Annotated in this window: 41 protein-coding genes (1 of these 41 only partly in view); 26 read left to right on the top strand and 15 right to left on the bottom strand. The window is 74.4% G+C overall.

All coding sequences use genetic code 11. The features are described 5' to 3' along the window. Positions 1-18 precede the first annotated feature (18 nt). From ABZ261_RS05030 to ABZ261_RS05020, 3 genes are all read left to right on the top strand, one after another. Positions 19-1,557, top strand: coding sequence for a trypsin-like peptidase domain-containing protein (locus tag ABZ261_RS05030; RefSeq protein WP_356855569.1), 1,539 nt, complete (start codon positions 19-21; stop codon positions 1,555-1,557). 84 nt (positions 1,558-1,641) lie between these two features. Next, positions 1,642-2,070: a sec-independent translocase gene (locus ABZ261_RS05025; RefSeq protein WP_356855365.1), complete on the top strand. Its 429-nt coding sequence runs from the start codon at positions 1,642-1,644 to the stop codon at positions 2,068-2,070. Positions 2,071-2,310: 240 nt separating this feature from the next. Further along, on the top strand, positions 2,311-2,976 hold the full coding sequence (locus ABZ261_RS05020; RefSeq protein WP_356855363.1) for a hypothetical protein: 666 nt from the start codon (positions 2,311-2,313) through the stop codon (positions 2,974-2,976). A 102-nt stretch (positions 2,977-3,078) separates the two neighbouring features. On the opposite strand, the gene ABZ261_RS05015 is transcribed toward ABZ261_RS05020, so the two are convergent. Genes ABZ261_RS05015 through ABZ261_RS05005 form a run of 3 tightly spaced genes read right to left on the bottom strand, consistent with a single transcriptional unit; the run spans position 3,079 to position 6,140 of the window. After that, positions 3,079-4,212 carry an Mrp/NBP35 family ATP-binding protein gene (locus tag ABZ261_RS05015; protein ID WP_356855361.1) on the bottom strand — a complete coding sequence of 378 codons (1,134 nt, stop codon included), beginning with the start codon at positions 4,210-4,212 and terminating at the stop codon, positions 3,079-3,081. A 43-nt stretch (positions 4,213-4,255) separates the two neighbouring features. Continuing rightward, entirely contained in the window at positions 4,256-4,861 is a 606-nt protein-coding gene (locus tag ABZ261_RS05010; protein ID WP_356855359.1) for a DUF1003 domain-containing protein, read from the bottom strand. Continuing rightward, positions 4,851-6,140: a CBS domain-containing protein gene (locus ABZ261_RS05005; protein ID WP_356855357.1), complete on the bottom strand. Its 1,290-nt coding sequence runs from the start codon at positions 6,138-6,140 to the stop codon at positions 4,851-4,853. The genes ABZ261_RS05010 and ABZ261_RS05005 overlap by 11 nt, the downstream gene beginning before the upstream one ends. Before the next feature lie 220 nt (positions 6,141-6,360). Between ABZ261_RS05005 and ABZ261_RS05000 the strand changes: the two genes are divergently transcribed. After that, entirely contained in the window at positions 6,361-7,101 is a 741-nt protein-coding gene (locus ABZ261_RS05000; RefSeq protein WP_356855355.1) for a hypothetical protein, read from the top strand. A 960-nt stretch (positions 7,102-8,061) separates the two neighbouring features. Here ABZ261_RS05000 and ABZ261_RS04995 read toward each other — a convergent pair. Together ABZ261_RS04995 and ABZ261_RS04990 are read right to left on the bottom strand one after the other, a co-directional pair. Further along, entirely contained in the window at positions 8,062-8,577 is a 516-nt protein-coding gene (locus ABZ261_RS04995; RefSeq protein ID WP_356855353.1) for a hypothetical protein, read from the bottom strand. A gap of 33 nt (positions 8,578-8,610) precedes the next feature. After that, positions 8,611-9,732, bottom strand: coding sequence for a magnesium and cobalt transport protein CorA (locus ABZ261_RS04990; protein WP_356855351.1), 1,122 nt, complete (start codon positions 9,730-9,732; stop codon positions 8,611-8,613). 500 nt (positions 9,733-10,232) lie between these two features. On the opposite strand from ABZ261_RS04990, the gene ABZ261_RS04985 reads away from it, so the two are divergent. The 4 genes from ABZ261_RS04985 to ABZ261_RS04970 all read left to right on the top strand — a co-directional run bounded on the left by ABZ261_RS04985 (position 10,233) and on the right by ABZ261_RS04970 (position 13,386). Then, positions 10,233-10,817 (top strand): suppressor of fused domain protein, encoded by a 585-nt coding sequence (locus tag ABZ261_RS04985; RefSeq protein ID WP_356855349.1) that lies wholly within the window; start codon positions 10,233-10,235, stop codon positions 10,815-10,817. 214 nt (positions 10,818-11,031) lie between these two features. Next, positions 11,032-11,673 (top strand): DUF6758 family protein, encoded by a 642-nt coding sequence (locus ABZ261_RS04980; RefSeq protein ID WP_356855347.1) that lies wholly within the window; start codon positions 11,032-11,034, stop codon positions 11,671-11,673. A gap of 164 nt (positions 11,674-11,837) precedes the next feature. Continuing rightward, the gene (locus ABZ261_RS04975) at positions 11,838-12,695 is read left to right on the top strand and encodes a PHP domain-containing protein (RefSeq protein WP_356855345.1); all 858 of its coding nucleotides are present in this window, start codon (positions 11,838-11,840) and stop codon (positions 12,693-12,695) included. A gap of 85 nt (positions 12,696-12,780) precedes the next feature. Continuing rightward, positions 12,781-13,386 (top strand): MarC family protein, encoded by a 606-nt coding sequence (locus ABZ261_RS04970; RefSeq protein WP_356855343.1) that lies wholly within the window; start codon positions 12,781-12,783, stop codon positions 13,384-13,386. A 52-nt stretch (positions 13,387-13,438) separates the two neighbouring features. On the opposite strand, the gene ABZ261_RS04965 is transcribed toward ABZ261_RS04970, so the two are convergent. Then, on the bottom strand, positions 13,439-13,615 hold the full coding sequence (locus ABZ261_RS04965) for a hypothetical protein (RefSeq protein WP_356855573.1): 177 nt from the start codon (positions 13,613-13,615) through the stop codon (positions 13,439-13,441). A gap of 193 nt (positions 13,616-13,808) precedes the next feature. Between ABZ261_RS04965 and ABZ261_RS04960 the strand changes: the two genes are divergently transcribed. After that, positions 13,809-14,714 (top strand): NYN domain-containing protein, encoded by a 906-nt coding sequence (locus ABZ261_RS04960; protein WP_356855567.1) that lies wholly within the window; start codon positions 13,809-13,811, stop codon positions 14,712-14,714. Between the two features lie 73 nt (positions 14,715-14,787). On the opposite strand, the gene ABZ261_RS04955 is transcribed toward ABZ261_RS04960, so the two are convergent. Beyond that, a complete protein-coding gene (locus tag ABZ261_RS04955) occupies positions 14,788-15,672 on the bottom strand; it encodes an alpha/beta hydrolase (RefSeq protein ID WP_356855339.1) in 885 nt (294 codons plus the stop codon). 133 nt (positions 15,673-15,805) lie between these two features. Beyond that, positions 15,806-18,397 (bottom strand): DEAD/DEAH box helicase, encoded by a 2,592-nt coding sequence (locus ABZ261_RS04950; protein ID WP_356855565.1) that lies wholly within the window; start codon positions 18,395-18,397, stop codon positions 15,806-15,808. 501 nt (positions 18,398-18,898) lie between these two features. Between ABZ261_RS04950 and ABZ261_RS04945 the strand changes: the two genes are divergently transcribed. Next, entirely contained in the window at positions 18,899-19,636 is a 738-nt protein-coding gene (locus tag ABZ261_RS04945; protein ID WP_356855337.1) for a ferritin-like fold-containing protein, read from the top strand. Between the two features lie 137 nt (positions 19,637-19,773). Here ABZ261_RS04945 and ABZ261_RS04940 read toward each other — a convergent pair whose 3' ends face one another. From ABZ261_RS04940 to ABZ261_RS04925, 4 genes are all read right to left on the bottom strand, one after another. Further along, on the bottom strand, positions 19,774-20,043 hold the full coding sequence (locus tag ABZ261_RS04940; protein ID WP_356855335.1) for a hypothetical protein: 270 nt from the start codon (positions 20,041-20,043) through the stop codon (positions 19,774-19,776). Between the two features lie 171 nt (positions 20,044-20,214). Beyond that, entirely contained in the window at positions 20,215-20,442 is a 228-nt protein-coding gene (locus ABZ261_RS04935; protein WP_030649699.1) for a DUF3107 domain-containing protein, read from the bottom strand. 133 nt (positions 20,443-20,575) lie between these two features. Beyond that, positions 20,576-21,217, bottom strand: a complete 642-nt coding sequence (locus ABZ261_RS04930; RefSeq protein WP_356855333.1) for a TetR/AcrR family transcriptional regulator — start codon at positions 21,215-21,217, stop codon at positions 20,576-20,578. Positions 21,218-21,383: 166 nt separating this feature from the next. Continuing rightward, positions 21,384-21,617 carry a hypothetical protein gene (locus ABZ261_RS04925; protein ID WP_356855331.1) on the bottom strand — a complete coding sequence of 78 codons (234 nt, stop codon included), beginning with the start codon at positions 21,615-21,617 and terminating at the stop codon, positions 21,384-21,386. A gap of 193 nt (positions 21,618-21,810) precedes the next feature. Here ABZ261_RS04925 and ABZ261_RS04920 point away from each other — a divergent pair, with 193 nt between their 5' ends. From ABZ261_RS04920 to moeZ, 4 genes are all read left to right on the top strand, one after another. Further along, a complete protein-coding gene (locus ABZ261_RS04920) occupies positions 21,811-22,821 on the top strand; it encodes an alpha/beta hydrolase (protein WP_356855329.1) in 1,011 nt (336 codons plus the stop codon). 7 nt (positions 22,822-22,828) lie between these two features. Further along, a complete protein-coding gene (locus ABZ261_RS04915) occupies positions 22,829-24,232 on the top strand; it encodes a DUF3152 domain-containing protein (RefSeq protein WP_356855327.1) in 1,404 nt (467 codons plus the stop codon). Positions 24,233-25,118: 886 nt separating this feature from the next. After that, on the top strand, positions 25,119-26,078 hold the full coding sequence (locus ABZ261_RS04910; protein ID WP_356855325.1) for an NAD-dependent epimerase/dehydratase family protein: 960 nt from the start codon (positions 25,119-25,121) through the stop codon (positions 26,076-26,078). Between the two features lie 209 nt (positions 26,079-26,287). Further along, entirely contained in the window at positions 26,288-27,466 is a 1,179-nt protein-coding gene (gene moeZ / locus ABZ261_RS04905; protein ID WP_356855323.1) for an adenylyltransferase/sulfurtransferase MoeZ, read from the top strand. A gap of 79 nt (positions 27,467-27,545) precedes the next feature. On the opposite strand, the gene ABZ261_RS04900 is transcribed toward moeZ, so the two are convergent. Further along, positions 27,546-29,090 (bottom strand): alpha/beta hydrolase, encoded by a 1,545-nt coding sequence (locus tag ABZ261_RS04900; protein ID WP_356855321.1) that lies wholly within the window; start codon positions 29,088-29,090, stop codon positions 27,546-27,548. A gap of 151 nt (positions 29,091-29,241) precedes the next feature. Next, positions 29,242-31,881, bottom strand: coding sequence for a lysylphosphatidylglycerol synthase domain-containing protein (locus ABZ261_RS04895; RefSeq protein WP_356855563.1), 2,640 nt, complete (start codon positions 31,879-31,881; stop codon positions 29,242-29,244). 624 nt (positions 31,882-32,505) lie between these two features. Here ABZ261_RS04895 and ABZ261_RS04890 point away from each other — a divergent pair. From ABZ261_RS04890 to ABZ261_RS04860, 7 genes are all read left to right on the top strand, one after another. Then, positions 32,506-32,895 carry an MGMT family protein gene (locus ABZ261_RS04890; protein WP_356855319.1) on the top strand — a complete coding sequence of 130 codons (390 nt, stop codon included), beginning with the start codon at positions 32,506-32,508 and terminating at the stop codon, positions 32,893-32,895. 266 nt (positions 32,896-33,161) lie between these two features. Next, complete coding sequence (locus tag ABZ261_RS04885; protein WP_356855318.1) at positions 33,162-36,824, top strand: UvrD-helicase domain-containing protein; 3,663 nt, start codon at positions 33,162-33,164, stop codon at positions 36,822-36,824. 132 nt (positions 36,825-36,956) lie between these two features. Further along, positions 36,957-40,649 carry a UvrD-helicase domain-containing protein gene (locus tag ABZ261_RS04880; RefSeq protein ID WP_356855316.1) on the top strand — a complete coding sequence of 1,231 codons (3,693 nt, stop codon included), beginning with the start codon at positions 36,957-36,959 and terminating at the stop codon, positions 40,647-40,649. A gap of 53 nt (positions 40,650-40,702) precedes the next feature. Further along, positions 40,703-42,106: a dipeptidase gene (locus tag ABZ261_RS04875; protein WP_356855314.1), complete on the top strand. Its 1,404-nt coding sequence runs from the start codon at positions 40,703-40,705 to the stop codon at positions 42,104-42,106. A 151-nt stretch (positions 42,107-42,257) separates the two neighbouring features. Further along, positions 42,258-43,202: an NAD(+) diphosphatase gene (gene nudC, locus ABZ261_RS04870; protein ID WP_356855312.1), complete on the top strand. Its 945-nt coding sequence runs from the start codon at positions 42,258-42,260 to the stop codon at positions 43,200-43,202. Positions 43,203-43,218: 16 nt separating this feature from the next. Then, entirely contained in the window at positions 43,219-43,845 is a 627-nt protein-coding gene (locus ABZ261_RS04865; RefSeq protein WP_356855310.1) for a class I SAM-dependent methyltransferase, read from the top strand. A gap of 86 nt (positions 43,846-43,931) precedes the next feature. Beyond that, on the top strand, positions 43,932-44,204 hold the full coding sequence (locus ABZ261_RS04860; RefSeq protein ID WP_356855308.1) for a hypothetical protein: 273 nt from the start codon (positions 43,932-43,934) through the stop codon (positions 44,202-44,204). 116 nt (positions 44,205-44,320) lie between these two features. On the opposite strand, the gene ABZ261_RS04855 is transcribed toward ABZ261_RS04860, so the two are convergent. Further along, positions 44,321-44,578 (bottom strand): mycoredoxin, encoded by a 258-nt coding sequence (locus ABZ261_RS04855; RefSeq protein ID WP_356855306.1) that lies wholly within the window; start codon positions 44,576-44,578, stop codon positions 44,321-44,323. Between the two features lie 208 nt (positions 44,579-44,786). On the opposite strand from ABZ261_RS04855, the gene ABZ261_RS04850 reads away from it, so the two are divergent. The 5 genes from ABZ261_RS04850 to ABZ261_RS04830 all read left to right on the top strand — a co-directional run. Further along, positions 44,787-46,979, top strand: coding sequence for an ATP-dependent DNA helicase UvrD2 (locus ABZ261_RS04850; RefSeq protein ID WP_356855304.1), 2,193 nt, complete (start codon positions 44,787-44,789; stop codon positions 46,977-46,979). Positions 46,980-47,143: 164 nt separating this feature from the next. Beyond that, positions 47,144-47,464, top strand: coding sequence for a hypothetical protein (locus ABZ261_RS04845; protein ID WP_356855302.1), 321 nt, complete (start codon positions 47,144-47,146; stop codon positions 47,462-47,464). Positions 47,465-47,638: 174 nt separating this feature from the next. Continuing rightward, on the top strand, positions 47,639-48,007 hold the full coding sequence (locus ABZ261_RS04840; RefSeq protein ID WP_356855301.1) for a WhiB family transcriptional regulator: 369 nt from the start codon (positions 47,639-47,641) through the stop codon (positions 48,005-48,007). Continuing rightward, entirely contained in the window at positions 48,004-48,327 is a 324-nt protein-coding gene (locus tag ABZ261_RS04835) for a hypothetical protein (protein ID WP_356855299.1), read from the top strand. Before ABZ261_RS04840 ends, ABZ261_RS04835 begins: the two co-directional genes overlap by 4 nt. A gap of 180 nt (positions 48,328-48,507) precedes the next feature. Beyond that, on the top strand, positions 48,508-48,631 hold the 5' portion of the coding sequence (locus ABZ261_RS04830) for a hypothetical protein (RefSeq protein ID WP_356855297.1). 89 nt of this gene lie beyond the right edge of the window; only the first 124 of its 213 coding nucleotides appear in the window; its start codon is at positions 48,508-48,510; the stop codon falls past the right edge of the window.

The following is a 48,631-nucleotide window of genomic DNA, read 5'->3' as shown; positions in this document are numbered from 1 at the left end:
CCCGCGCCCTCTGCCCCCGTGGCGCAGGCGTTCGCGCCTTCCGTCCCGGTGGCGCAGGGGCCGCTGTCCGCACCGACCGTGCCGGGGGCCCAGGCCTCGGTACCCGCACCGGCAGCCCAGGCGCCCGCGCCCTCTGCCCCCGTGGCGCAGGCGTTCGCGCCTTCCGTCCCGGTGGCGCAGGGGCCGCTGTCCGCACCGACCGTGCCGGGGGCCCAGGCGTCGGTACCCGCACCGGCAACCCAGGCGCCCGCGCCCTCCGGCTCCGTGGCGCAGGCGTCCGCGCCGGTGGCTTCCGTTCCCGCCGGGGCGGTGGGCGCGGGCGCCGAGGCGGCCCCGGCTGCCGGTACGCCCGACCCCGGCCCGTGGGGGCGCTACGACCCGTGGGCCGCCGCGTCCGCCGCGGCGCAGGCGGCGGCGCAGGGGCCGCTGCAGCAGACCGGCCCCGCTCCGCGGCGCACCGGGCGCGCCGAGCGGATGCCGGTGCCGCTGGCGTGGACCCTGGTCGTCGCCCTCGTCTCCGCGGGCATCGGCGGAGTCGCGGGCGCCTGCGTCGAGCGGGCGGGCCGGGGGGACGGCGGCACGCGGCCGCCGCAGTCTGCGCCGGACAGCGTGGCCGGGATCGCCGCCCGCGCCCTGCCGAGCGTCGTCACCCTGCACGTGCGCGGGGACGACGGGGCGGGCACCGGCACCGGCTTCGTGCTCGACGCCCGGGGCCACATCCTCACCAACAACCACGTCGTCGAGCCCGCCGGGTCGGACGGCGCGATATCGGTGACGTTCAGCGACGGCGACACCGCCGAGGCCGAGATCGTCGGCCGGGACAGCGGCTACGACCTCGCCGTCGTCCGGGTCCGCGGCGGCCACGGACTGACCCCGCTGCCCCTCGGCGACTCCGACGACGTCAAGGTCGGCGACCCCGTCGTCGCCATCGGGGCCCCCTTCGACCTGGCCAACACGGTCACCTCGGGCATCGTCAGCGCCAAGGACCGGCCCATCACGGCCGGCGGCGAGAGACGCGACGGCAGCGACCTCAGCTACGTCGACGCGCTCCAGACCGACGCCCCCATCAACCCGGGCAACTCCGGCGGCCCGCTCCTCGACTCCCGCGGCGAGGTCATCGGCATCAACTCCGCCATCCGTTCCGCCGGCGGCGGCTCCGGATCCAGCGGCGGCCAGGCCGGTTCCATCGGCCTCGGCTTCGCCATCCCCGTCAACCAGGCGAAGCGGGTCGCCGGGGAGCTGATCGACGACGGCCGGGCCACCCACCCGGTGATCGGCGTCACCCTCGACATGGGATGGTCCGGCGACGGCGCCCGCATCGACACCCGGAGCGCGAGCGGCGGCCCCGCCGTCGCCGAGGGCGGCCCCGGCGCGCGGGCCGGGCTCACGCCGGGCGATGTCATCACGCGGGTCGACGGCGAGCGCGTGCACACCGCCGAGGAACTGATCGTCAGGATCCGCGCCCACCGGCCCGGCGACCGGCTGCGCCTGACGGTGCACCGCGACGGCGCCGCACGGGAGATCTCGCTCGTCCTGGGCGCATCCGAGCGGGACTGACGGAAGTCCGGCCGCGGGACGGTACCGGTCGGACGGAAACGCCGGGTACCGTTGAGCGACCGAGGACATCGCAAGGAGCGTCAGGTGTTCAATGACATAGGACCACTCGAGCTGGTGACCATCATCGTGCTCGCCGTGCTCGTCTTCGGTCCGGACAAGCTCCCCAAGGTCATCCAGGACGTGGCACGCACGATCCGGAAGATCCGTGAGTTCTCGGAGAGCGCCAAGCACGACATCCGCGCCGAACTGGGCCCGGAGTTCAAGGACTTCGAGTTCGAGGACCTCAACCCCAAGACGTTCATCCGCAAACAGCTGGACAACGACGAGCTGGGACTGAAGGACATTCGCAGCGGCTTCGACCTCAAGAAGGAGATGGCCGAGGTCACGGACGCGGTGAACGGCCGGGGCGAGACGCCGGGCGTCGCCGCTTCCGGCGGGCGGGTCGACATGGTCAAGAAGCCCGAGGCGCTGGGCGGCGACGAGCGCCCGCCCTTCGACGCGGACGCCACGTAGACGCCGCCGTCACCACCCGACACGCGCACCCCCGCAGGGGCCGCGCACGTGACGCGTGTCATAGCGCGCGCCCGTTGTACACGGCGTGAACAGGCCGTTCGTGTGACCCGTGCATCCAGCGCCTGCCCTGCTGCCGGCGGCGGTGTGGATATGCTGCCGAGTTGTTGTGCGGACCGGAGGCGTACGCCCGAAGGGGGGCGGGCCGGCCCGGTCCGACGAGAGCGAGGAGGCGTCCGGGAGATGGAGACGACGAGTCGGGTGAGCGCGCAGGCGCCGGCCGCGGAGGGCGGGCCGCAGCTCCCCTCCGCCGGGCGTACGGTCGGCGATTACCTGCGGGCGCCCTTCCCGTGGTACGGCCTCGACGAGGCGTTCACCGGGCCGCGCTGGCTGATGCAGGTCGGCACGGCGGCCGACGGCGCCGTCGAACACGGTTCGATCGGGCACGGTGACGAGCCGTCCGTGTGGGGGGAGGCCGGTGCCGCCGGCGAGCCGCGGGACAAGTTCGCCGTGGTGGTGACCGTCGCCGCGCACCCCTCCCGCAGGAGCGCGGACGGCACGGGCATGCTGGAGGCGACGTCGGTGTCCTCCGCCGCCTGGCTGGCGGGCGTGGGGCTGCTGTCCTTCACCTGGCCCGGGCAGATGGACCACACCCTGCGGGACAGCTGGCTGGAGCAGCAGACGGAGACCGCGTGGGCGCTGGCCGACGATCTCGACGGGCCGGAGTGGTCCCGGCTGTCCCTGCCGGTGGACGGGGTCGCCGCCTCCTTCCACTACCGGGAGTCCGAGTTCGGCTGGGTGCTCGCCGGCACCACCGAGGCGGGGGTCCACCTGGGCGCCTACGGGCGGGGGATGAGCGCGTACGGTCTGGGCTTCGCCGTGGTGAAGGACGTCTCCGCCTACGCATGACGACGGGGCGCCGACTCCGTCTCGGCGCCCCGCCGCCCCGGGCTCACGGGCTCTCGCGCTCCCGCGGGCGCCGGTTCGCCGGCGGGAGCGGGTGCGCCGCGGTCAGAACTTGTTCTTCGGGGTGATCCCGAGCGACAGGCCCGACAGGCCCCGCCGGCGGCCGCCCAGCTTGCCGGCGATCGACCGGAGGGCGGCGCCCGCCGGGGACTCCGGGTCGGTCAGGACCACCGGCCTGCCCTCGTCGCCGCCCTCGCGCAGGCGGACGTCGATCGGGATGCTGCCGAGCACCGGGACCGCCGTACCGGTGGTGCGGGTGAGGCCGTCGGCCACCAGCTGGCCGCCGCCGGTGCCGAAGACGTCGACCATCTCGCCGCAGTGCGGGCAGGGCAGGCCGGACATGTTCTCGACCACGCCGACGATCTTCTGGTGGGTCTGCACGGCGATGGAGCCGGCGCGCTCGGCGACCTCGGCCGCCGCCTGCTGCGGGGTCGTCACGACGAGGATCTCGGCGTTCGGGATGAGCTGGGCCACGGAGATCGCGATGTCGCCGGTGCCGGGCGGCAGGTCCAGCAGCAGGACGTCCAGGTCGCCCCAGTAGACGTCCGCGAGGAACTGCTGCAGCGCCCGGTGCAGCATCGGGCCGCGCCAGACGACCGGGGCGTTGCCCGGGGTGAACATGCCGATGGAGATGACCTTCACGCCGTTCGCGGACGGCGGCATGATCATGTTCTCGACCTGGGTGGGCCGGCCGTCGGCGCCCAGCATGCGCGGCACGCTGTGGCCGTAGATGTCGGCGTCCACGACGCCGACCTTCAGACCGTCGGCGGCCATCGCCGCGGCGAGGTTCACCGTCACCGAGGACTTGCCGACGCCGCCCTTGCCGGAGGCGACCGCGTAGACCCGGGTCAGGCTGCCCGGCTTGGCGAACGGCACCTCGCGCTCGGCCTGGCCGCCGCGCAGGGCCGCCGCCAGCTCCCTGCGCTGCTCGTCGCTCATCACGTCCAGCGTCACGTCGACGCGGGTGACGCCGTCGAGCCGGGAGACCGCCTCGGTGACGCGCTGCGTGATGGTGTCGCGCATCGGGCAGCCGGACACCGTCAGGTACACGGTGACCGCGACCGCTCCGTCCGCGCCGAGCTCCACCGATTTGACCATCCCCAGCTCGGTGATGGGGCGGTTGATCTCGGGGTCGTTCACCGTCGCCAGTGCCTCGCGCACCGCGTCTTCCGTAGCCATAAACACGATGGTACGGCGCGCCGGGGGGCCGCAGGGCAGCCCGTCAGCGGTCGTCCGCGTCACGTCCCGGGGACCGTTCCGCCCGTTCCGCCGGGATCACGGCGTGCCCGTCGTGACGCCTTCGCTCCTCCAGCTCCTTGACCAGGTCCTGCAGCTCCGAGCGGATCCAGTCACGGGTGGCCACCTCGCCCAGGCCCATGCGCAGCGCGGCGACCTCACGGGTCAGGTACTCGGTGTCGGCGATGGACCGCTCGTTCTGCTTGCGATCCTGCTCCAGGTTGACCCGGTCGCGGTCGTCCTGCCTGTTCTGCGCGAGCAGGATCAGCGGCGCCGCGTAGGACGCCTGCAGCGACAGCATCAGGGTCAGGAAGATGAACGGGTACGGGTCGAAGCGCAGATGGCGGGGTGCGGCGATGTTCCACACCACCCACGCGATGATGACGACCGTCATCCAGACGATGAAACGTCCCGTGCCCAGGAACCGGGCGATCCGCTCCGACAGCCGGCCGAAGGCCTCCGGGTCCCACTCGGGCACGATCCGGCGGCGCGGCGGGCGCGGCTGGTCCAGCCGCGGCGCACGGGGCCGGCCGGCGGCCGTGGCGCCCGTCTGGGGACGCTCGCGGGTCGCGGTCTCGCGGTCAGGAGCCATGCGCGGGAGCCTCCTCTCCTTCGTCCAGGTCGAACTCCGTCTCCCGCCAGTCCTCGGGCAGCATGTGGTCCAGTACGTCGTCCACGGTCACCACGCCGAGCAGCGACCCGGACTCGTCCACGACGGGCGCGGCCACCATGTCGTACGTGGCGAAGAACCCGGCGACCACCGGCAGCGCGGCGTCCGGGTCCAGCGGCTGCAGATCGTCGTCGACCAGCGAGCTGACCAGGGTGTACGGGGGGTCGCGCAGCAGCCGCTGGAAGTGCACCGTGCCCAGGTACTTGCCGGTCGGGGTCTCGTCGGGCGGCCGGCAGACGTAGACCTGGGCGGCGAGCGCCGGGGACAGGTCGGGGTTGCGCACCCGGGCCAGCGCGTCGGCGACCGTGGCGTCCGGGCGCAGCACGATCGGCTCGGTGGTCATCAGACCGCCGGCCGTGTGCTCCTCGTACGCCATCAGACGCCGCATGTCGGCCGCGTCGGCGGGCTGCATCAGGCTCAGCAGCCGCTCCTTGTCCTCCTCGGGCAGCTCGGAGAGCAGATCGGCCGCGTCGTCCGGATCCATCGCCTCCAGCACGTCCGCCGCGCGCTCCTCCTTCAGCTTGCCGAGGATCTCGATCTGGTCGTCCTCCGGCAGCTCCTCCAGCACGTCCGCGAGGCGGTCGTCGTCCAGGGCGGCGGCGACCTCGGCGCGCCGCTTCGGGGACAGGTGGTGCAGGACGTTGGCGAGGTCGGCGGCGCGCAGCTGCTCGAAGGTGGCGAGCAGGTTCTCGGCGCCCTGGCCGTGCTCCTCCAGCGAGAACCCGGTGACGGCCGACCACTCGGCGGTCAGCGTCTCGCCCCTGGCCCGCCGGAAGGCGCCGCCCTTCCTCCCCTTGCGCAGGAAGACCCGGTCGACCTCCCAGTCCCGCCGCGCGGGCAACTGCTGCACGGACACGTCGAGGACGGTGACCTCCTCCCGCGTCTCCACCAGCGTCACGCGCCGGTCCAGCAGCTCCCCGAAGACCAGCCGCTCGGTGGGCCGCTGCTCGAAACGGCGGACGTTCAGCACGCCGGTGGTGATGACCTGGCCGGACTCGATGCCGGTGACCCGGGTCATCGGCAGGAAGATGCGGCGCCGGGTGGCCAGTTCGACCACCAGCCCGAGGACGCGCGGGGGCCGCCGCCCGACGCGCAGCATCACGACCACGTCGCGAACGCGGCCCACCTGGTCGCCGGTCGGGTCGAAGACGGGGACCCCGGCGAGGTGCGAGACGAAGATCCGGGGGGCGCCGGCTGCCATGGCTCTGCTTCCTTTGCCTGGGAATCGCGGGACGACTGCGGGGTGCGGCTGCGGGGTGCGGGATCTGCTCGGATTTGCCCGCTCGGGTGCGCTTCAGGCTAGCCCGTACCGGTCGGATACGCGCTGGTGGGGGTCCGGACGGACTGGCTCCGCCGGGCGGTCGGGGCACCGGTACGCTGCGGTACGCCGCTCAGGATCCGTCAGAAAGGCAGCCCCCTCCGTGACTGCGCTTCCCCAGGGCCGTACCCGCCGCGCCGCACTGGTGACCGCGATCTGCGCACTGGCCGTCACGGGGGCGACGGCGCTGACGGGGTGCGGCGGCGAGGATCCCGACGCGGGGACGAACGGGGTGGGCAAGCTGCCCGCCGCCAAGATCCAGGCGAGGACGCGGGCCGCGGCGGACGGGGCGTCCGCGGTGCGGCTGTCCGGGACCGTGGTCACCAGCGGCCGCACGTACCGGCTGGACATGCGGCTGAAGTCCGACGGCGGCACCGGCTCGGTGACCTCCGAGGGAGGGACGTTCCAGCTGCTGCGGGTCGGGGAGCGGCTGTATCTGAAGGCCGACGCGGACTTCTGGACGCACGCCGACGGCAGCAGGGGCTCGGCGGGAAAGCTGGACGGCAAGTACGTGAGGGTCCCGCAGGCGGATCCCGCGTACCGCAAGTTCAGCGGCTTCACGGACAAGGACGTCCTCCTCGACGGTCTGCTGACCCTGCACGGCGCCCTGGCCACCGCCGGCCGCCACGAGCAGGCGGGTACCCGCACCGTCCGCATCACCGGCGACAAGGGCGCCGGCGGCACGCTCGACGTGTCCCTCCAGGGCACGCCCTACCCCCTCCGCATGGTCCGCGCCGGCGATGCGGGCACGCTCCGCTTCTCCGACTGGAACAGCGACTTCACCCTCACCGAACCGGCCCCGTCCGAGACGGTCGACTACGGCAGGCAGCTACCGGCGTCGTGACCCCGCCCGAGCGGCGCCGGACCCCACGACGGCGATGACGGCCCCGCGCGGCGACCGGCGCGTCACGCGGCGGCTGTGCGGGTGCGGGTGCGGCGCCGGTGGTGCGGGACGGGGGCGGCGGCGCGGGCCGCCCGGTGTCCGGGTGCGCGGTGGGGCGGGGTGTGCAGGGGTGGGGGCGGGTTGCGCCGGAGCGCGGGGCGGCGCGGTGCACGGGTCCGGGCGGTTAGTCCGGTTCCGCCGGGAGCCGGGCCGACCGGCGCCGGGGGCGTGGGACGGGGGCGGTGGCGCGGTGTTCGGGTGCGCGGTGCGCGGGGTGTGTAGGGGGCGTGGGCTGCGCTGGAGCGCGGGTCGGGGGCGGTTAGTCCGGTTCCGCCGGGAGCCGGGCCGACCGGCGGCGGTGGCGCGGTGCGGGGGCGGTGGCGGGTCGCGCGGGGTTCGGGTGAGCGGTGCGGCGGGGTGTGTAGGGCGCGGGTCGCGCGGTGTTCGCTTGCGCGGTGCGCGGGGTGTGTAGGGGGCGTGGGCTGCGCTGGAGCGCGGGGTGGCGCGGTGCGCGGGTCCGGGTGGTTCGTCCGGTTGCGCCGGGAGCCGGGCCGAACGGCGGCGGGAGCGCGGGACACGGGCGGGGGAGCAGCCCGGCCGGCCCACGGCGCGGTGCTCGCGGCCGGCCGTCCTGCGCGCCGGCACGGCACCGCGGCCTGCGTCCCCGAACGGCGCCCGCCCCGTCCTCGACCTCCGGGGCCGCCGCGTGCCCGCGCGGGGACCGGTACGCAGGGCGCTCGCCGAACCACCGGGAGCGGCCGGGCGAAGCCCCGCCCTCCCGGCCGGCGGCCACGGATCCGACCGCCCGGAGCGCCCGCGCCCGGAAGGGGAGGCTCTGGAGGCTGCGCGGCGCACGCGGCGGCGCCGCACCTGCCGGGTGCTGGGGCCCGGCCGCCCGCCGGTCCTGGCTCCGTCCTCGGTTCACCTGGCCTTGCGGCGCCTGAGCAGGAGCTTGGGGAGGCCCGCCGGTGTCGGTCTGCGGGTCGTGGCCGGGGTCGGCACCGGCGGTTCGGCCTGGCTGTCGGCGGGCAGCGGCGCGAGCGACCCCGTCGGCGCCAGGCGGAGCACCCGGCACTCGCGGGCCCAGCGGGCCGGCATCTCCTCGCCGTCCGGGGCGTTCAGCCGCTTGCCCTTGAGCTCGGCGACGGCCGCCTCCCACTCCGGCGAGCCGGACGCCAGTTCGGACACGGTCACCGGGAACGTCACGAGCCGGCCCCCCTTGTCCTTGCTGCGCACGGTCACCTCGGCGGAGCCCCCGTCGGCCAGCCCCTCCAGCGGCTGCTCGCCGGGCCCGCCGCCGACCAGGCACACCGCGCCCTCGTGCCACACGTGCCACAGCGCCCGCGCGGCCGGGGCGCCCGCGCCCCTGACCCAGACGAGGCCGGACTTCTTCGCGGCCTCCTCGATGAGGGCCCGGTCGAGCAGCTCACTTGTCATGCGCCCCAGCCTATCCAGGCGGACGGGGCCCGCTCACAGCCAGCCGTTGCGCTTCAGCGTGCGGTGGATGCCCAGGCACAGGACGACCGTGACGCCCATGATCACCGGGTAGCCGTACTTCCAGTGCAGCTCCGGCATGTGGTCGAAGTTCATGCCGTAGACCCCGCACACCATCGTCGGCACGGCGATGATGGCCGCCCACGCCGTGATCTTGCGCATGTCCTCGTTCTGCGCGACGGACGCCTGGGCGAGGTTGGCCTGGAGGATGGAGTTCAGGAGTTCGTCGAAGCCCATGACCTGCTCCTGGACCCGGGCCAGGTGGTCGGCGACGTCCCGGAAGTACTTCTGGATGTCGGGGTCGATCAGCCGCATGGGCCGCTCGCTCAGCAGCTGCATCGGCCGCAGCAGGGGCGCCACCGCGCGCTTGAACTCCAGGACCTCGCGCTTGAGTTGGTAGATCCGCGCGGAGTCCACGCCGCGCGACACCCCGCCCTTGCGGCCGGGCGAGAAGACCTCGGTCTCCACCTCGTCGATGTCGTCCTGCACCGCGTCGGCGACCGCGATGTAGCCGTCCACCACATGGTCGGCGATGGCGTGCAGCACGGCCGAGGGGCCCTTGGCGAGAAGTTCGGGGTCGTCCTGGAGGCGGTGGCGCAGCCCCCTGAGCGAGCCCTGCCCGCCGTGCCGGACGGTGATGAAGAAGTCCCGGCCGGTGAAGCACATCACCTCGCCGGTCTCGACGACCTCGCTGTTGGCGGTGAGCCGGTCGTGCTCGACGTAGTGGATGGTCTTGAAGACGGTGAAGAGCGAGTCGTCGTACCGCTCCAGCTTGGGCCGCTGGTGGGCCTGCACCGCGTCCTCGACGGCCAGCGGGTGCAGTCCGAACTCGGTGGCGATACCGGCGAATTCGGCCTCGGTCGGCTCGTGCAGCCCGATCCACACGAATCCGCCGTCGCGGCGCACCAGCCGCATCGCCTCGTGCGGGGTGAGCGGCGTCGTGCTCCGCACCCGCACGCCGTCGCGGTAGACGGCACAGTCGACGACGGCCGAGGGCGTCGCGGGGTCGCGCGTGGTGTCGTACGAGGCGCCGGTGTCCTTGCGCAGCGAGACACGGGACGGGCGGACCACGGCGCGCAGGTCGCGGATCATCGACATGGGCAGGCTCCTTCGCGACAGGCAACGAAAGGCCGCCGGCGACGGTTGGAACTACCCGGAATGGGGACGTCCTGACTGCGGAAGATGTGGGGCACGTCCACAAAGCGGGGAGCACCGCACCGTCGCGGTGGCGACTTCGCTACTGATGCAGAACTGATTCAGGTCAGACGGATCAGGCAAAGCGAAACAAAGTGCTCTTCCGGACGGCGACGCGCACGGGAAGTCGGCAGCCAGCCAGCAACCAGCCAGTAACTACATCAGCGGCCGGAAAAGCGAGTGGTACTGCACGGTCGACTTCGATCCATGACAGCCCCACCTCCTCCGGCCGGTCCCTCGTAAGGGAGTCTCATCGGCGTCGGGGCCGCCGGCGGTCTCCCCCTGCCGGAACGGCCTTGGGGACACCATGGGCGTGCTGCCCCGAACCACCGGCTCAGAGTACCAGTCGCCCGAACTGTCAAGGCGCCGCTTTGCCCGCTACTGACGAGTTCTATGCTCACCGCATGGCTGATGTTCTTCCTCTGGTCGAGGCCCGGTTGAGCACCGCGCTGGGCGAACCGGACGCCCGGGCCGCGGTCACCTTCCTCGGCGTGGACCGCATCGAGGTGCTCCGCTTCCACGAGGGGGACGTCGTCCGGTACGCCACCCTGGGGATGTCCCGGCATCCCATGACGGACCCCGCGGCGCTGCTCGCCGACCCGGTCGGGGGACCGCGCGCCGAGCTGGTCCTGTCCGTCCGCGCGGGCCGCGCCGACACCGACAAGGTGCTCCGCCCGCTCGCCGTCCTGGCCGCGTCCCCGCAGGTGGAGGGCCTGGTGGTGAGCCCGGGCGCCTCCCTGGACATCGGCGGGCCGCTGTGGCCCGGCGCGCCCTTCACGTCGGTCCTGGTGGGCGAGCCCGGCGGGCTGGTGGAGGACCTGGAGCTGGAGGCCCCGCTGGACCCCGTGCGGTTCCTGCCGCTGCTGCCGATGACTCCGAACGAGGCCGCCTGGAAGCGGGTGCACGGCGCCCAGGCCCTCCAGGAGCGCTGGCTCGCGCACGGGACGGACCTGCGGGACCCCGCCCGCGCGACCGTCCCCCTGGAGTGAGCAAGCTCACCAAGGCCCGTGCGGGTCGGGTCAGTTGACGAAGAGGCGCCCCCCGGCCCCGGTGACGGGCGCCCGCCGGCCGGCGCAGCCGGCCCGTGCGCGCCGCACGTCCGGGCGCTTCGGAGGGCTCCCCGTCAGGCATATGGTCGGATCTTCCGCCCGGACGGGTGATCGTCCTTGACGTGGGCGGGCAGGGGTAGGACCGTTTAACCCTATGAGGGGCGAACCCAGTTGCCCGAGGTGCGGTGGCCGGGTCAGGGCTCCCGGCCTCTTCGCCGATTCGTGGCAGTGCGACGTGCACGGCACGGTCTATCCGCTGCAGCCCGTGATCCCGCCCAGCGTCGAGGCGCTCAGCGTCGTGGTGCACCGGACGCAGGTGCCGGTGTGGATGCCGTGGCCGCTCCCGGTCGGCTGGCTGTTCACAGGGGTGGCGTACGCCGGGGACGACCGCAGCGGCGGCCGGGCCACCGCGGTGGCCTGCTCGGGTCCCGGGCCGCTCGGCGGGCCGGGCGAGCTGATCCTCATCGCCGAGGAACTGGGCGTCGGCCTCGGCGCGTACTACGCCGGCATCGACGGCCCCGACCCCGGGCCGTACATGAACGTGGAGAAGCCGCCGCAGGCCAAAGTGCTGGCCGCGGGCCGCCCGACCCCGCTCTGGCACGTCTTCCGCACCCCCGACGACCGTGCCGTCTTCGCCGGTGAGGCGCTCGGCATGTGGCTGTGGGCGGTGACCTGGCCCGCGCAGTCCGGCCTGCTGATGTACGACGAGCTGGTGCTGACCGACCTGCGGGACGCGGGGGCGGAGATAGACCTGGTGCCCTGCGGCGCGCTGTCGCCGCGCCTGCTGCGGCCCTGACGCCCGGCGGACCCCTGGGGTGCGGTGCTCCCCGCGCGGTGCCTCGCGCGCCCCTGCCGGGGTGCCGTAGGGGGCGCCGGCGGGTTGCGGGTGTGACAGGCGGGGGCGGGATCCGGCTATCCTTGGGTGTCCCGTTCTCGTCCTTCCGTCCGCCTGGAGCAGCCGTGCGCATCGACCTGCACTGCCACTCCACGGCCTCCGACGGCACGGACACCCCGGCCGAGCTCATGCGCAACGCCGCCGCGGCCGGACTGGACGTCGTCGCGCTGACCGACCACGACACCACCCGCGGGCACGCCGAGGCGATCGCCGCGCTGCCCGAGGGGCTGACCCTGGTCACCGGCGCCGAGCTGTCCTGCCGGATCGACGGCGTCTCGATGCACCTGCTGGCCTACCTCTTCGACCCCGAGGAGCCCGCCCTGCTCGCCGAGCGCGAGCTGGTCCGGGACGACCGGGTCCCGCGGGCCAAGGGCATGGTCGCCAAGCTGAACGCCCTGGGCGTGCCGGTCACCTGGGAGCAGGTCGAGCGGATCGCCGCCGGCGGCTCGGTGGGACGTCCGCACGTGGCCTCCGCGCTGGTGGAGCTGGGCGTCGTCCCGACGGTGAGCGACGCCTTCACCGAGGAGTGGCTGGCCGACGGCGGGCGGGCCTGGGTGGCGAAGCACGAGACCGACCCGTTCGAGGCGATCCGGCTGGTGAAGGCCGCGGGCGGGGTCTGCGTGTTCGCGCACCCGGCCGCCGCCAAGCGCGGCCGTACCGTGCCGGAGGCGCGGATCGCGGAGATGGCCGAGGCGGGTCTGGACGGGGTCGAGGTCGACCACATGGACCACGACCCCGACGCCCGGGCACGCCTGCGGGGCCTCGCGAAGGAACTTGGGCTGCTGGTGACGGGCTCCTCTGACTACCACGGCAGCCGCAAGACCGTGGCGCTGGGCGCGTACACGACCGACCCCGAGGTGTACGGGGAGATCACACGGCGGGCCACCGGCGCGTTCCCGGTGCCCGGTACCGGCGGAGCCTGAGGCCCCGCGCGGCCGCCGCCCGCCCCGACGTCACCCGCCCCCGGACCCTCTTCGTTCCTCTTCCCGCAAGGCCAGTACTTCCCCCATGTTCGACGTCGCCGTCTTCGGCTCCCTGTTCCTGACCCTCTTCGTCATCATGGATCCCCCCGGGATCACGCCGATCTTCCTCGCCCTGACCGCCGGCCGGCCGGGCAAGGTGCAGAAGCGGATGGCCTTCCAGGCCGTCTGCGTGGCCGGCGGGGTCATCGCCGTCTTCGGCGTCCTGGGCCACCAGATCCTCGATTACCTGCACGTGTCCGTGCCCGCTCTGATGATCGCGGGCGGGCTGCTGCTCCTGCTGATCGCGCTGGACCTGCTCACCGGCAAGACCGACGAACCCAAGCAGACCAAGGACGTCAACGTCGCCCTCGTGCCGCTGGGCATGCCGCTGCTGGCGGGCCCCGGTGCCATCGTCTCCGTGATCCTGGCCGTGCAGAAGGCCGACAGTGTGACCACGCAGATCTCGGTGTGGTCCGCGATCCTCGCGATCCACGTCGTGCTCTGGCTGGTGATGCGCTACTCGCTGCTGATCATCCGGGTCATCAAGGACGGGGGCGTGGTCCTGGTGACGCGCCTCGCGGGCATGATGCTCTCCGCGATCGCCGTGCAGCAGATCATCAACGGCGTCACTCAGGTGATCCGGGGGAGCTGAGCCAGGACGGCTCGGATCCCCCGGAAAGCCTGAGCGGGAAAGCCCGTACGGGTTACGAGGCCGGGGTCTCGGCCGGGCGGATCCACAGGCGCTGCCCGATGGCGGCTGCCTGCTGCACGATCCGGTTGACGGAGGCGGCGTCCACGACGGTGCTGTCCACGGTGGTGCCGTCGACCTCGTCGAGTCGCATGATCTCGAAGCGCATGGGCTTCTCCCTTCGTCTGGTCATCCTCCTGCGGAGAACTCCTTGGCGCACCGCTGGTGTGCGCGGTGTCGTAGGAGTCAACGGGATGCGTGGGGCGAACATTCCCTACGCTAAAGAAAATTTTCGAACGACTAATTACTGACCGGTAAGTGGTGTCGGTAAGGGTGTCGGGGGACCGATCGGGATCATTTGTGTTCGCAGTGTGACCGCCGGGACAATGGAGGCGATGAACGACGACCTGGCTGCCCTGGGCGCCCGCATCGACCGCACGAACGAGCTGCTGGAACGCATGCTCGCCGAGGTGGCGAAGACGCCCTCGACCCACGCGATCTTCGTCGACGCGGGGTACCTGTACGCAGCCGTCGGCCGGCTGGTCACCGGCAGCGAGGACCGCCGGGCCTTCGACCTGGACGCCCAGGGCCTCATCGACGCGCTGATCGACAAGGCGCGCACGATCTTCGCGGACAGCCGGCTGCTGCGCGTGTACTGGTACGACGGCGCCCGGCGCCGCATCCACACCGGCGAGCAGCAGGTCATCGCCGAACTGCCCGACGTCAAGGTCCGCCTCGGCAACCTCAACGCCAACAACCAGCAGAAGGGCGTCGACTCGCTGATCCGCACCGACCTGGAGTCACTGGCGAGGCACCGCGCGATCAGCGACGCGGCCCTCCTCGGCGGCGACGAGGACCTGGTCTCGGCGGTCGAGGCGGCCCAGGGCTACGGCGCCCGTGTGCACCTGTGGGGCATCGAGGCGCCCGAAGGCCGCAACCAGGCCGAGCCGCTGCTCTGGGAGGTCGACAGCCAGCGCACCTTCGACCTGGAGTTCTTCAAGCCGTACGTCTCGCGGCGCACGGCCGCCGCGTACGAGGCCGGCGCCGGCGCCCGGCCCACCCGCGAGGCCGTCCGTTTCGTCGGCGCCCAGATCGCGGCCAAGTGGCTCGTCTCCCGGGGCCGCGAGGCGCTCGTCGAACTGCTCCCCGGCCATCCCTACCTGCCCGGCTCCGTCGACCAGGACCTGCTGGTCGAGGCCGAGGCCCTGCTCCAGTACTCCCTGCGCGGCCAGGCCGACCTGCGCCGCGTCCTGCGGGACGGCTTCTGGGACCACCTCCGGGCCCAGTACTAGCGAGGCGGGCGCGAACGCCGGTCCGGCCGGGCGCGGCACCGGCCGGCGTCCGGGCGCGGCGCGACGGCACCCCCTAGCGGCGCAGGCCCGGTACGTCGTCCCAGAAGGCGGCGACGGCGCGGGCCGTCTCCAGGGGGCGGTCGGTGTTGGGGGAGTGCTCGGCGCCCTCGACGACCGTCCGCCGCGCGTTCAGCCGTACCGCCATGTCGTCGAGCAGCGGCAGCGGCCAGGTGTCGTCCCGCGAGCCCGACAGGACGTGGAACGGCAGCGGCACGGCGGCCAGTTCGGCGACCCGGTCCGGCTCCGTGCACAACTGGCGTCCGGTGGCCAGGAGCTGGGCCGGCCTGGTGCCCAGCCAGCGGCGCCGCAGGTCGTCCCGGTCGTCCGGTCCCGCGTCCGGGGCGGGTGCCTCGGTCTCCTCCGGCGGCGCCATCGCCTGCATCGCCGTCCAGACCTCCGCCATGCTCAGCACGGCCAGCGCGTCCCGCAGCAGCTTCACGCGCTCCTGCTGGGACGGTGAGATCTGCGCCGGACCGGAGGCCATCAGGGTGAGCGACAGGAAGGGCGAGTGGTCGAGCAGCACGGCCGCGCGCGCGATCTGACCGCCGAGGGAGTGCCCCAGCAGGTGCACCGGGCCGCCGATCGCGGCAGCCTGCGCCAGCACGTCCCGCGCCAGCTCCTCCTGCGCGTAGGCGGACTCGTCCGCGTCGGGTCCGTCCGACTCGAACTGGCCCCGCCCGTCCACGGCCACGGTCCGGTACCCGCGCCGGGCGAGCGGCACGTGCAGCGGATTGAAGTCCTCCTTGCTCCCGGTGAACCCCGGCAGCAGCAGCGCCACCCCCCTGGGCTCGACGCCCGCGGCCACGGGGGCGTCGACCACGGCGAAGTCACCGCGGGCCGTGCGGAGGGAGTAGGCGCGGGCGCCGGGGGGCGGGACGAAGGTGGAGGGCCTGCTCATGGGGAGAGGCTATCGGGAGGGCGCCGCCGTGGCCGGGGCCGGGAAACGCGGGCGGAGACGCCGACGGCCGGGCCCACCTCGGTGGACCCGGCCGTCGGACCGGCTGACGCCCGCCGCGCGGGCGGTGCCGGGATCAGCCCTCGGAAGCCTCCACGGCAGCCGTGGCCTTACGGGCACGGCGCGGCTTGGGCGTCGCCTCGGCGCTCTCACCGGCCGCCTCCACGGCGGACGCGGCGGTCTTGCGGGTCCGGCGCCGCGGCTTCGCGTCCGGCTCCTCGGTGGCCTGCGCCGGGATCTCCGGAGCAGCCGCCTCGGCAACGGCCTTGCGCGTGCGCCGCGCCTTCGGAGCGGCCACCTCGTCCGCACCGGCCGCGTCCACGGCGGCGGTCGCCGCCTTCCGCGTACGGCGCGGCTTGGCCTCGGCGGCTTCGGCGGTGTCCGCGGCGGGTCCCACGGCGGCTGCGGCGGTCTTCCGCGTGCGGCGCGGCTTGGCCTCTGCCTCCGCTTCGGCGGTGTCCGCGGCGGTTGCCGCGGTCTTCCGCGTGCGGCGCGGCTTGGCCTCTGCCTCCGCTTCGGCGGTGTCCGCGGCGGTTGCCGCGGTCTTCCGGGTGCGGCGCGGCTTGGCGTCGGCCTCCGCTTCGGTGGTGTCCGCGGCGGTTGCCGCGGTCTTCCGCGTACGGCGCGGCTTGGCCTCGGCCTCCGCCTCGGTGGTGTCCGCTGCGGCCGCTGCGGTCTTCCGGGTGCGGCGCGGCTTGACCTCGGCGGCCTCGGCCGCGTCCGCGGCGGTCTCCGCGGCTGCCGCCGTCTTGCGGGCGCGACGCGGCTTGGCCTCGGCCTCCGCTTCGGCGGTGTCCGCGGCGGGTTCCACGGCTGCCGCGGTCTTCCGGGTGCGGCGGGGCTTGGGCTCGGCCTCCGCGTCCACGGCGGTCTCCGCGGCTGCGGTGGTCTTGCGGGTCCGGCGCGGCTTCGTCTCGGCGGCCTCGGCCGTGTCCAGCACCGTTTCCGCCTCGGCGGCCGGCTCGGCCGTCTTCCGCGTGCGGCGGCGCGGCTTGGCCTCCGTGGCCGAAGCGGCCTCGGGGGCGGACTCCGCCGCCGTCACCGGTTCCGCCGCCGGCTCCGCGGCCGCCTCGGTCACGGTCTCGGGCGTCGCCGGCTTGCGGGTGCGGCGGCGGCGCGGCTTGTCCGGGGCGTCCGGGGCGTCCACGACGGTGGGCCCCTCGGCCGTGGTCACCGGTTCGGCGGCCGGCTCGGCGATCGTCGCGGGCGCCGCCGCGGCCGTCACCGGCTCGGCCGGCGCGCCACCGCGCGTACGGCGACGGCGGCGCGGTGTGCGGGTGGCCGCCGGCGCCTCCTCCGGCCCGGCGGTCCCGGCGGCCGGCGCGGCCGGGGAGACCGCGGACTCGTCCACCGGGGCGCCGCCGCGGGTGCGGCGGCGACGGCGCGGCGTACGGGCCGGGCGTTCGCGCTCGGCCGGGGCCGACGCGTCGCGGCCGCCGCGGCCGCCGCGGTCACGGCCGCGCGCGCCCCGCCCGCCGGTCTCGCCGAGGTCCTCCAGCTCCTCCGCGTCCAGACCGGCACGGGTCCGCTCGGAGCGCGGCAGTATGCCCTTGGTGCCCTCGGGGATGCCGAGGTCGGAGAACAGGTGCGGGGAGCTGGAGTAGGTCTCCACCGGGTCGTTGAAGTCCAGCCCCAGCGCCTTGTTGATCAGCTGCCAGCGCGGGATGTCGTCCCAGTCGACGAACGTGATCGCCGTGCCCTTGGCGCCGGCGCGGCCCGTACGGCCCACCCGGTGCAGGTAGGTCTTCTCGTCCTCGGGGCACTGGTAGTTGATGACGTGGGTGACGCCCTCGACGTCGATGCCGCGCGCGGCGACGTCGGTGCAGACGAGGACGTCCACCTTGCCGTTGCGGAAGGCCCGCAGGGCCTGCTCGCGGGCGCCCTGGCCGAGGTCGCCGTGGACCGCGCCGGAGGCGAACCCGCGGCGCTGCAGCTGCTCGGCGATGTCGGCGGCCGTGCGCTTGGTCCGGCAGAAGATCATCGCCAGTCCGCGGCCCTCGGCCTGCAGGATGCGGGCGATCATCTCCGGCTTGTCCAGGGAGTGCGCGCGGTAGACGAACTGCTTGATGTTCGCGACCGTCACGCCCTCGTCGTCCGGCGCGGTGGCGCGGATGTGCGTGGGCCGGGACATGTAGCGGCGCGCGAGGCCGATGACCGCGCCCGGCATGGTGGCCGAGAACAGCATGGTCTGGCGCTTGGCCGGCAGCATGTTGATGATCTTCTCGACGTCGGGCAGGAAGCCCAGGTCGAGCATCTCGTCGGCCTCGTCGAGGACCAGGCACTTGACGTGCTTGAGGTCGAGCTTCTTCTGGCCCGCGAGGTCGAGCAGACGGCCCGGGGTGCCGACGACCACGTCGACGCCCTTCTTCAGGGCCTCCACCTGAGGCTCGTAGGCCCGGCCGCCGTAGATGGCGAGCACGCGCACGTTGCGGGCCTTGCCGGCGGTCAGCAGGTCGTTGGTGACCTGGGTGCACAGCTCGCGCGTGGGGACGACGACGAGCGCCTGCGGGGCGTCGGTGAGGTCCTCGGGCGCGGCGCGGCCCGCCTCGACGTCGGCGGGGACGGTGACGCGCTCCAGCAGCGGAAGGCCGAAGCCCAGCGTCTTGCCCGTGCCGGTCTTGGCCTGGCCGATGACGTCCGTGCCCGAGAGGGCTACCGGAAGCGTCATCTCCTGGATGGGGAAGGGAGTGGTGATGCCGACGGCTTCGAGGGCTTCGGCGGTCTCGGGAAGGATCCCGAGGTCTCGGAACGTCGTAGTCAGGGTCATGCCTCTTCTGTGTGCGCGGTGCGAGGCGAGCGCGGGGGTCAAGTCTGACCGTGCCGGGGACGTCGGCTGCCGTACGGACGAACCACTCGGGCAAGCCGTATGACACGGGACCTCTGCCGACGCTCTAGCGCTCGTACCGCTGAGGGTCCCCCCTGTCGTCGTACGATCACGCCGCACGGCCAGGTAGGGCTGTCGGGTCGGAGCCGATCGGGCCACCGACCGGGCATCCTCATGCGTGCGGCCTGTCGGGACGCGTCGAACACCGTCGACGCACTCTGGCAGGCGCATTACCACCATACCCCGGAATCGCGCACATGTGATGGCCGATTCGGTCACGTAGTCGTCGTCACAGTGATCGGCAGGGGACGTGAGAGGGGCGGCGAGCGGGCTATTGTGCGCCTCATGACTAGCTCTGACAAGCCTGAGAACGAGTCCGCCGCACCCACCGGCGTCGCCGCCGAGAACTGGGCGCAGGCCTCCGCCGACCCGCAGTACCGGGCGGCCGTCGTGGACCTGCTCGGCGCCCTGGCGTACGGGGAGCTCGCGGCGTTCGAGCGGCTCGCGGAGGACGCCAAGCTGGCGCCGACCCTCGCGGACAAGGCGGAGCTGGCGAAGATGGCCTCGGCGGAGTTCCACCACTTCGAGCGGCTGCGGGACCGGCTGACGGAGATCGGCGAGGAGCCGACGGCAGCGATGGACCCGTTCGTCGCCGCGCTCGACGGCTTCCACCGGCAGACCGCGCCCTCGGACTGGCTGGAGGGCCTGGTCAAGGCGTACGTCGGCGACTCGATCGCGAGCGACTTCTACCGGGAGGTCGCGGCCCGCCTCGACTCGGACACCCGGGAGCTGGTGCTCGCCGTCCTCGACGACACCGGGCACGCGGAGTTCGCGGTGGAGAAGGTGCGCGCCGCCATCGACGCCGACCCGCGGGTCGGGGGGCGGCTGGCGCTGTGGGCACGGCGGCTGATGGGGGAGGCGCTGTCGCAGTCGCAGCGGGTGGTCGCCGACCGCGACGCGCTCTCCACGATGCTCGTGGGCGGCGTCGCCGACGGGTTCGACCTCGCGGAGGTCGGCCGGATGTTCTCGCGGATCACGGAGGCCCACACCAAGCGGATGGCTGCGCTGGGCCTGGCGGCGTGACGCTCCGCAGGCGCCGGCCGCCGGCCGCGGGTGGCGCGCGGACGCATCCGCGCCGTGCCGCCCCCGCGGTTCCCGGCGCCCCCGACGTCCCGGCCCGGGAAGCGGCCGACGCCGCCGCCCCGGCCCGGAGGGCCCGGCTACGCCGGCGCCGACCGCCGGCGCAGGCGGGCCGCCGGGCGCAGCAGCAGGGACAGGGACGCCACGGAGACGACCGCGGCGCCCAGCAGGCTGAGCAGCGACGTGCCGGGGCCCAGGGCGGTGTGGGTGACGAAGTCGCCGAAGAGGGCGCCGGCGACGCCGGTGGCGACGACGAGCGGGCGGGCCGGCAGCCGGTGGGCGAGGCGGTGGGCCGCGGCCCAGGCGAGGATCAGACCGAGCACGGCGGAGCCGAGTGCTTCCAGGATCATGTCGAGGGGTCCCTCCCACGGCCGGTCCGGTCGACGGTTGTAGCCCGTCTTACCCGTGACCTGCGGACGGCAATCCCCCGCTGTGGAGGAGTCGTGCCCCCTACGTGAGCACACCCCCGCAGGGAAGGGCCCGGCGGCACACGGCCGCCGGGCCCTTCTCACGACTTCGGCCTACAGGGCGCCGAATCCCACCTTGCGCACCGTGGGCTCGCCGATCTCCACGTACGCCAGACGGTCCGTCGGCACCAGGACCTTGCGGCCCTTCTCGTCCTGGAGGCTCAGCAGCCCCGTCTTGCCGGCCAGCGCCTCGGCCACCACGCGCTCGACCTCCTCGACGCTCTGACCGCTCTCCAGAACGATCTCGCGGGGCGCGTGCTGCACGCCGATCTTGACCTCCACGGCTATGTCCCTCCGACGGTCAGTGATGTGCGCGATCAACCGCGCCGTACCAGCACACATTAGCCCGGTGAGGGGACGTGCACGCCGCAGCCCCGAACGCCAGGAGCGAACACCGCCCGGGCGGGGACGGCCGTCAGTGGTGCTCGGTGCCGTGCAGCGGGAAACCGGCGATGCCCCGCCAGGCCAGCGAGGTCAGCAGCTGCACCGCCTGGTCGCGCGGGACGCTGCGGTCGCTGTGCAGCCATGAGCGGGCCACCACCTGGGCGAGGCCGCCGAGGCCGGAGGCGAGCAGCATCGACTCCGCGCGCGACAGGCCCGTGTCCTCGGCGATCACGTCGCAGATCGCCTCGGCGCACTCGTTGGTGACCTTGTCGACGCGCTCGCGCACCGCGGGCTCGTTCGTCAGGTCGGACTCGAACACCAGCCGGAAGGCGCCGCCGTCGTCCTCCACGTACGCGAAGTAGGCGTCCATCGTCGCCCGCACGCGCTGCTTGTTGTCGGTGGTCGACGCCAGCGCGCCGCGCACCGACTGGATCAGCGACTCGCAGTGCTGGTCCAGCAGGGCCAGGTAGAGGTCGAGCTTGCCGGGGAAGTGCTGGTAGAGCACCGGCTTGCTCACGCCCGCCCGCTCGGCGATGTCGTCCATCGCCGCGGCGTGATAGCCCTGCGCGACGAAGACCTCCTGGGCGGCGCCCAGCAGCTGGTTCCGTCGGGCTCGGCGCGGCAGACGGGTGCCGCGCGGGCGGGCCGCCTCAGTTTGCTCGATGGCTGTCACGCCGCCTCCCAAAGTCGTCCACATGCGGTGTCGGCCGCGCGGCCATCGTACTTTTCGGTAATCGTGGTGTGCGCGGTGGGAGCGCAGGATTTCACGTACCGGACGAGGGCGAAAGCCGTGCGACCCGCCCGGTGCGGCCGGCCGGAGCCCGTGCGGTCCCGCGAGGTCAGCGGTAGTCGTCCTCGTCGAGCGACACCACACGCGCCTGCTCGACCAGGTCCGCCTCGCTGGCACGGTCCGGGTCGACTCCCGTCAGCGGGTCGTCACGGTCCGGCCTGATGGGCGCGCGCTGCTCGACGGCGTCCACCTCGGGCGCCTCGACGTCGATCACCGGGGCCGCGTCGGCCTCCGGGTACTCGATGTCCTCGAGCGCGTCGGGCTCGGTGGGGTCATAGGCCATCGTGGGCTCCCTTCCTACGAACGTCCCTGGAACAGGGGTCACACGCGGGTGCCCTGTGTCCGAGACTAGGAGACGGCTGATCCGAACGCCATGCCATCCGGCCCGTCGGCTGTCCGGTTCTCCGGCCGCGCACGATTCAGGCTGTGACGGCGAACACACGAACCCTGACGTGATCACCTCGTAACATTGCCGCATGTCTTCGACCGAGTCGCCGTCCGTGTCGGCCGCCAGTGTGCTTCCCAGGGTGGCGCCCGTCCGGGTCGGCGAGGGGGAGCGGCTGCGGTCCGTCGGCCTGCCCGGCGTCACCCTGGCGATCCGGTCCCGGCCCCCCGCGCGTGCGGGTCTGCCGCCCGCGCTGTACGTCCACGGGCTCGGCGGTTCCTCGCAGAACTGGTCGTCCCTGATGGCCGAACTGGACGACGCCGTCGACAGCGAGGCGCTCGACCTGCCCGGCTTCGGGGACTCCCCGCCACCGGACGACGGCGACTACTCCGTCACCGGGCACGCGCGCGCGGTGATCCGCTACCTCGACGCGGCCGGCCGCGGCCCGGTCCACCTCTTCGGCAACTCGCTGGGCGGCGCCGTCGCCACGCGCGTGGCCGCCGTGCGCCCCGACCTGGTGCGCACCCTCACCCTCGTCTCCCCCGCCCTGCCCGAGCTGCGCATCCAGCGCACCGCGGTGCCGACGGGATTGCTCGGCGTCCCCGGGGTCGCCGCCCTCTTCACCCGGTTCACCAGGGAGTGGACGGCCGAGCAGCGGGTCCGCGGCGTCATGGCCCTGTGCTACGGCGATCCCGCGCAGGTCTCGCCGGAGGCCTTCCGGCACGCCGTGGAGGAACTGGAGCGGCGGCTGCAACTGCCGTACTTCTGGGACGCGATGGCCCGCTCCGCGCGCGGCATCGTCAACGCGTACACCCTCGGCGGGCAGCACGGGCTGTGGCGGCAGGCCGAGCGGGTGCTCGCCCCCACGCTGCTCGTCTACGGCGCGCGGGACCAGCTGGTCGGCTTCCGCATGGCCCGCAGGGCCGCCCGCGCCTTCCGCGACTCCCGGCTGCTGACCCTGCCGGACGCCGGGCACGTGGCGATGATGGAGTACCCGGACGTGGTGGCCCGCGCGTTCCGGGACCTGCTGGCGGAGACCGCCCGCCACCCCGGCGCGGCCGCGGGCGCGGGTCAGCGCGGCCACGCGGGCACGGGGAGCTGAGGCCGGCGTGGGACGCCACAGTCGCCGCGGACCGGTCCCGAAGGACGAGCCCGCGGACACAGCCGCACGGCGGGGGAACCGCTGGGGCGCACGCGCCGAGGGCCGTGCGGACGGCGCGCCCGGACAGGGCGCGCCGGATCCGTCGGACCCGGCGCCCGCGCAGGGTGCGCCGCGCTTTTCGGACGGCACGCGCGCGCCGGGCACGCCGCGCATCGCCGACGGCACGCCCGGGCTTCCGGACGGCACGCCCGCGCGCGGTGCGCACCGCCCCGGTGGGGACGCGCCCGTCCGGGGTGCCCATCCCGAGCAGCGGGAAGCCGGGGGCGGCTGGGGGGAGTTCGCGCACCGGCCCGCCGGCGCGGCCGGCGGCCCCGAAGCGGGCGGCCCCGGCGTCGTGCTGCCGCGGCAGCGGCAGGCGGGGCCGGACGGATCGGGGCGCAGGCACGGCTCCGGCCCCCGGCAGGAGTACCTCGAGGCCTTCGAGGACTGGGGCCAGGGCGCCCGGGACGACGAGGACGTGGACCTGTTCGCTCCCCGCACCCGCCCGGCCCGCCGCGCCGGGCAGCAGCCGGCCGGGGAACCGCAGGCGCCGGCCTCCGCGGCCGGCGGCGCGGCGGGCACCGCACAGCGGGGCGGGGGCAAGGGGCTGCTCCTCACCGGCGTCGCGGCGGCCGCCGTCACCGCCGTGCTCGCGGTCCTCGTCGCCGGGCAGGCGGCCGAGGGCCGGCACCAGGCCGCCTCGGGCGCGCCGGCCGGCGCCGGCCGGGCGCAGGGCGCGGGCGCCCCCGCCGTGCCGAGCGCGGTGCCGCTGACGTACGACGAGAAGATGGGCGCGAAGTATCCGCTCAGCGCCACGCTGAAGGGCTCCGGCAGGTTCGACACCGTGCCCGGTCTCGACAAGGCGCCCGGCCGCGGCGGCCGCACGTACCGCTACCGCGTGGACGTCGAGCAGGGCCTGGGGCTGGACGGGGCGCTGTTCGCCGAGGCCGTGCAGAAGACCCTGAACGACGACCGGAGCTGGGCCCACGACGGCGCCCTGGCCTTCGAGCGCGTCTCCTCCGGGAAGCCGGACTTCGTGATCACGCTGGCCAGTCCCGGCACCACCGCCGAGTGGTGCGCCAAGTCCGGTCTGGACACCACGGAGGACAACGTCTCCTGCGACTCGGCCGCCACCGAACGCGTGATGATCAACGCGTACAGATGGGCCCAGGGAAGCGAGACGTACGGCGACGCGATCCACGCCTACCGGCAGATGCTGATCAACCACGAAGTCGGCCACCGGCTGGGCCACGGGCACGTGAACTGCCGGAGGGACGGCGAGCGGGCGCCCGTGATGCAGCAGCAGACCAAGTTCCTGGACCACGACGGCATCCACTGTCTGCCCAATCCGTGGCCCTACCCCAGGAGCTGAGCGACGCGCACCCCTAGCGCGCGGGAACGCCGTCCGCCCGCGAAAGTCACGGCCGTTCACCCCTTCTGATGGTGCGACGGACAACCGTCCGCCGCACCACCGTCCTGTCCGCTTACGTTCGTCCCGCTGCGAGCCGCCGGGGCGACGGCGGCTCCCCAGACAGGAGATCGGGGGTGCACAGGTGCGCATCAGACGGTTGACGGCGGACGGCCGTCCGTTCGCGCGCGGTGACGCCGGTCCGTGGTGCGACCGGCTCGCGCGCGGGCCCGGGCAGCCTTCGTCCGGCGCCCACTGCTCAGCCGCGGCCCGCGCCGGGAGGCCGCAGGCCGCAGCGCGCTCCCACCGCGGGCCCGCCGGGTGCGGACGGCCCCCCTGCGGACGGCCACGGGCGACGCGACCGCACACGGGCGGCCCGTGCGCCGGCGCTTCACCGACTGCCGCGGAGACCTCCTGGACGCGGTGCGCGACAGCGCCGAGGACGCCCCCGGTGACCTGGCGGACCGTTTCGGCAGCGCGCTGCACGGACCTGACGCACACGCCCGGGAGGCGGGCGTACCCGTCGGCGCCCTGCGCTCCGGCACCGCCCCGCACACCCTGGAGCGCGCCTGCCGTGCGCCCCGCGCGCCGCGCACGGCGCACGAGACGCGCGTCTGCACGGGCCCGGCGAGCGACCGGGGCAGCCGGGCACCGGGCCGCGGCCCGCGCACCCGTCGGAGCTCCCGAGTGAACCGTCCTCCCACCGGCCGGAGCCGCCGCCGGAGGCACCCGCACACCCCTGCGAAGGAGAACACCAGATGACCACCTCCCGACCCGGAGCTCCCGGAGCCGCCCCGGGAGCCTTCGGCACAGCCGGTGCCACCGGCGCGCACCTCCCGGGAGCCGCCCGATGAGGGTCCTGCTGATCGGAGCCAACGGGTTCATCGGCCGTTTCGTCGCCGACCGCCTGCTCGCCGACCCGGCCGTCCAGCTCACCGCCCTCGGCCGCGGCGACGACGCCGACGTCCGCTTCGACCTCGCCACCGGCAGTCCGGGCGCCCTCACCCGCTTCCTGGACGCGGTCCACCCCGGCGTCGTCGTCAACTGCGCGGGCGCCACCCGCGGCGGGGCCCGCGAACTCACCCGGCACAACACCGTCGCCGTGGCCACCGTCTGCGAGGCGCTGCGCCGCAGCCGCTGCGGGGCCCGCCTGGTGCAGATCGGGTGCGCTTCCGAGTACGGCCCCAGCCAGCCCGGCTCCTCGACCGCCGAGGACGCCGTACCGCGCCCCGGCGGACCGTACGGCGTCAGCAAGCTCGCCGCGACCGAACTGGTCCTCGGCTCCGGCCTGGACGCCGTCGTCCTGCGTGTCTTCTCGCCGGCCGGACCCGGCACCCCGGCCGGCTCCCCCCTCGGCCGGCTCGCCGAGGCCATGCGCCGGGCGATGCAGTCCGGGGACGGCGAACTGAAACTCGCCGGGCTCGGCGTCCAGCGCGACTTCGTCGACGTCCGCGACGTCGCCCGCGCGGTGCACGCCGCCTCGCTCTCCGCCGCGCAGGGAGTGATCAACATCGGTTCCGGCCGGGCCGTGCGCCTCAGGGACGCCGCCGCCGTCCTGGCGCGGGTGGCCGGCTACGGCGGCGCCCTGCACGAGCTGGACGCCCCGCCCGTGCCCCTGCGCGGCGCCATCGGGCACCCCCGCGCCGACGCCGAGCACGGGGCCCCGGTGGCGTACCCGTACCCGGACGGCTGCGGCGGCTGGCAGCAGGCCGACGTGCGCACCGCGCGCGACCGGCTGGGCTGGCGGCCCCGCATCAACCTGGAGGAGTCCCTGGCCGACATCTGGATGGAAGCGGCCTGCCGCATCTGACCGGCGCCGCCGCGGACGCCGCCTTCACCGGCGTCCGCACCTCCACCGGCGTCCGCACCACCACGGGCGCCGTCGGCCGCCCGGAGGCGGTGCCCGGCCACTGGGACGGCATCGTCTCGCGCATCGGACGAGGTGTCTCGGAATGAAGAAGGCCGTGGCAGTGTTACGGGGAGAACAACTGTAGTGATCGACCGACCAACGGAGTCCCCGTGTCGCTGCCACCCCTGGTCGAGCCGGCCCCCGAGCTCACCGTAGACGAGGTCCGCAGGTACTCCCGCCACCTGATCATCCCCGACGTGGGCATGGACGGGCAGAAGCGGCTGAAGAACGCCAAGGTGCTGTGCGTCGGCGCCGGCGGCCTGGGCTCGCCGGCGCTGATGTACCTGGCCGCCGCGGGCGTGGGCACGCTCGGCATCGTGGAGTTCGACGAGGTCGACGAGTCGAACCTGCAGCGCCAGATCATCCACAGCCAGTCCGACATCGGCCGGTCCAAGGCCGAGTCCGCGCGGGACAGCGTCAAGGGCATCAACCCGTACGTGAACGTGGTCCTTCACGAGGAGCGGCTGGAAGCCGACAACGTGATGGACATCTTCAGCCAGTACGACCTGATCGTCGACGGCACCGACAACTTCGCGACCCGCTACCTGGTCAACGACGCGTGCGTGCTGCTGAACAAGCCGTACGTGTGGGGCTCGATCTACCGCTTCGACGGCCAGGCGTCCGTCTTCTGGGCCGAGCACGGCCCCTGCTACCGCTGCCTCTACCCGGAGCCCCCGCCCCCCGGCATGGTCCCCTCCTGCGCCGAGGGCGGCGTCCTGGGCGTGCTGTGCGCGTCCATCGGCTCCATCCAGGTCAACGAGGCGATCAAGCTCCTCGCCGGCATCGGCGAGCCGCTGGTCGGCCGCCTGATGATCTACGACGCCCTGGAGATGCAGTACCGCCAGGTCAAGGTGCGCAAGGACCCCGACTGCGCGGTCTGCGGCGAGAACCCGACGGTCACCGAGCTGATCGACTACGAGGCCTTCTGCGGCGTCGTCTCCGAGGAGGCCCAGGCGGCGGCCGCCGACTCCACGATCACTCCGAAGCAGCTCAAGGAGTGGATCGACGACGGCGAGAACATCGAGATCATCGACGTCCGCGAGCCGAACGAGTACGAGATCGTCTCCATTCCGGGCGCCAGGTTGATCCCGAAGAACGAGTTCCTCATGGGCACCGCCCTGGAGGGCCTCCCCCAGGACAAGAAGATCGTCCTGCACTGCAAGACGGGTGTCCGCAGTGCGGAAGTCCTGGCGGTCCTGAAGTCCGCGGGCTTCGCCGACGCGGTCCACGTCGGCGGCGGCGTCATCGGCTGGGTCAACCAGATCGAACCCCACAAGCCGGTCTACTGACCACCGGTCCCGCCGGCCGGCGGGACCGGCGGAGCCCACGGCTGCGACCCGGCCGGGTGCCGTGGGCTTCGCGGGCCGGTCAGGTGCAGACCGTGCCGGTCCTCGGGAGTCTCCCGTCCAGCAGGTAGCCGTTCACCGCGTTCTGCACGCACTTGTTCCCGCTGTCGTACGCGCCGTGCCCCTGGCCCTTGTACGTCAGCTCGACGGCCACCCCCTCGCCGAGGGCGTCGGCCATCTTCCCGGCGCCCTCGTACGGGGTGGCCGGGTCGCCGGTGTTGCCGACGACGAGGATGGGCGCCGAGCCGGGGGCGCTGACGTCGGTGCGGTCGGCGGCGCCCGGCACCGCCCAGCCGGTGCAGCTGACCATGCCCCAGGCCAGGTACTCCCCGAACAGCGGGGACGCGGCGCGGAACTCGGGCAGCCTGTGCCGGACATCGGCCTCGGTGTACCGGGGTTTCTCGTCCGAGCAGTTGACGGCGAGGTTCGCGGCGGCGATGTTGCTGTACTCGCCGTTGTCGTTGCGGCCGTTCATCGAGTCGGACAGCATCATCAGGATCCTGCCGTCGCCCTCGTACGCCTGCTCCAGCCCTTCGGTCAGGTACTCCCAGAAGTCCCGGGAATAGAGGGACTGCGCGATGCCGTTGGTGGCGGCGGTCTGGGTCAGCCGGCGCGGGAAGAGGCCCTCGATCGGCTTCTTCTCCAGGTCGCGCAGCAGTTTCGCGATGCGGTCCTTCACCTCCTGCTCGGTGTCCCCGACCGGGCACTGCGCGGTCTTGGAGGTGCAGTCCCGCGCGAAGTTGTCGAGGGCGCGCTGGAAGCCGCGGGCCTGGCCCAGCGCGCTCTGCTCGGGGGTCTCGGTGGGGTCGACGACGGCGTCGAAGACGGCCCGGCCGATGTGCGTGGGGAACAGGTGGGCGTAGACGCCGCCGAGTTCGGTGCCGTAGGAGATGCCGAAGTAGTGCAGCTTGCCGTCGCCGAGGACCCGGCGCATCAGGTCCATGTCCCGGGCCGCGTCCGTGGTGCGCACGTGCGGCAGTATCATCCCGGAGTTCTTCTCGCAGGCCGCGTTGAACGCCCTGGTGCGCTTCAGCAGCTCGGCGCGTTCCGTGCCGTCGTCCGGGGTGGCGTCCTGCTGGAAGTACACGTCGAGCCGGGAGTCGCTCTCGCACCGCACCGGGGCGCTGCGGCCGACCCCGCGCGGGTCGAAGCTGACCAGGTCGTAGCGGGTGCGCAGGGCCGCGTAGTCCTCGCCGAACGCGGGCAGCGCCGTGACGCCGCTGCCGCCGGGGCCGCCGAAGTTGAAGACCAGCGAGCCGATCCGCCCGCTCGCGGGGCCGCTCGCCCGGGCACGGATCAGGGCGATGCCGATCGTGTCGCCCCGGGGCTCGCTCCAGTCCAGCGGGGCCTTCATGGTGGCGCACTGCCACTCGGCGCCGTCCGGCAGCGGGGAGGGGGCGCTGCCGCCGCCCTCCGCCTCGGACGGGGCCGGGCAGTCCTTCCAGTCCAGCCGCTGCGCCGTGAGGTCCCCGCCCCGGCCGCCGTCGCCGCACCCGGCCAGCAGGGCGGAGAGCAGCAGGGCGGCGGTGGCCAGGGCGGCGGCACGCAGCCGGGAGGGGTTCGCCATGCTCCCATCCTGGGGGCGTGCGCGCCGGGGCGCGCGCGGGACGCGGGCCGTCCGGGGGAGACCGCGGACGCGCCCCGGGCGGCCCGGACGTGCGCCCGCGGACGGCGCCCTCCACGGCCCCGGACCCGTCCGCTGCCCCGGACGCGTACCCCTACAGGGCGCCCTTGCGGGTGAGGTGGTTGAAGGCCAGCCAGCCCGGCAGCACCGGCAGCCACAGGGTCAGCAGCCGGAACAGCAGGACCGCCGGGGCGGCGACCTCCTTGGGCAGGCCCACGGCGATCAGGCCGACGGTGAGCGTGGCCTCGACCGCGCCCACGCCGCCGGGGGTGGGGGCCGCGGAGCCGAGCGCGTTGCCGGCGAGGAAGACGACGGCGACGCTGGCGATGCTCAGCGACACCGAGCCGTCGCCGAAGGCGCGGATGGAGGCGTCCAGGCACATCACGAAGCAGGCGGTCAGCAGGAGCATGCCGCCGATGCCGGTGACGAGCTTCTGCGGCCGCTGCAGGACGTCGAGCATGCGCGGCACGACCCCGGCGAACAGCGACCGCACGCGCGTGACGACGAATTTGCGCAGGAACGGCACGGAGGTGACCACCAGGAGCAGCACCGCCACGGTCAGCAGACCCGCGATGACCGTGCGGGACGGCGACAGCGACGGCGTCTTCTCGGTGCCCGTCAGATAGCCGAAGGACAGCAGCATCAGGATGTGGCAGCCGAGCCCGAACAGCTGGGACGCGCCGACACTGGCCACGGCCAGCCCGGGGCGCACGCCCGCGCGCTGCAGGAAGCGCGTGTTCAGGGCGACCCCGCCGACGGCGGCCGGCGCCACGATCTTCACGAACGACCCCGCGACCTGCGCCGCCACCGTGCGCGGGAAGGGCACACGCTCCGGCACGAAGCCCAGCAGGGCCATCGCGGCGGCGACGTAGCTGAGCGCGGAGAACAGCACCGCGGCGATCACCCAGCCCCACTGGGCCTGCGCGAAGAGCGTGCCGAACTGGATGTGGGTGAGCTGCGTCAGCAGGTAGTAGGCGCCGATCGCACCGGCGATGAAGCTGATCAGCGTGCGCGGCCGGACCCGCTCCAGCCGGGCCGGCTCCACCGGCGCCTGCGGCCTGATCCGCAGCACCTCGTGCCGGATCTGCGTGAGCAGGTCCTCCTCGCGGGCCTCCTCCAGGGCCTCGTCGATGGCCCGTTTCTCCGCCCGCTGCTCGGCCCGGACGGTCTTCTTGTCGGGCTTCTCCAGGACCGGCTGCGCCGCCTCGGACGCCTCCTCCATGCGGGCCTGCTTGGCCTGCCGGGACGCCTCGAGCACCGCCTCGCGCTCGCGCTGGGCCCGCTCACGGGCGAGCCGCCGGAGGGTCGCGCGCGTGCTCCGCGTCAGCGCGATCGGCTGCAGCATCGGCAGGCAGTCGGCCACCGCGTCCGGGCCGAGCACCCCGACCGCCGAGGCCACCGCCCGTTCGGCGCCGACCCGCAGGGCGAGCGTGGTCACCAGCTGGGCGACGTCCATGCGCAGCAGCAGCTCGCCGGCCGCGATCTCGCCGCCGCGCAGCTCGGTGAGGATCACCCTGCCGGAACGATCCACCAGGATCGCGTCCCCGGCCAGCCTGCGGTGCGCGATGCGCCGCGACTGCAGCGCCCGCACCTGGTCCCAGGCGTTGCGCAGCAGCTCGTCGGTGATCTCCTCGTCGGCCAGCGAGTCCAGCGTGCGCCCGCCGGTGTGCTCGTAGACGAGCATGACCGCGTCGGGGCCGAGTTCGGAGGTGGCGATCAGCTTGGGCGCGTTGGCGCCCGCCGCGATCGCCGCGTACGCCAGCAGCGCCTCCTGCTCCAGCGCCTGGCGCAGCGACTGCAGGCTGGAGCGGGTGGCGAAGCCGCGCAGGGTCAGGTTGCGCCACGCGCGGTAGAAGAAGCCCTGCGCCTGCTGTTCCCGGTCGACGACCGTGACGTCCAGCGGCGGGCCGTCCTCCAGGGTGACGAAGTACCGCCGGCCCCGGTCGCCGTTCTCCGCCTCCGCGGCCTCCTCGCGGGCCGCGCTGACGGGCCGGAAGCCGACGTGCCGCAGACCCGCCATCAGGGTCTGGCCGGTCGGGCGGACGTTGGGGGAGCCGACCGCGTACAGGGTGCCGTAGGCGATGGTCCAGCCGATCAGGACCGTGAGGATGATGGAGAAGGGGGTCGTGTAGCCGGTGACCAGCATCGAGAAGGCGTCGAGCAGCAGCACGATCCACAGCACCGCGCGCCATCTGGGCCGGCGGGACATGCCGACGGCCGTCATGTAGGCGATGACGGGCGCCAGATAGCCGTGCACCGGGTCGGTCAGGGCGTGGATGTCGCCGGGCGAGGGCTGGGTCAGCGCCTCCTGGATCGAGTCCGGGGCGGCCCGGGCGACCCACAGGTCGGTGGCGAGCGTCACGCCGTGGGCGAGGACGGCCGCGAGGACGCCGTCGGCGATGCGCAGCCCGTCCCGTTTGATCAGCCGCTCGATCGCGAAGGCGACCGGGACGAGCAGGATCGCGATGCTGGACGCCAGACCCGCGATCTTGATCAGCAGGTCGGGGGCCTGTCCGGTGCCTTTGTTGATGTCCTGTTCCAGGCCCGAGGTGGTGCCGTGCGCGAACGCGGCGACCGCGAGCAGCACCACGACGGCGAGGAAGCCCACGAGGAGCCGCATGAGGTCGCTGGGACGGTGCACCCGCGCGGGAAGCAGCGGCTCGTCGCCCTCCACCCGCTCGGCGTGGGGGTCGTCGGCCGCGGCGGGCGCACGCCGGCCGGGGACCGGGGTCAGGGGGGCGGGCGCCCGTTCCGCGGCATCGGCGCCCTTCCGGCCGGCGGCACCGCGCCCGGGCGTGCGGGCGCCGTGTGCTTCGGGTGCCGTGCCGTCGCCGCGGGCGCCGTGATGCTCCTGCGGGCCGTCGGCAGCGCGGTCGCCGAGGTTCCCGGGCGTGGTGTCGTCGGCGCGGGGGCCGTGGGCCTCGCGCCGGCCGTCGTCCGTGCCCGCACCCCGCCCCGCGTGTCCGCCGTCGTCCGGGTGTCCGCCGTCCTCCGGGTGTCCTCCGTCGCCGGTGCGCGGCCCGGCGGCGGTGCGCGGGGCGTCGTCCGGGCGGGGGCCGGCGTCTTCCTGGTGCGCGCCGGCGACGCCCTCGTCCGCGCGGGCGGCGCCGGGGCGCGCGGAGGCGTCAGGGGTGCCCGCCGCTCCTTCGGGGTGCACGCCCTGCTCCTTCGTGGTCTCTTCTTGGTCTCGTATCACCAGTCACCGCCCGCACGATGGTGGCATGCCCCACCGACACACACGGGCATCAGGGTGCGGATGCGCGGGCGCACAGTCTGCCCGAAGGAGTGCCCGGGGGCGAGAGGGCCGCTCCCCGCGGCCCGCCCCGGCACGCCCGCGGGGTGCGGCAGGATGGGGTGGATGAGCGAGCAGCAGAGCCCACCCGAGTGCGTCCCCGCCGGGCACGGGGACACGCTGCCGGAGTACGCCGAGCGCGTCCTCGACGTCGCCGAGCGGATCCCGCCGGGCCGGGTCATGACGTACGGCGACGTCGCCGAGTGGCTCGGCGAGGGCGGGCCCCGTCAGGTCGGCCGGGTGATGGCCCTCTACGGGGGCGCCGTCCCGTGGTGGCGGGTCGTGCGGGCCGACGGCGTCCTGCTGCCGGGGCACGAACTGCGTGCGCTCGCCCACTACCGCGCGGAGGGCACGCCGCTGAGACGGGTGGGCACGAGCGGGCGCGGCCATGTGCCGAGGCTGGACATGCGTCGGGCCCGGTGGGACGGCGGTGCGGGCGCGGAGGGTCACACCTGACAGCTTCCGCCATCGGCCGGCGCCGTGGGGCGCCTGTGGTCCGTTCGGGTGAGAACCGTGACATGGGGGACGTCGGTGGCATGCCGTACGTTCGTGAGGTGAGGGACTCGCGTGGCGCGAGCGCCGCCGGGCAAGAAGCGAAACGACTGCTTCCGCCCGGAGCGGCGGCGTAGCGTCGGCGGCACGCGTCCCCCTCGTCCCGCGGCCACCGTCTCGCACGCGTGACCGCCCGCCCACCAGCACGACCACCAGGACCGGCCGATCACGTGAGCTCCTCCTCCACCACCAGGCGCCTGCCCCACCCCTCGGTGCGGCCGGGGAGCCATGGCGCTTACCGGCTGGTCCGCACGCCTCCGGTCACCGTGGATCCCCCTCGTCTGGACGCGGCGCAGCGCTCCGTGGTTGACCACCGCGGCGGACCGCTGCTCGTCCTCGCGGGCCCCGGCACCGGCAAGACCACCACCCTGGTCGAGTCCGTGGCCGCGCGGATCGCCCGCGGCGGCGACCCCGAGCGGATCCTGGTGCTCACGTTCAGCCGCAAGGCGGCCGTCGACCTGCGCGACCGCATGGCCCTGCGGATCGGCGCCGCCCGCGCGCCCAGGGCGACCACGTTCCACTCCTACTGCTACGCCCTGGTCCGCGCCCACCAGGACAAGGAGCTGTTCAGCGAGCCGCCGCGCCTGCTCTCCGGCCCCGAGCAGGACGTCACCGTCCGGGAGCTGCTCGCCGGCCAGCCCGAGCTGGAGCGGCTCGGGCTGACCCATGTGCGCTGGCCGGACGAGCTGCGCGCCTGCCTGACCACGCGCGGCTTCGCCGACGAGGTCCGGGCGGTGCTCGCCCGCAGCCGCGAGCTCGGCCTCGGCCCGGACGCCCTGGACGCCTTCGCGCGCCGCATCGGCCGCCCCGACTGGCGGGCGGCGGCCGCGTTCCTCGCCGAGTACCTGGACGTCCTCGACCTGCAGGGCGTCATCGACTACGCGGAACTGGTCCACCGCGCGGTCCTGCTCGCCCGGCGCCCCGAGACCGCCGCCCGGCTCGCCGCCCAGTACGACGCCGTGTACGTCGACGAGTACCAGGACACCGATCCCGCCCAGGTGCGGCTCCTGCACGCGCTGGCCGGCGGCGGGCGCACCCTGGTGGCCTTCGGCGACCCCGACCAGTCGATCTACGCCTTCCGCGGCGCCGACGTGAACGGCATCCTCGACTTCCCGGCCGCCTTCCCGCGCGCGGACGGCCGCCCCGCCCCCGTCGAGGTGCTCCGCACCTCCCGCCGCTCCGGCGCCGCGCTGCTGGCCGCGACCCGTCTGATCACCCGGCGGATGCCGCTGCCCCGGCTGCCCGCCGACAAGGTCCGCGCCCACCGGGAGCCCGTCCCGGTGCGGGACGGCGGCCGGGTCGAGGTGTACACGTATCCGACGCCCGGCACCGAACTGGACAACATCGCGGACATCCTTCGCCGCGCCCATCTGGAGGACGGCGTTCCGTGGCGCGACATGGCCGTCCTGGTGCGCGCCGGCTCCCGTAGCCTGCCGACCCTGCGCCGCGCCCTGACCGCGGCCGGCGTTCCGCTGGACATCGACGGCGACGACCTGCCCCTGCGGCACGAGCCCGCCGTGGCGCCGCTGCTCACGGCCCTGCGGGCGGTGGCCACGGCGGAGGCGCGGCACCGCGAGGACGAGCCGGCGGCGCAGGCCGGGCAGGGCCCCACGGCGGCGACCCTGCCGGACCCTGCCGCACCGGACCCGCAGGAGCCCACCGCGCCGGACTCCACCGCGCCGGACCCCACCGCGGTGACGTCGCCGGACCCTGCCGCGCCCGCTCGGCAGGAGCCCACCGCGGCGCGGGAGCCGTCCGCCGAGCACGCCACCCGCGACGGCGGCGCCCCCGAGCACGCCACCTCCGGAAGCACCGCCACCGGAAGCACCGCCACCGGAAGCACTGCCTCCGGAAGCACCGCCTCCAGGGACGCCGCCGCCTCCGACGCCGCCGCCTCCGACGGGACCGCCTCCGGAGACACCGCCCCCCGGCACGCCGGAGCGGCGGCCCCCGGCGCCTGCTGGCTCGACACCGAGACCGCCCTCACCCTGCTCACCTCCCCGCTCGCCGGCATGGACGCCGCCGACCTGCGCCGCCTCGGGCGTGCCCTGCGCGAGGAGGAGCGGGCCGCCGGCAACCCGGTGCCGCCGCCGTCCGACGAGCTGCTCGCCAGGGCGCTCGCCGAACCCGAGCGCCTCGCCGTCCACGACCCGGTGTACGCGCGCGGGGCCCAGCGCCTCGGCGCGCTGCTCCGCAAGGCCCGCGAGCGCCTCGCCGGCGGCGGCACGGCCGAGGAGGCGCTGTGGGACCTGTGGGAAGGCACGCCCTGGCCCGCGCGTCTGGAGCGGGCCGCCCGGCGCGGCGGCGCGGCCGGCCGCAACGCCGACCGGGACCTGGACGCCGTGTGCGCGCTGTTCGCCACCGCCGCCCGCGCGGAGCAGCGCATCGGAGGCCGCGGCGCGCTGAACTTCCTGGAGGAGATCGAGGCCGAGGACATCGCCGCCGACACGCTCACGCGACGCGCGGTGCGCACCGACGCCGTCCGCCTGATGACCGCCCACCGCGCCAAGGGCCTGGAGTGGCGGCTCGTCGTCGTCGCCGGCGTCCAGGAGGGGCTCTGGCCGGACCTGCGCCGCCGCGGCTCGCTGCTGGAGGCCGACCGCATCGGCCGCGACGGACTGGCCGAACCGCTCACCCCGGGCGCGCTGCTCGCCGAGGAGCGCCGGCTGTTCTACGTCGCCGCGACCCGCGCGCGTGAACGGCTCGTCGTCACCGCCGTGAAGGCGCCCGCCGAGGACGGCGACCAGCCCTCCCGCTTCCTGACCGAACTGGGCGTCGAGCCCAAGGACGTCACCGGCCGGCCCCGGCGCCCGCTGTCCGTCGCCGCGCTCGTCGCCGAGCTGCGCGCCACCACGGTCGACCCGCGCGCGTCCGCCGCGCTGCGCGAGGCCGCCGCCCGCCGGCTGGCCCGGCTCGCCGCGCTCGCCGACGACGACGGCCGCCCGCTGGTGCCGTCCGCGCACCCCTACCGCTGGTGGGGCATGTTCGAGCCGACCGAGAGCAAGGTGCCGCTGCGCCGCCCCGACCAGCCCGTGGTGCTCTCCGGCAGCGCGCTCGACCAGCTCGCCAACACGTGCGCGCTGCAGTGGTTCCTGGGCCGCGAGGTGAAGGCCGACGCCCCCGCCACCGCGGCCCAGGGCTTCGGCAACGTCGTCCACGTCCTCGCCGACGAGGTCGCCTCCGGCCGCACCCCGGCCGACCTCGACGTCCTCATGGAGCGCCTGGACTCCGTGTGGAACGCGCTCGCCTTCGACGCGCCCTGGAAGTCGCAGCAGGAGAAGGCCCACGCGCGCGCAGCCCTCGAACGCTTCCTGAACTGGCACGTGCTGGACCGGGCCGGCCGCACCCCCGTGGCCAGCGAGCACGACTTCGACGTCACCCTGGAAGCGGGCGACTACCAGGTCCGCATCCGGGGCCAGATGGACCGCGTCGAGACGGACGGCGAGGGCCGGGCCTACGTGGTCGACTTCAAGACCGGCAAGCAGGCGCCCACCGCGCGCGAGGTGGAACGCCACCCGCAGCTCGCCGTCTACCAGCTCGCCGTCCGGGAAGGCGCCGTCGACACCGCGTTCGACGGCGTGCGTCCCGAACCCGGCGGCGCCGAACTGGTCCACCTCAGGCAGGGCGCCGCCAAGCGCGACGGGGGAGACGGCCTGCCCAAGGTGCAGAGCCAGGAGCCGCCCGCGCAGGAGTGGGTCGGCGAGCTGCTGGCCACGGCCGCCGGGAAGGTCCTCGACGAGCGGTTCACGCCGAGCGCCGGCCAGCACTGCACGCACTGCGCGTTCCGCGCCTCGTGCAGTGCGCGGCCGGAGGGGCGGCACGTGGTGGAGTGAGCCCGGGCTGCCGCACAGCCGCCGCGGCGGCCGGCGTGACGTACGGCACGACCCCTGCTGACCTGCGTCTCTTCAGCCCCGCAGGGATGATGTGGCCCCGGCTGTCAGTACCCGCCGCTAGCCTCTTTCGACATGCCCGCCCGTATCACCGACCCCGAGCAGCTCAAGGAGCTCCTGGGCATCCCCTTCACCCCGGAGCAGACGGCCTGCATCACCGCGCCGCCCGCCCCGCAGGTGATCGTGGCCGGCGCCGGGTCGGGCAAGACCACCGTGATGGCCGCCCGCGTCGTCTGGCTGGTCGGCACCGGGCAGGTCGCCCCCGAGCAGGTCCTCGGCCTGACCTTCACCAACAAGGCCGCCGGCGAGCTGGCCGAACGCGTGCGCAAGGCACTGGCCGAGGCGGGCGTCACCGACCCGCACGTCATCGACCCGGACGACCCGCCGGGCGAGCCGGTGATCTCGACGTACCACGCCTTCGCCGGCCGCCTGCTCACCGACCACGGCCTGCGCATCGGCCTGGAGCCCACCTCCCGCCTCCTCGCCGACGCCACCCGCTACCAGCTCGCCGCGCGCGTGCTGCGCGAGGCCCCCGGCCCCTACCCGGCGCTGACCCGGTCCTTCGCCGACCTGGTCAGCGACCTGCTCGCCCTGGACTCCGAACTCTCCGAACACCTCGTCGCCCCCGAGGAGCTGCGCGCCTGGGACACGGAGCTGCTGCGCACCCTGGAGGGCGCCAGACTCACCAACGCCGACCTGCGCAAGGTCCCGGAGACCGCCGCCGCCCGCCGGGAACTCGCCGGCCTCGTCCAGCGCTACCGGGCCGCCAAACGCGAACGGGACCTGCTCGACTTCGGCGACCAGATCGCCCTGTCCGCCCGCCTCGCCCGCATCCCCGAGGTGGGCCGCCTGCTGCGCGAGGAGTTCCGCGTGGTGCTCCTGGACGAGTACCAGGACACCTCCGTGGCCCAGCGCGTCCTGCTGGCGGGCCTGTTCGGCGACGGCACCGGCCACCCGGTGACCGCCGTCGGCGACCCCTGCCAGGCCATCTACGGCTGGCGCGGCGCCTCGGTCGCCAACCTGGACGACTTCCCCGCGCACTTCGCCCACGCCGACGGCCGGCCCGCCACCCGGCACGCGCTCAGCGAGAACCGACGCAGCGGCGGACGCCTCCTCGACCTCGCCAACGGCCTCGCCGGGCCGCTGCGCGCCCTGCACGCCGGGGTGGAGGCCCTCCGCCCGGCCCCCGGCGCCGAGTACGACGGCACGGTCCGCTGCGCCCTGCTGCGCACCCACGCCGAGGAGATCGACTGGATCGCCGACTCCCTCGCCCACCTGGTGCGCACCGGCACGGCCCCCGGTGAGATCGCCGTACTGTGCCGGACGGCGGCCGACTTCGCCGAGATCCAGGGCGCCCTCGTCGCCCGCGACATCCCCGTCGAGGTGGTCGGCCTGTCGGGGCTGCTGCACCTGCCCGAGGTCGCCGACCTCGTCGCCGTCTGCGAGGTCCTGCAGGACCCCGGCGCCAACGCCGCCCTCGTACGCCTGCTGACCGGGCCCCGCTGGCGCATCGGCCCCCGCGACCTCGCCCTGCTGGGCCGCCGCGCCCGCCTGCTGGTCGCCCACGCGCGCGTGGACGGCGGCGACGACCCCGACCTCCGGCTCGCCGCGGCCGTGGAGGGCACCGACCCGGCCGAGGTGATCTCGCTCGCGGACGCCCTGGACACCTTCCTCGACACGCCGTTGGACGGGGACGCGGAAGGGGGCGCCGACGACGGGCTGCCGTTCTCGCCGGACGCGCGCGTGCGCTTCGCCCGGCTCGCCGCCGAGCTGCGCGACCTGCGCCGCTCGCTGTCCGACCCGCTCATGGACGTCCTGCACCGCGTCCTCGCCGTCACCGGCCTGGAGGTGGAGCTGTCGGCGTCCCCGCACGCGCTCGCCGCCCGCCGCCGCGAGACCCTGTCCAACTTCCTGGACGTCGCCGCGTCCTTCGCCGCGGGCGACGGCGAGGCCACCCTCCTCGCCTTCCTCGGCTTCCTGCGCACCGCCGCCCAGTACGAGAAGGGCTTGGACAACGCCCTGCCCGGCGGCGAGAACACCGTCAAGGTGCTCACCGCGCACAAGGCCAAGGGCCTGGAATGGGACGTCGTCGCCGTCCCCGGCCTGGTGCACGGCACCTTCCCCAGCGCCCAGGGCCGTGAGAAGTGGACCGCCCAGGCCAAGGTGCTGCCGCACGCCCTGCGCGGCGACGCCGACACCCTGCCCGACGTCCCGTCCTGGGACGCGCGCGGCATGAAGGCCTTCCACGAGGCCATGAAGGAGCACCAGCACACCGAGGAACTCCGCCTCGGCTACGTCACCTTCACCCGCCCCCGCTCGCTGCTGCTCGGCTCCGGCCACTGGTGGGGGCCCAGCCAGAAGAAGCCGCGCGGCCCCTCCGACTTCCTCCGGGCCCTGTACGCCCACTGCGCCGCCGGACACGGCGAGATCGAGGTGTGGGCCGACGAGCCCGCCGAGGGCGAGGAGAACCCGGCCCTGCACACGGCCGCCGCCGACCAGGTGTGGCCGCTCCCGCTGGACGCCGCCGCCCTGGCCCGCCGTCGCGCCGCCGCCGACATCGTCCTCGCCCATCTGGACGCGCTCGCCGCCCGCCCCGACGGCCGGCGGCCGGCCCTGCACGACCCCGCCGGAGCCGAGGACCCCGACTGGCCCGCACCGCCGGACGACGACGCGTACGACCACGACCCGCACGCCGAAGACGCGTACGACCACGACCCGCACGGCGACCACGCGTACGACCACGACCCGCCGGACGACGACGCGCACGACCACGACCCGCAGGACCACGACGCGTACGGGACCGTCCCCGGCGAGGAGTACGCCCCGTACGCCCCCGAGGACGGCGCAGGCTTCCCCGGCGACGAGGCGGTCCCCGGCGACCCGCCGGACGTGCCGGGCGGCGCGGCCCTCCCCGGCCCCGGCGACCCCGCCGGCCGGCACGTCCGGAGCACCGGCCGGCCGACCGTCCCCCACCAGGCCCCCGCCCCCGAGGGCCGCCGCACCCGTGCGGCCGCGCCGCCGCCCGACAGCGCCTTCAGCCCTGAGGAGGCCCGCACCGTCGCCTCCTGGGACCGCGACCTGGACGCCCTCGCCTCGGAGCTGCTGCGCGCCCGGCGAGCCGTCACGGAGGTCCCCCTGCCGGCCACGCTCACCGCGTCCCAGCTGCTGCGGCTCGCCGAGGACCCCGACGGGCTCGCCCAGGAGCTCGCGCGCCCCATGCCGCTCCCCCCGCAGCCGGCCGCGCGCCGGGGCACCCGGTTCCACGCCTGGGTGGAAGCACGCTTCGAGCCGCTCACCCTGCCCCTGCCGGAACCCGACGAGCCACCCGTCCGCGACGCCGACATCGCGGACGAGCACGACCTGGAAGCCCTCAAGCAGGCCTTCGAGCGCACCGAGTACGCGCGCCGCACCCCCTACCGGGTCGAGGCCCCCTTCCAGCTCACCCTCGCTGGCCGGGTCGTCCGCGGCCGCATCGACGCCGTCTACCGGAACGACGACGGCGACCGGGTGACCTACGAGATCGTCGACTGGAAGACCGGCCGCACCCACACCGCCGACCCGCTCCAGCTCGCCGTCTACCGGCTGGCCTGGGCCGAACAGCAGGGGGTGCCGCCCGAGTCCGTCACGGCCGCCTTCCTCTACGTGCGCAGCGGCGAGGTCGTACGCCCCCCGGACCTGCCGGACCGGGCAGCCCTGGAGCGGCTGCTCACGGACGGGACACACCCGGACGGAACGCACCGGGCCGCGAGGGCGCCGGAGACGGCCTGAGTGTGACGAACCGCCCGCCGACGGCGTCCGCGCGGCCGGATAGGCTCGTGGGCATGAGCCAGCCCCCGGACAGCGCCGTCCGTACGTACATCGAGCAGCACCGCGCCGCCTTCCTCGACGACCTCGCCGAGTGGCTGCGCATCCCCTCCGTGTCGGCCCAGCCCGGCCACGCGCCCGACGTACGCCGCAGCGCCGACTGGCTGGCCGCCCGGCTCCAGGACACCGGCTTCCCGACCGCGGAGGTCTGGGAGACGCCCGGCGCCCCGGCCGTCTTCGCCGAGTGGCCCTGCGGCGACCCGGAAGCGCCCACGGTCCTCGTCTACGGCCACCACGACGTGCAGCCCGCCGCCCGCGAGGACGGCTGGGGCAGCGACCCGTTCGAGCCGGTCGTCCGCGGCGGCCGCCTGTACGCGCGCGGGGCGGCCGACGACAAGGGCCAGGTGTTCCTGCACACCCTCGGCGTCCGCGCCCACCTCGCCGCGACCGGCCGCACCGCCCCCGCCGTCCACCTCAAGCTGCTGATCGAGGGCGAGGAGGAGTCCGGCTCCCCGCACTTCAGGTCCCTGGTGCAGGAGCGGGCCGGGCGGCTCGCCGCCGACGCGGTGATCGTCTCCGACACCGGCATGTGGTCCGAGGACACCCCCACCGTCTGCACCGGCATGCGCGGCCTCGCCGAGTGCGAGATCCGGCTGTACGGCCCCGACCAGGACATCCACTCCGGTTCCTTCGGCGGCGCCGTGCCCAACCCGGCCACCGCGGCCGCCCGCCTCGTCGCCGCGCTCCACGACGAGCACGCGCGCGTGGCGGTCCCCGGCTTCTACGACGGCGTCGCCGAGCTGAGCGACCGCGAGCGCGCCCTCTTCGCCGAACTGCCCTTCGACGAGGAGCGCTGGCTGCGGACCGCCAGGTCGTACGCCGCCCACGGCGAGGCCGGGCACACCACCCTGGAGCGCATCTGGGCCCGCCCGACCGCCGAGGTCAACGGCATCGGCGGCGGCTACCAGGGACCCGGCAGCAAGACGATCATCCCGTCCTCGGCGATGGTGAAGCTGTCCTTCCGGCTGGTCGCGGGACAGGACCCGGACCACATCGAGAAGGCGGTCCGCGCCTGGACCGCAGAGCAGGTGCCCGCCGGGATCCGGTACGAGATCGACTTCGGTGCGGCCACCCGCCCCTGCCTGACCCCGCTCGACCACCCCGCCCTGCAGTCCCTGGTGCGCGCCATGGGCCGCGCCTTCCAGAAACCGGTCCGCTTCACCCGCGAGGGCGGCTCCGGACCCGCCGCCGACCTCCAGGATGTCCTCGGCGCCCCCGTGCTCTTCCTGGGCATCTCCGTCCCCTCCGACGGCTGGCACGCCCCCGACGAGAAGGTGGAGCTGGACCTCCTCCTCAAGGGCGTCGAGACCAGCGCCTACCTGTGGGGCGACCTGGCCGAGAACTGGCGCCCCGCGACCTGACCGGCCGGCGCCGTACGGAAGGGCGGCGGGCGCAGGGCACACTGGGAGAACCGCCCCGCCCGCCCCGCGCCCGGCCCGGTGCCCTCCCGCCCTGCGCCCCGCCGAACCGCCCGCCGAACGAACCGCTGCACTGGGGGAGTTGGAAGCACCCGTGACCACCTGGACCGACCACACAGCCGACCGACCCATCTCGCTGACCGCCCCGAGCGGCATCGACCGCGCCGCCCACCACCGGCTCGACGAGGCCTGGCTCGCGGCGGCGTGGAGCCACCCCACGACCCGCTGCTTCGTGGTCTCCGGCGGCCAGGTGCTCATCGACGAGACGCCGGACGGCCGGACCGAGCTCGTCATGACCCCCTCCTTCGAGGCCCCGCTCACCGAGGCGCACCGCTACTTCCTCGGCATCGACGAGGACGGCGTCAGCTACTTCGCGCTGCAGAAGGACTCGCTGCCCGGCCGTATCGACCAGTCCGCCCGCCCCGCCGGCCTGCGCGAGGCCGGGCTGCTGCTGTCGCCGCGCGACGCCGGGCTCATGGTGCACGCGGTGGGGCTGGAGAACTGGCAGCGCACCCACCGCTTCTGCTCCCGGTGCGGTGAACGCACGGTCATCGCGGCCGCCGGCCACATCCGCCGCTGCCCGGCCTGCGGCGCCGAGCACTACCCGCGCACCGACCCGGCCGTGATCATGGCCGTGACCGACGACGACGACCGCATCCTCCTCGGCCGCCAGGTCCACTGGCCCGAGGGCCGCTTCTCCACGCTCGCCGGGTTCGTCGAGCCGGGGGAGTCCATCGAGCAGGCCGTGCGCCGCGAGGTCCAGGAGGAGGCCGGCATCGGCGTCGGCCAGGTCGAGTACGTGGCCAGCCAGCCCTGGCCGTTCCCGTCCAGCCTGATGCTCGGCTTCATGGCCCGCGCCACGACGACCGAGATCGACGTCGACGGGGACGAGATCCACGAGGCCCGCTGGTTCTCCCGCGAGGAACTGCACGCGGCCTTCGAGTCCGGCGAGGTGCTGCCGCCCTTCGGGATCTCCATCGCGGCCCGCCTGATCGAGCTCTGGTACGGAAAGCCGCTGCCCACCCGCACCACCGTCTGAGAGCGGGCCGTCCGCGGTGACCGCCGCCCCCTACTGGAACCACAACGTCCACTACCACCGGACCGTGCTGGCCGCCGTCCCCGAGGGCTGCCGCACGGCCCTGGACGCCGGGTGCGGCGACGGCCTGCTCGCCCTCCGCCTCGCGGCCCGGGCCGGAACGGTGACGGGTGCGGACCGCTCGCCGGAGATGATCCGGCAGGCCCGGGCCCGGCATTCGGGGGCCGGCTGGCCGCGGAACGTCACCTTCATCGAGGCCGACCACCTCGACCCCGCCTCGCTCCCCGAGGGCGCCTACGACTTCGTCAGCGCGGTCGCCGTCGTGCACCACGCGCCCTTCGAGGAGGCGATCGGCGCCCTGAGCCGGCTCGTCGCACCCGGCGGCCGGCTCGTCGTCGTAGGCCTGGCCCGCAACCACACCTTCGGCGACCGGCTCGTCAGCGGCTGCGGGCTGCCCGCGAGCCTGCTGTACGCCCGGCTGCACGGGGGCAAGCGCGGGCCCGCCGGCATGCCGGCGGAGGATCCGCCCCAGCACTGGGGCGAGGTGCGGGAGGCCGCCCGGCGCCTGCTGCCCGGCTGCCGCTACCGGCGGCGCCTGCTGTGGCGCTGGACCGCGGTGTGGGACAAGCCGGGCGGCGGCTCCTGAGCGGCTCCGGGCGCGGGACACCCCGCCCTGGGAGAGGAAGGGCCGGCAGCCTCCCCGATCTGCCCGGCGCTCCCTACGATGCAGACATGATCACGATGTGGTGGGCGCTGGCAGGCGAGCACGTGGACGCATGGACAGGGCCCGGCGTGCACGAGGGCGCAGCCCTGCTCGAGGCAAGGGTCGGGGCCGTCGTCGAGGGCAGCGGCATGCCCGCCGGAGCGGCGCGGCACTGGCGCGAGACCTTCCTCGCGCCCGTGGCCGAGGGCCTGCGCACCGAGGCGGAGCCGGCCCTGGCGCACGGCGGGTCGTGGAGCAGGGCGGCCGGGCCGCTGCTGGTCTGCGTCTCGCCCGCTCCATGACGGCTCCGCCGGGCCAGGGGGGCGGGGCGCGGGCACCGCTCCGCAGGGCAAGGGGCGTGGCCGGACACGGAAGCGGCCCCCGCCCGTGCAGGGCGGGGGCCGCTTCCCGGCGATGATCAGACGCCGAGCGCCTGCTTGACCTGGGCGAGACTCGGGTTCGTCATCACGACCTCCGCGCCACCGTCGGAGGGAACCACCTGAACGGTCGGAACGGTCTGGTTCCCGCCGTTCGCCTTCTCGACGAAGGCGGCGGACTCCGGGTCCTGCTCGATGTTGATCTCGGTGTAGGCGATGCCCTCCCGGTCCAGCTGGCTCTTCAGCCGCCGGCAGTAGCCGCACCAAGTCGTGCTGTACATCGTCACAGTGCCCTGCATGTCTCTCGCGCTCCTCAGGCAACTCGGAAAGTGGTCGTCCAGGAGGGGAACGCGAGCGGCCGGCCGCTCATTCCCGCGCGGGCGCGCACCTCCCGGCCGCGACACCCGTCGCACCCGGGCCGCCCCATCCGCCGCGTTCATATGACCGCGCACCTGTGCCTGTGGACAACCGGCACAGCCGTCCCGGGCGACCTGGCAGCATGGCGGTGTGACAGCAGCAACGCACTCCCCTCTGTTCCCGCGGGTACCGGACTCGGCCGACGCGGTGCTCGAAGGGCTCGACCCCGAGCAGCGCGAGGTCGCCACCGCCCTGCACGGTCCGGTGTGCGTCCTGGCCGGAGCCGGCACGGGCAAGACCCGCGCCATCACCCACCGCATCGCCTACGGGGTGCGCGCCGGCATCCTGCAGCCCTCCAGCGTGCTCGCCGTCACCTTCACCAACCGGGCCGCCGGGGAGATGCGCGGCCGGCTGCGCCAGCTCGGCGCCCAGGGCGTCCAGGCCCGCACCTTCCACTCCGCCGCCCTGCGCCAGCTCCAGTACTTCTGGCCGAAGGCGATCGGCGGCTCCATGCCCCGGCTCGTCGACCGCAAGATCCAGCTCGTCGCCGACGCGGCCGCGGCCCTCGGCACCCGGCTCGACCGGAACGAGCTGCGGGACGTCACCGCCGAGATCGAGTGGTCCAAGGTCACCCAGACCATTCCCGCCGACTATCCGTACGCGGCCGCCAAGGCCGGCCGCGAGGCCCCCCGCGACCCGGCCGAGATCGCCCACCTCTACGCCGCCTACGAGGACCTCAAGCGCGACCGCGCGGTGATCGACTTCGAGGACGTCCTGCTGCTGACGGTCGCCGTGCTCCAGGACCGCCACGACATCGCCGAACAGGTCCGCGCGCAGTACCAGCACTTCGTGGTGGACGAGTACCAGGACGTCAGCCCCCTGCAGCAGCGGCTGCTGGATCTGTGGCTCGGCGACCGGGACACCCTGTGCGTCGTCGGTGACGCCAGCCAGACCATCTACTCGTTCACCGGAGCCACCCCCGACCACCTCCTCGACTTCCGCACCCGGTTCCCCGGCGCGACCGTCGTGAAGCTGGTCCGGGACTACCGCTCCACGCCCCAGGTGGTCCGCCTCGCCAACGGCCTGCTCGCCCAGGCGCGGGGGCGCGCCGCCGACCACCGGCTGGAGCTCGTCTCCCAGCGCCCCCCGGGACCCGAGCCCGTCTACACCGAGTACACCGACGAGCCCGCCGAGGCCGAGGGCGCCGCCCGGCGCATCCGCGAGCTGATCGACGCGGGCGTCCCGGCCGCCGAGATCGCGGTCCTGTTCCGCACGAACTCCCAGTCCGAGACCTACGAGCAGGCCCTCGCCGACGCCGGCGTCCCCTACCAGCTGCGCGGCGCCGAGCGCTTCTTCGACCGGCCCGAGATCCGCAAGGCCGGCATCGCCCTGCGCGGCGCCGCCCGCTTCGGCGGCAACGACGCCCTCCTCGACGACGTCGTGGACCTGCCCTCCCAGGTGCGCGCCGTGCTCTCCGGCGAGGGCTGGACCAGCGAACCGCCGGCCGGCTCCGGCGCCGTCCGGGAACGCTGGGAATCGCTCGCCGCCCTGGTCAACCTCGCCCACGACCTCGCCGCCGCCAGCCCCGGAGCCACCCTCGCCGACTTCGTCGCGGAACTGGACGAGCGGGCGAACGCACAGCACGCCCCGACCGTCCAGGGCGTCACCCTCGCCTCCCTGCACGCCGCCAAGGGCCTGGAGTGGGACGCCGTCTTCCTGGTCGGCGTCGCCGAGGGCATGCTGCCCATCACCTACGCCCGGACCGACGAGCAGATCGAGGAGGAGCGCCGCCTCCTCTACGTCGGCGTCACCCGCGCCCGCGAGCGGCTCCATGTCTCCTGGGCCCTGTCCCGCTCACCCGGCGGACGCCCCCACCGCAGACCCAGCCGCTTCCTCGACGGCCTGCGTCCCGGCACCACCCCCACCGTCGGCGGCACCGGCGGCACGGGCGGAGGCGTGGAGCGCGGCAGGGGCGGAAGCACCGCCGCCGCTCCCCGCCGCGCCCAGCGCACCCCCGCCCGCTGCCGGGTCTGCGGCCGGACGCTCACCGACGCGGGCGAGATGAAGCTGATGCGCTGCGAGGACTGCCCCTCGGACATGGACGAAGGGCTCTACGAACGGCTCCGGGAATGGCGGGCCGTCCAGGCCGAGCGCAGCGGGCAGCCGGACTTCTGCGTCTTCACCGACCGGACGCTGATGGCCATCGCCGAGGCGTGCCCGGAAAGTCCCGCCGAACTCTCCCGCATCCCCGGCGTCCTCAGCCGCAAGCTGCGCAGCTACGGCGCCGACGTTCTGGCCATCTGCGCAGGCCAGGAGCCCGGCGCCGACGGGGACGGCGGCTGATGCCAACTCGTCGGAAAAATAGTTTGCACATGCCCCGGCGATCCCCATAGGTTCTAGGCACGGAAGCGGCGGCCTTCTCGAAGGCCACGATTCCGTGTTGTACTTGCACATCCCTACGGACTGGTCCGCCCAGTCCCCCAAGACGCCGAGAGGAGGCGAGTCAAGTGATCAGCATCGACATCAGCACCACCAGCACGGCCAAACTGACCGATCGCTCGGCCGTCTCCGCGTGCCTGCTCGGCGCCTCGATCCAGGGCACCGGTCTGTCCGGCATCCGTGCCGCGCGTCCGGCGTCCTCCCTCGCCCTCGCGGGCCCTGTCGTCCGCGAGCGCAATGAGCGACCGACCAAGGCACTGGAAGCGGTAGCGGCACAGGCACACGCCTATGCCTTTGCGGCGGCCGGTGCCGGATTCCGGAAGCAGACGACGCAGCACCACCTGATGTGGGCCTTCCGTGGGCCAGAACCCTGGAGTGATCCAGCCTGATCGCCGATCAGGCCGGCGCCTTCAGGGCCGCGGAACCCCATCAGGGATCCGCGGCCCTTCTGTTTTCCCCGAACGGGGAGGACGGAGCGAAGGGGCCTCGGGACAGAAAAAGAACCCGGTACCCAGCCGACACCCGGTCGACCGGCCGGAACGACCAGACGAGGAAAACCCATCGTGCAACTCGAAGCGCACGCCCCGTCCGTACCGCCTTCGCAAACGATCCCCCCGCCCGGCCCCACGGAGGACTCCGCCTTGACCCCCCTCACCGCGCTCACCGCGCTCGACGACGCCATCGAGAACCTCGGCGTCCCGGTCCCCTGCCGCTCCTACGACCCGGAGGTCTTCTTCGCCGAGTCGCCGGCGGACGTCGAGTACGCCAAGTCCCTGTGCCGCACCTGCCCGCTGATCGAAGCCTGCCTCGCCGGCGCCAAGGAGCGGCGCGAGCCCTGGGGCGTCTGGGGTGGGGAGCTGTTCGTCCAGGGTGTCGTCGTCGCCCGGAAGCGGCCCCGTGGCCGCCCGCGGAAGAACCCGGTCACAGCATGAACACCGCAGGAACGATCGATCGCCCCCTCACGCACGACCCCAAGAAGCAGGCCCCGATGAAGCCGTCCACCAGCGAGCCCGCAGGCTCCGCGACCCCAGACTGCACCACCGCCGGCGCGACCGAAGCGCGCCAGAACAGGAACCGAGAAATGCAACTCATGCAAGAAGCCCTCGCTCGTGCGCATATGCACGAGCGTCTCCACGACGCCGCGCGGGAACGCCGGGCGGTACGCCTGGCCACCGCCCGGCGGCTGCAGCGCCGGGCCGAGCGAGCCTCGCTCCGTGCCCGCCGCGCCCTCGCCCTGGCGGTCATGCAGTAGCCGTCACACCTCGACCGTGACACCTCGGCCGTCACACTCCGGCCGTGGCACTGCGAGAAGCGGTGGCCTCCCGGCGCAGGGAGGCGCACTCCTCCCGCGGGGGCGGGTCCGGACGTCCGGACCCGCCCCCGCGGTGCGTTCCGCACGGCGCCGGGCCGGTCGCGGGGTTATCGTCGCCGGGTGACGACTCTTCCCGCAGGAAGTGATCAGAGCGGCTCCACCGCGGAGCGCCGCCCCGTCGTGTGCGCCCGCTGCGGCATCCCCGCCCAGGGCCCCGAGCGGGCCACATGGACCTGTTCCGTGG

This window comes from Streptomyces sp. NPDC006193, assembly GCF_040613915.1.
Classification (GTDB): Bacteria; Actinomycetota; Actinomycetes; order Streptomycetales; family Streptomycetaceae; genus Streptomyces.
This window is presented reverse-complemented; position numbering and strand designations above follow the sequence as displayed.

Excerpts from the sequence above, each read along its gene's own strand:
- ABZ261_RS04855 (WP_356855306.1), bottom strand. The coding sequence starts at position 44,578 with ATGCAGGGCACTGTGACGATGTACAGCACGACTTGGTGCGGCTACTGC.
- ABZ261_RS04890 (WP_356855319.1), top strand. The coding sequence starts at position 32,506 with ATGAGCGAGCAGCAGAGCCCACCCGAGTGCGTCCCCGCCGGGCACGGG.
- ABZ261_RS04900 (WP_356855321.1), bottom strand. The coding sequence starts at position 29,090 with ATGGCGAACCCCTCCCGGCTGCGTGCCGCCGCCCTGGCCACCGCCGCC.
- ABZ261_RS05015 (WP_356855361.1), bottom strand. The coding sequence starts at position 4,212 with ATGGCTACGGAAGACGCGGTGCGCGAGGCACTGGCGACGGTGAACGAC.
- ABZ261_RS04965 (WP_356855573.1), bottom strand. The coding sequence starts at position 13,615 with ATGACCAGACGAAGGGAGAAGCCCATGCGCTTCGAGATCATGCGACTC.
- ABZ261_RS04990 (WP_356855351.1), bottom strand. The coding sequence starts at position 9,732 with ATGTCGATGATCCGCGACCTGCGCGCCGTGGTCCGCCCGTCCCGTGTC.
- ABZ261_RS04945 (WP_356855337.1), top strand. The coding sequence starts at position 18,899 with ATGACTAGCTCTGACAAGCCTGAGAACGAGTCCGCCGCACCCACCGGC.
- ABZ261_RS04955 (WP_356855339.1), bottom strand. The coding sequence starts at position 15,672 with ATGAGCAGGCCCTCCACCTTCGTCCCGCCCCCCGGCGCCCGCGCCTAC.
- ABZ261_RS05005 (WP_356855357.1), bottom strand. The coding sequence starts at position 6,140 with ATGGCAGCCGGCGCCCCCCGGATCTTCGTCTCGCACCTCGCCGGGGTC.
- ABZ261_RS04960 (WP_356855567.1), top strand. The coding sequence starts at position 13,809 with ATGGAGGCGATGAACGACGACCTGGCTGCCCTGGGCGCCCGCATCGAC.
- ABZ261_RS04880 (WP_356855316.1), top strand. The coding sequence starts at position 36,957 with ATGCCCGCCCGTATCACCGACCCCGAGCAGCTCAAGGAGCTCCTGGGC.
- ABZ261_RS04925 (WP_356855331.1), bottom strand. The coding sequence starts at position 21,617 with ATGGCCTATGACCCCACCGAGCCCGACGCGCTCGAGGACATCGAGTAC.
- ABZ261_RS04995 (WP_356855353.1), bottom strand. The coding sequence starts at position 8,577 with ATGACAAGTGAGCTGCTCGACCGGGCCCTCATCGAGGAGGCCGCGAAG.
- ABZ261_RS04950 (WP_356855565.1), bottom strand. The coding sequence starts at position 18,397 with ATGACGCTTCCGGTAGCCCTCTCGGGCACGGACGTCATCGGCCAGGCC.
- ABZ261_RS04920 (WP_356855329.1), top strand. The coding sequence starts at position 21,811 with ATGTCTTCGACCGAGTCGCCGTCCGTGTCGGCCGCCAGTGTGCTTCCC.
- ABZ261_RS04835 (WP_356855299.1), top strand. The coding sequence starts at position 48,004 with ATGAACACCGCAGGAACGATCGATCGCCCCCTCACGCACGACCCCAAG.
- ABZ261_RS04940 (WP_356855335.1), bottom strand. The coding sequence starts at position 20,043 with ATGATCCTGGAAGCACTCGGCTCCGCCGTGCTCGGTCTGATCCTCGCC.
- ABZ261_RS04875 (WP_356855314.1), top strand. The coding sequence starts at position 40,703 with ATGAGCCAGCCCCCGGACAGCGCCGTCCGTACGTACATCGAGCAGCAC.
- ABZ261_RS04970 (WP_356855343.1), top strand. The coding sequence starts at position 12,781 with ATGTTCGACGTCGCCGTCTTCGGCTCCCTGTTCCTGACCCTCTTCGTC.
- ABZ261_RS04985 (WP_356855349.1), top strand. The coding sequence starts at position 10,233 with ATGGCTGATGTTCTTCCTCTGGTCGAGGCCCGGTTGAGCACCGCGCTG.
- ABZ261_RS04910 (WP_356855325.1), top strand. The coding sequence starts at position 25,119 with ATGAGGGTCCTGCTGATCGGAGCCAACGGGTTCATCGGCCGTTTCGTC.
- ABZ261_RS04860 (WP_356855308.1), top strand. The coding sequence starts at position 43,932 with ATGATCACGATGTGGTGGGCGCTGGCAGGCGAGCACGTGGACGCATGG.
- ABZ261_RS05010 (WP_356855359.1), bottom strand. The coding sequence starts at position 4,861 with ATGGCTCCTGACCGCGAGACCGCGACCCGCGAGCGTCCCCAGACGGGC.
- ABZ261_RS05020 (WP_356855363.1), top strand. The coding sequence starts at position 2,311 with ATGGAGACGACGAGTCGGGTGAGCGCGCAGGCGCCGGCCGCGGAGGGC.
- ABZ261_RS04980 (WP_356855347.1), top strand. The coding sequence starts at position 11,032 with ATGAGGGGCGAACCCAGTTGCCCGAGGTGCGGTGGCCGGGTCAGGGCT.